This window comes from Microbacterium sp. TPD7012 (genome assembly GCF_003075395.1).
Classification (GTDB): domain Bacteria; phylum Actinomycetota; class Actinomycetes; order Actinomycetales; family Microbacteriaceae; genus Microbacterium.
Map to the genome: position 1 here is coordinate 336,474 of NZ_QDFV01000003.1, position 55,050 is coordinate 391,523.

Sequence of the window (55,050 nt, forward strand, 5' to 3'; positions counted from 1 at the left end):
CGCCCGACGCGCTCGCGGCACCGGACACGGCGGCGGCGAGCCGGGCGAGACGAAGACCCGTGTCGCGCACGAGCTCGTCCTGCAACCCCATCGCGGCGGCGTTGCGGAGCGCCAGCGCCAGCGGGTCGGGTTCGAAATCGCGCACGACCAGCAGCAGGATGCCGCGCACGGCGTCTCCGGCCGCCGTTCTGCCCAGCGCCTCGAGGGAGGAGATCGCCTGGCCGATCCGCTCGTCCACACCGGACCACAGCACGTCGCTCTTGGATGTGAAGTAGTTGAAGAAGCTCGAGCGGCTCACCCCGGCGCGCTGGGTGATGTCCGCCACGGACGTCGCGTCGTAGCCGCGCTCCAGGAAGAGCTCGCACGCCGCTTCGGCGAGCGTCTCCCGCGACGACGCCTTGGGGCGACCTGCGCGACCGGTGGAGTTCATACCTTCACGCTACCGCCCGGTGCGGCGCGCTGAGCCCGGCCCAGGCGATCAGGAGTATTGTTAGACGCGATCCAACTACCCCACGAAGGTGGCAATGATGCTCGACATCCTCACCCCCGGGTTCACACCGAACCCTGTTCCGTACACCGACGGGTGGGAGCTGCAGCGTCGCGTCCACGCCGACGTCGTCGACGGCACCCGTCACGACACGCTCATCCTGCTCGAACACGAGGCCGTGTACACGGCCGGCAAGCGCACCGAGCCCCACGAGCGGCCGCAGGACGGCACGCCGGTGGTCGACGTCGATCGGGGAGGCAAGATCACCTGGCACGGGCCGGGTCAGCTCGTCGGCTACCCCATCGTCCGGCTGCCCGAGCCGATGGACGTCGTCGCGCACGTGCGCCGCCTGGAGCGGCTGCTGATCGACGTCCTGCGTCCGTTCGGCGTCGACGGCTACCAGGTGGACGGTCGGAGCGGCGTCTGGGTGCGCCGCCCGCTCTCCGAGGACAAGGTCGCGGCCATCGGCGTGCGCGTGCAGCAGGGCGTGACGATGCACGGCTTCGCGATCAACTGCGACAACTCGCTGGCCGGATTCCGCGGGATCATCCCCTGCGGGATCACGGATGCCGGTGTCACCACGGTGAGCGAGGTCGTCGGGAAGACCGTGGCGCCCGCCGACATCGTCGAGTCCGTCATCACCGCCTTCACCGCCGACTACGCCGGAACCGACCTCGCAGGAGCACGCGCATGACCGCCGCACCCGAAGGGCGCAAGCTCCTCCGCCTCGAGATCCGCAACGCCGAGACCCCCATCGAGCGCAAGCCCGAGTGGATCAAGACCAAGGCGAAGATGGGCCCCGAGTACACCGCGCTGCACTCGCTCGTGAAGAGCGAGGACCTCCACACGGTGTGCCAGGAAGCCGGATGCCCGAACATCTTCGAGTGCTGGGAGGACCGCGAGGCGACGTTCCTCATCGGTGGATCCCAGTGCACGCGACGCTGCGACTTCTGCCAGATCGACACCGGCAAGCCGGACGCCTACGACACGGACGAACCGCGACGCGTCGCCGAGAGCGTCCAGCGGATGAACCTCCGCTACGCGACCGTGACGAGCGTCGCGCGAGACGATCTGCCCGACACGGGCGCCTGGCTCAACGCCGAGACCGTCCGGAAGATCCATGAGCTCAACCCGAACACCGGCGTCGAGCTGCTCGCGAACGAGCACAACGCCGATCCCGCGTTCCTCGGTCAGATCTTCGACGCGCGCCCCGAGGTCTTCGCACACAACGTCGAGACGGTGCCCCGCATCTTCAAGCGCATCCGTCCGGCGTTCAAGTACGAGCGGTCCCTCGACGTGCTCACGCAGGGCCGCAACGCCGGACTCATCACCAAGTCGAACCTGATCCTCGGCATGGGCGAAGAGCCGGAGGAGGTCGTCCAGGCTCTGCAGGATCTGCACGACGCCGGCTGCGACATCATCACGATCACGCAGTATCTGCGTCCCACACCGCGCCACCTTCCGGTGGCCCGCTGGGTCAAGCCGGCCGAGTTCGTCGAGTTCAAGGAGGAGGCGGAGCGCATCGGCTTCCTCGGCGTGCTCGCCGGTCCTCTCGTGCGCTCGTCCTACCGCGCGGGTCGGCTGTGGGCGCAGTCGATGGCATCGAAGGGGCGCGAGATCCCCGCGCACCTCGCCCACATCGCCGAGAGCGCGGATCTGGGCTTCGCTCAGGCCGTGTAGTCGAGCGTCGCGCGACAGGGAGTGCGCTCAGTCGGCGCTCATGACCGACTGCACGCTGCCGTCGGATCCCAGGTTCACGAGCAGGACGTCGTCGGTCGAACTGTCGTCGAGGGCGTACTCGAGGACGGCGAACGGCTCGGAACCGCCGTGCTCATCCGCCAGGATCGTCATGCTCATCAGTCGCAGCGAGCGGATGATGTCGACTGCGGCGTCACCCGAGACGTCCACGAGCACGTCGGGCAGATCGTCGCCGTAGGTCTCCTGCTGCTGGAGGATGTACTCGGTCACCTCGCTCGTGCGATCGTCCACCTCGGAGAGCATTCCGCGACGAGCCGTGTCGTCCACATTCTCGAGACCGGCGATGAGCGCAGCGGCGATGTCGAGCGCGTCCGCGGACACGTCGTCCTGGTCAGGAGCCGTGAGATCGACGGTGACGCTCTGGTCGCCGAGTTCGACGGTCTCCGACCAGAAGATCGAGCCGTCGGGTCCTGACGAGAGGAGTCCGAAGTAGTCGTGTTCGATCGCCATAACGCTATGAAACCAGCCTCGTGCTCACTGCGGTAGCCCCGTCCTCAACCGACCAGCGACTGGACGAACACATGGGGGGTGAATCCGGTCAGATCGTCGATGCCCTCGCCCTGCCCGAGCAGCTTCACGGGGATGCCGGTGCGCTCCTGCACGGCGAGCACGAATCCGCCCTTCGCCGAGCCGTCGAGCTTCGTCAGGACGAGACCGGTGACGCCGGCATGCTCCAGGAACGACTCCGCCTGCATGACGCCGTTCTGCCCCGTCGTGGCGTCGAGGACGAGCAGCACCTCGCTGATCGGCGCCTGCTTCTCGATGACACGGCGGATCTTGCCGAGCTCATCCATGAGCCCGCCCTTGGTGTGCAGACGTCCGGCGGTGTCGATGATCGCGATCTCGATGCCTTCGCGCTTGGCGTAGTCGATGGTCTGGAAGGCGACGGATGCCGGATCCTGCCCCTCCTGCTGCGGGCGCACGATCGCCGCTCCCCCGCGCTGCGCCCAGGTGGCGAGCTGATCGACCGCTGCGGCACGGAAGGTGTCGGCCGCCCCGACCACGACGCTGCGCTGGTACCCGCGGAGGAACTTCGTGAACTTGCCGATCGTGGTCGTCTTCCCCACGCCGTTGACCCCGACCACCAGAACGACGGCAGGGCGCTCGGTGAGCTTCAGCGTGGTGTCGAACTTCGCGAAGTGCTCTTCCAGCGTCTCGCGCAGCATCCGCTGCAGATCCTGCGGATCGGTCGTGCGGAAGCGGTCCACCTTCTCGCGGAGCTCCTCGACGACGCGCTCGCTGATGTCGGGTCCGAAGTCCGCGGTGATGAGCGCGGTCTCGAGGTCCTCCCAGGTCGTCTCGTCGATGGTGGGCTTGACGAACATGCCGCGCAGTGCGCGACCGAGAGACCAGGACTTCTCCGCCATGAGTCCAGCCTACGGGTAGCATCCGGGGATGGAACGCGCGCCGGACCTCCATCGTCTGTACGTCCACGGCAGCGGCCGCCGAGGTGCCGACGCCTGGCCGCACGTGCGTGACTCCGCCGCGAGATTCTTCGCGTTCTCGCCCGACACGACGATCGACGATCAGGTGGCCGCACTGCTCGACGACATCGGCGGTCGCAGATCTCTCGTGTTCGCGCATTCGATCGGCGCCGTGCCGGCGGTGCTCGCAGCGCAGCACGTCGATCTCGCCGGTCTCGTGCTGATCGAACCCGCCCTCTACGACATCGCACGGGGTGACGCGGCGATCGAACGCCACATCGCGATCGTCACGGAGGCGCGCGCCCTGGCATCCAGCGGCGATCTCCGCGGCTTCTGGGCGATCCTGCGCCCGCTGATGTTCGGCGGGCCCTTCGACTCCGCGCGCTGGCGGGAGGAGTCGCCGCTCGCCGAGCGGTGGGCGACCATCAACCTGCCCTGGGGGCACGGCGTGCGGGAGCGGATGCTCGACGGCACACCGAGCCTGGTGGTGACGGGGGGCTGGAACGACGAGTACGAAGCGATCGCGCAGGTCCTCGCCGATCGCGGAGCCACTCATCTCGTGCTGCCCGGCCACGAGCATCGCCCGCACGACTCCGGCGGCTTCGTGCACGTCGTGGACGATTTCGTGGCCGCACTCGCATCCTGAGCACGAATTCGGAGTTCACGTCCGCCGCTCCGGCGGCGCCCGGGCTTCCGCGGCGTGTCGCCGTGCGTTCTCCGAAGCGGTGCTCGCGGCGGAGCGGATCAGCTCGCGGCCGCGCGGTCGCCGACGCGCTGTCCGACCACCGCGGACACGCCGTCCTGGCGCATCGACACGCCGTACAGGGCGTCCGCGATCTCCATCGTGCGCTTCTGGTGGGTGATGACCAGCAGCTGCGAGCTCTCGCGCAGCTGCTCGAAGACCGTCAGCAGGCGTCCGAGATTGGCGTCATCGAGGGCGGCCTCGACTTCGTCGAGGATGTAGAACGGACTCGGGCGCGCCTTGAAGATCGCGACGAGCAGAGCGACGGCCGCGAGAGAGCGCTCGCCACCGGAGAGCAGAGACAGCCTCTCGATCTTCTTGCCGACCGGACGCACCGAGACCTCGATGCCCGTGGTCAGCATGTTGTCCGGATCGGTGAGGCTGATGCTTCCCGACCCACCGGGGAACAGCAGCGGGAACACCTGGCCGAAGGCTTCCTTCGTGTCTTCGAAGGCGCTCGCGAAGATCGTCTGCATGCGCTCGTCGAGGTCGCCGATGATCGTCAGCAGATCCTGGCGCGTCTGCGTGAGATCCGCCAGCTGCTCGGTGAGGAAGGCATGCCGCTGCTCCAGCGCGGCGAACTCCTCGAGAGCGAGCGGGTTGACGCGCCCGAGCTGCGCGAGCTTGCGTTCGGCCTCACCGAGACGGCGCTGCTGGATACGTCGATCGAAGGGGATGGCCGTGTCGTCGATGAGCTCACCGTCGGCGGGCGCGACGCCGGGATCGCGAGGAACCAGCTGATCCGGTCCATATTCCGCAATGAGAATATCTTCGTCGAGGGCGAGTTCCGACGACACGCGCTCGAGCAGGCTGTTGAGGTGCAGCTTCTTCTCGTGGATCTGGAGCTCGAGCCCGTGCACGCTCTCCGTGAGTCCGGCCAGCCGCTCCCGCAAGGACGTCTCCTGCGCGCGCAGCGCCACGAGCTCCTCGTTCTGCGCCGAGCGCGCGGACTCCGCCTCGCCGAGCGCGATACGCGCTTCGGTGACGGATCGATCGAGCGAGTCGAGGATGCGGGGCAGCTCCTCGGCGACACCGGATGCCGCCTCGCGCTGCGTGCGACGGATGACCGCTCTGCGTGCCGCCTCTGCGGCGGCGTCGCGCTCCTGTTCGCGCTGGCGCTCGAGGCTCGTCACCCGTGCCTGCGCGGCGCGCACCCGCTCGCGGAGCGTCTCGATCTCCAGTCGGGCACGGACCTCGTCCTCCCGAGCAGCCTCGAGCGCTTCGAGCAGGCCGTCGCGTGCCGTCGCGTCGAGGACCGGACGCGGCGCAGCGATCGCCGCGTCCACTTCGTCCTTGGCGGCCTGCGCCTTCGCCTCGGCATCGGCGACGGCCGCCTGCGCCTGGGCGAGCCCGGCCTCGAGCCGCTCGCACTCCGCCACGGCCGACTCATGCCGCACCGTGATCCGGTTCACCTGCTCCGCGTGGCTTGCCAGGGCGGCGTCGTGCTCGCGAAGGGCCCGCAGCGCATCCTTCGCCTGACGACGGGTCGTCTCGACGGCTTCGTTCGCGTCTTCCCGCGCTTCCTGCAGAGAATCGACGACGATCTGGATCTCGGAGAGCCGCTCCTTCGCCGCGTCGCGCTCGGCCGCGAGCTCCAGACGGGAGCGCTCGCCTCCCGATCCGGTCCGCAGGGTCTGCGCGGTGACCACGTCGCCGCCGATCGTGACGATGGTGGTCGTGGTGTCACCGGCGGTGTCCAGCGCTGCTCGCGCTGCGCGCGCCGCATCGAGATCGGCGGCGATGAGCACGTGGGACAGGATGCCGAGCACCCCGTCCGGAGCGGTGACGGTCTCGGTCGCCGGCGTGACGCCGTCGATCGACGGCAGATCGACGGCCGGGCGCAGCGCATCGGCCACGACGAAGTCCACCACGCCGCGCCGCTGCTCCGCGGCCTCCGCTGCCAGCGCGAAGGCATCCGCCGACGAGTCGATGAGCACGCCCTCGGCGAGCGGTCCGAGGACGGCGGCGATGGCCGCTTCGAAGCCGGAACGCACCTGCACCGCGTCGCCGACGAGTCCGCGCACACCGGCTCCGCCGGTTTTGACGATCTCCGCCGCGCCACCGGACAGCGCGAGCGCGCTGCTCAGCGCCGCCGCCTTCGCCGTCAGCGAGTCGACCTCGCGCTCCGCGGCGTGCAGCCGCTCCCGCAGCGCCTCGCGCTCGGCTTCGGCCGCCGAGGAGGCCCGCTGCGCGCTGTCGTACGCGGCAGCGTGCTCGACGGCGGTCCCCTCGGGAGCCTCGGCATCATCGATCGCCTCGAGCGCCTCCGTCGCCTCGCGACGTCGGACGTTCGCGGCCTCCAGCGCGTTCTCCTGCCGCAGCACCGCGCCTCGCACGGCCGCCAGCGCCGACGCCGCCGCATCCGCGGTACCGCGCAGCGTCGAGAGCCGCATGTCGTACTCCGAGACGAGAGCGCTCTGCTCCGCGATGTCGACGTCGAGTGTGTCCAGCTCGGCGCGGGCGTGCACAACCTCCCGGCTCGCCGCTGCAGCCGCGTCCTGCGCATCGCCGAGTCCGGCGGAGATCAGATCGATCTCCTCGCGCGCCTCGTCGATCGTGCTCTGCGTCACCGTCACCGCCGTGACGGCCGCATCGTCCTCCTCGGAGCCCAGCAACGCGAGGCGCTGGTTCGCGAGCGTGTAGAGACCGCGCATCCGCTCCTGGACCTGCTCGAGCCCGAATGCCACACTCCGCGCCTGATCGACCGCGACGGAGTTCTGGTCCTGCTCGAGGCGGGCGATGCTCGCGCGCACGGTCTCGGCCTGGTCGGACAGCACCAGACGCTCCGTGTGGCGCTCGTGCTCAGTGCGCGTGTGGTCGGCCAGCGCCGTGCGCAGCGCGACGACGTCATCCGCGAAGATGCGTGCCTTCGCGTCGCGGACCACCGCCGCGATGGTCTGCGCCTCGCGAGCGATCTCCGCCTGCCGGCCCAGGGGCTTGAGCTGACGCCGGATCTCGCCCGCCAGATCGCTGAGGCGCGTGAGGTTCGCCTCCATGGCGTCGAGCTTGCGGAGGGTCTTCTCCTTGCGGCGACGGTGCTTCAGGATGCCGGCGGCCTCCTCGATGAAGCCACGACGATCCTCGGGCGACGCCTGCAGGACGGTGTCGAGGCGCCCCTGTCCGACGATGACGTGCATCTCGCGTCCGAGACCCGAGTCGCTCAGCAGCTCCTGCACATCGAGCAGCCGGCAGCTCTCCCCGTTGATCGCGTACTCGCTCGAGCCGTTGCGGAAGAGGGTCCGGCTGATCGTCACCTCGGCGTACTCGATGGGGAGCGCGCCGTCGGCGTTGTCGATCGTGAGCTGGACCTCCGCGCGCCCGAGGGGTCCTCGAGTCGAAGTACCGGCGAAGATGACGTCTTCCATCTTGCCGCCGCGGAGCGTCTTGGCGCCCTGCTCCCCCATGACCCAGGCGAGCGCGTCGACGACGTTCGACTTGCCCGATCCGTTCGGGCCGACGATGCAGGTGACGCCCGGCTCGAACACGAAACTGGTCGGCTGGGCGAACGACTTGAACCCCTTGAGCGTCAGGCTCTTCAGATGCATGCGGGCACCGCTCGTCCGGGGAGAATCACGCCGCTACGCTACCGGAATCGCGCCGATCGGCCGTCATCCCGCGCGGGCAGGCGATGAACCCGCGCCGGCGGCGACACGCCGGGAGACGGCGGATGTGCTTGACGACCTCGGCGATCCTTCGCTACCGTGTCCTCCGGATCGCCACACGAAAGGAGGTTACCGATGATGTTCATTCAGCTCAACGCACAGGCCACAGGCCTCGCCGCGCCCGCGCACTCTGCGCCGCGCCCTGCGTACTCGGTGACCGCCGGCGTCCGCTTCAGCGCGTTCGCATAGAACCACAGCTCGAGAACTCCGGCCCGTACCGGGCTCCCTTCTCGCCGGTTCACCCGCGCCCCACCCTCTGATCTGCTCGCAGATCACGGATCTCCCGCCACTCTCGGTGTCCGCTTCTCGCGACCCCGAGGCGTCGCATCCTTCCTCGCCGTCTCCGACCGCCACCGCGGCCTCTCGACGACGAATCCGCACACCCATCCACCATTCATCTCGAAGGAATCATCGTGAATACGACGCTGCACCGCGGCATCACCCACCCGCCCGATACCGAGGACCGGCAGGTCCTCCAGATCCCCCGCCCCGACGAACTGCGCCGCCTCGCGCTCGCGGATCGTCTCTCCCTCCGGATCGGCCTCTGGCTGCTCCAGAGGGCGCAGCGTCCCCGGCGCGAACGCCGGAAGCTGCACCTCCCGCCCGCTGATTCACTGATCCTCGGGGAGCGCGAGCGCTCCGCCGCGGAGACCTACGCGCTGCTGGCCTACGACCTGCAGCGCAGCATGCGCTGATCGGAGTTCGCCACATGGACATCCCTCTCACCGCAGGCGCGACCCTGCGTCCGCTCGTGCTCCCGGCACGAGCGGACGCAGCGGACGCGGGCGAGTTCCGCGAGCTCGCCCGCGTCCGCAACCTCGTCTACCGCGAGATCACCGGCCGATCCGAGGACGATCTCACGCCCGAGGCGCTGCTGCCGATCCTCCGGTCCCGGAAGGAGCGCTCCACTTTCGTGTGGGCCGTGCGCATCGGCGAGGAGATCGTCGGACGCGCCGTCGTGAACATCCCCCACGAGGAAGGCTCGCGTGTCGCGATCGTCTCGATCGAGCTGCGACCGCACGTCTGGGGTCGCGGGATCGGCAGCGCGGTGCTTCCCCACCTGGAGGCCGTCGCCCGCGAGCATGGGCGCTCCGTGCTGCAGGAGTGGCTCGAGCAGCAGCCGAGCGACGGCCCGCGCATCTCCGCGCCGACCGGCTTCGGCAGCGTTCCGGAGGATCATGTCTCCCGGTTCCTCCTCCGCCACGGCTACCGCCTCGAGCAGGTCTATCGCGTGAGCCATCTGACGCTCTCCCCGGAGACGATCCAGAGGGCGCGCGACCTCCTCGATCAGGCGCGCTCAGCCTCCACCGACTACCGCGTCGTGCAGTGGACTCTTCCGACGCCCGCCGATCGGGCCGCAGGGTACGCGTGGATGAAGTCGCGCATGTCCACCGACGCACCGTCGGCCGGGATCGAGACGGATGAGGAGACGTGGGACGTCGATCGTCTGCAGGAGGGCGAGCGACGGATCGCCGAGATGGGCCGAACGGTGCTGGTCACCGCCGCGGAGCACATCGCATCCGGCGAGCTCAGCGCGTTCACCGAGCTCGCCATCGGTCCGGACGCGGACGCGGTCACCCATCAGGAGGACACGCTCGTGCTCCGGGAGCACCGCGGCCACCGTCTCGGTCAACTGGTGAAGTGCGCCGCGCTGCTCGAATGGCTCGAGATCGCCCCTCGCTCGCCGAGCGTGATCACCTACAACGCCGAGGAGAACCGGCCGATGCTCTCCATCAACGAGGCCATGGGCTTCGCCCCCACCGCCTACGAGGGCGCCTGGAAGAAGGAACTGACATGACCACGATCGCAATGACGATCACCCCGCTCACCGCTCCGCGCTCGCTCGATGATGCCGATGCCGCGGACTTCCTGGCCTACGGCGAGCTCAACCGGCTCGTCTGCGACGAGGCCGTCGGGCTGCCCGATCTCGCTCCGGATGCCGCGCAGATGCTGCCGGCGTGGCACGACAGCACCGATGCGCTGCAGACCGGATTCGTCGCGCGCTCGGGCGACCGGATCCTCGGGATGGTGACGGTGTCCTTCGCGCAGGAGGCCGAGGCGCATGCCGCGGAGATCGACCTGCTCGTCCCGGCGGAGCACTGGGGACACGGCGTCGAGGATGCCCTGCTCTCGCGGGCGGAGGACGAAGCGCGCGCACAGGGCCGCCGCGTCCTGCAGATCTGGTCCCTGCACCGCCCGGAAGAGGCCGAGCGCATGCTGGTTCCACGCACCGGCTGGGGCCGGGTGCCCGCGATCCCGCTCAGCGATCTGCTCGAGGAGCGCGGCTTCACGCTCGAGCAGGTGGAGCGCAACAGCGAGTTCGACCTGCGCCAGGACCCGGAGCCGCTGCGCCGGGCACTCGCGGACGCGCAGTCCTTCGCCGGCGCCGACTATCGGCTCGTCGGATGGATGCTGCCGACGCCGCCCGAGCTCCGCGACGGCTTCGCCGCCGTCCTCGCGCGCCTGTCGACGGATGCGCCGAGCGGTGAGATGGACTTCGTCGCCGAGGCGTGGGACGCGGATCGGGTGATCCGTCGCGAGGCCCAGTTCACCGGCGCAGGGCAGACAATGTCCGTGGCGGCGGTCCAGCACGTGCCGACCGGGGAGCTCGTCGCGTACAACGAGCTGCTGATCGGCGCCGATCGCGGAGGCGTCACGCACCAGTTCGGGACGCTGGTCTCGCGCGAGCATCGTGGCCACCGGCTCGGGATGATCGTCAAGTGCGCGAACCTGATCCGCTGGCGGGAGCAGATGCCGTCATCGCCGGTCGTCTCCACGTTCAACGCCGAGGAGAACCGGCCGATGCTGAGCATCAACGAGGCGATCGGCTTCGTGCCGGTGTCGTACGCGGGAGCGTGGCAGAAGAGGATCTGAGCCGGTTGCGGACCCGATCTCATTCTCCGGGATGACGTCGGGCCCGCTCCCTCATCCGCCTGACGGACGACGGCGGCGAGGCCGATGACGAGGCTGGAAGCATGAACATCCCCGTCATCGAATCCCACGCCCTCACCAAGAACTTCGGTTCGACCCGTGCCCTCGCCGGCGTCGACCTCGCGGTCCACCGCGGCGAGTCCGTCGCGATCATGGGAGCCTCAGGGTCGGGCAAGACGACGCTGCTGCATGTGCTGGCCGGCATCGTCTCACCGGATGCCGGCACCGTGACCTTCCGCCCCGCCGAGGGTGCCGCAGTGGAGGTGACCTCGCTGGGAGAGTCCGCCCGCTCCCGGCTCCGTCGCGAGCGCTTCGGCTTCGTCTTCCAGCAGGGACTGCTGATCCCCGAGCTGACCGCCGTCGAGAACGTCGCACTGGCCTCGATGATCAACGGGATCCGTCGACAGGATGCCGTGCAGCATGCGGCCGCATGGCTCGCTGCGCTCGGGCTCGCCGGCATGGAGGATCGCCGGATCGGCGAGCTCTCCGGTGGTCAGGCGCAGCGCGTGGCGATCGCCCGCGCCCAGGCGACCGGCGCGGAGCTCGTCTTCGCCGACGAGCCCACCGGTGCGCTGGACTCCCAGACGTCGGCCGAGGTCATGGACGCGCTGCTCTGGTCGACGACCGGACAGGGTCGCACGCTCGTCGTCGTGACCCACGACCCCGAGGTCGCCGCACGCTGCACCCGCACGATCGCGGTGCGCGACGGACGCATCGTCGCCTCGGCGGTGTCCGCATGAACGCCAACGTGCTCGCCCTGCTCCTCCGCCCCGCTCCCGGTCAGAACAGCGTCCTGGCCCTGCCGGTCGTGGCCTTCGGCATCGTCACCACGCTCGTGCTGACCGTGATCGGCGGCGCGCAGTCGTTCTGGGGGTGGACCGACGAGTACGCGCCCCTGTACCAGGCGCTGGCCGCGATCGCGCTGGTGCTTCTCGTCGTCCCGCTCCTGTCGCTCGGCGGAGCGGCGGCGCGTCTCTCCGCACGTCGTCGCGACGAGCGGCTCTCCACGCTCCGGCTCCTCGGAGTCTCCCCCGCCGGAGTCACCGTCGCGACCGTCACCGAGTCGGTGCTGGTCGCCGGAGCCGGAGCGCTCGCCGGCATCCTCGGCCATCTGGCGATCAGTCCGCTGGTGGGAATGATCCCGTTCCGCGGAGAACCGCTCGGCTTCGGCGCGGTCGTCCTGTCTCCGCTGCACATCCTCGCCGTTCTCGGGGGCGTTCTCGTGCTGGCGGCGGGCAGCGCGATCGTCGGACTCCGCCGTGTCGTGATCTCGCCGCTGGGAGTCCGGACGCGAGCCACCGTCTCGAGCGTGCACTGGATCCGCGCGGTCATCGCCGTCGGCGCCATCGCGATCGCCTTCGTCCTGATCAAGGTCTTCCCCTCGGTCGGAAGCCTCGTCGCGACCATCGCGGTGCTCGCCGGGCTCTTCGGCGCCGTGCTCGCCGTGCTGAATGTCGTCGGCCCCTGGGTCCTCAAGGTCTCGGCGTCCCGACAGCTGCGTCGCGCGGAGAAGCCGGAGCGCCTGCTCGCCGCGCGCATCGTCCTCGACTCCCCCAAGGCGGCGTGGCGCCAGGTCGGCGGGATCGCGATGGCCGCGTTCATGGCCGTGTTCGCGGGCACGGGCGTCGCACTCCTGGACGTCATGGGCGGCGAGGGGGCGACCGCGTCGGACATCGCCCTGGCGGACGACATCCGCACCGGGCTCGTCGTCACGCTCATCGGCTCGTTCCTCATGGTGGCGGCATCCGTCGGTGTCAACCAGGCATCCGACGTGCTGGATCAGCGAGAGCTCCACCGCAGCCTGCATCACCTGGGAATGCCGCTGGAGACGGTCGATCGGGCGCGACGTCGGGCCATCATGTCGCCGCTGCTGGTGACGGCGATCGGATCGGCGCTGTGCGCGGCCGTCGTCGTGTTCCCGCTCGTGGGCATCGCCCTCATCACGGCACCGCTCTCGCTCCTGACGATCGCCGCCATCGTCGCCGTGGGCATCGGCGTCGTCTGGGCGAGCACCTGGGCCACGCGTCCGCTGCTGAACGGGGCGTTCCAGGCAGCGTGACGATGCCGCGGTCAGCGGCGGCGCTGGCAGGTCGGGCAGAAGTGCGAGGAGCGGTTCATGAACGCCGCCCGGCGGATCGGCGTCCCGCAGCGCGGGCACGGCTGACCACCGCGACCGTAGGCGTTGAGGGAGTGCGCGAAGTACCCGGCCTGCCCGTTCACGTTGACGTACTGCGCGTCGAAACTCGTTCCGCCCTCGGCGAGTGCCTTCGCGAGGACCGCGCGCACCTCGGCGAGAAGCCGATGAACCGCCGGTGTGGACAGGCGGATCGCCGGAGTCTCCGGATGGATGCGCGCCGCCCAGAGCGCCTCGTCGGCGTAGATGTTGCCGATGCCGCTGACCACGTTCTGGTCGAGGAGCACCCGTTTGATCGCACTGTTCTTGCGGGCGAGAGCCTGCCGGAAGCGCTCGTCGTCGAACGCTTCGTCGATCGGATCCCGGGCGATGTGGCCGACCTGCGTCGGGATCAGGGACGAGCCGTCGTGGATCAGGGTGTCGACCGCGAGGGATCCGAACGTCCGCTGGTCCGAGAAGACGATCGCGAGCTCGCCGTGCTGCGGATGCTCGAGATCGATGCGGATGCGCTCATGGCGCTCCGCCGCGGCATCCGGTGCGCGCAGCAGCATCTGCCCGCTCATCCCGAGATGCGCGATCAGCGCGGACTCCGCATCGTCGAGCGGGAGCCAGAGGAACTTCCCGCGCCGGGACGCCGCAGAGAACCTGCGCCCCTCGAGGCGTCCGACGAAATCGGCCGCGCCGGCCGGATGCCGTGTCAGCGCCCGCTCGTCGAGGACGGTGACCGCGGTGATCACAGAACCGATCGCCGCAGGCGCGAGACCTGCGCGGACGACCTCGACCTCGGGAAGCTCAGGCACGCTCGTTCAGCGTGCGCCAGGCGCTCAGCGCGGCCGCCATCTCGGCGGTCTTCTTGCTGCTGCCGGTGCCGGTCATGCGGATGTCGCCCACCTCGACCGTCGCGGTGAAGCGTCGATCGTGATCGGGTCCGCTGGCCTCGACCGAGTACTGCGGCGGCGTGGCCCCGGAACGAGCGGCGAGCTCCTGAAGACTGGTCTTCGGATCCATCGCCGCGCCGTAGCGCTCGGGATCGGCGAGCAGCGGCTCGGTCAGGCGGAGCACGAGCTCGGTCGCGGCCTCGGGGCCCGCCGACAGATAGGTGGCGCCGATGACGGCTTCCATGGTGTCGGCGAGGATCGAGTCCTTGTCACGACCGCCGGTCTGCTCCTCGCCACGACCGAGCCGGAGGTGGCTGCCCAGATCGATGCCGCGGGCCACCTCGGCGAGGGCGACGGTCGACACGACGCTCGCGCGGCGCTTCGCCAGCTCGCCCTCATCCAGATCGGGGTGCGTGGTGAACAGCATGACCGTGACGGCCTGGCCGAGCACCGAGTCGCCGAGGAACTCCAGGCGCTCGTTGTGCGGGATGCCGCCGTGCTCGTACGCGTACGAGCGATGGGTGAGCGCCAACTCCAGAAGCTCCGCGTCGATGTCGACGCGGAGCTTGACTGGGAGAGGTCTCGTCCCCCCGGGGACCTCCGTCACGATGAGTTCGCGACTCAGACGTCAGCGACCTTGCGGCCCTTGTACTCCAGGAAGAGCTCGGTGCCCTGCGAGTCGGTGACGACCTTCGCCTGGTGGGGACGGCTGTAGACGGTCTTGCCGTTCTCGATCGTCTTCACGAGGGCGACGGGCGCCGCCTTCCACTGCGCGCGGCGCGAGCGGGTGTTCGAACGGGAGACCTTGCGCTTCGGGGGGTTACCAGCCATGACTAGCTCTCTTCTTTCTCGGCGGCGCGGCTCGATGCCTTGCCGTCTTGGTCTGTGATCTGCTGGAGCGCGCTCCATCGAGGATCGATGGGAGCGGCCTGCTCCGTCCCGGTGCTCACGGTCAGCCTTTCGCCCGTTTTCGGGTCGAGACCCGGGCAGTCCGGCTGACACACCGGCTGAAATGGAAGCGACAACACGGCCGCATCCCTGACGAGAGTTTCAAGATCCACGTGGTCGTCTTGAACCTCGAAGTCAGTTTCTTCCTCACCAGGATACGCGAAAAGCTCCTGGAACTCGACTTCGACAGGCTGAGTGATGTCGATGAGGCATCTTCCGCACACTCCGGCGTACTCCGCCTCCGCCGTTCCGGAGACCAGGATCCCCTCGTGGACCGACTCGAGACGCACGTCGATGTCGAGGTCGGAACCCGCCTCGTACCGGACGATCCCCTCGCCCCAGGGTTCGGCGAGACTCACCGTGAACTCGTGTTCACGCATCTCCCCCGGGCGTCGGACGATGTCGCGGACGGGAAGGACGAAAGGGCCGTTCAGTCGAGATCGCACCACGCCATGCTACCCGGCTCCGTCTGCGAGCGGGCCGGACGAGCGGCGGTGAGCGGTCGTCAGATCCCGCGCGCGCCGGTGTCGAGGAATGCGGCGACGGCCGGGGGGACGAACGGGGTGACGTCGCCGCCGAGCGACGCGACCTGGCGCACGAGCGAGCTCGACACCATCGCGTGCGACGGGTCCGGAAGCAGGAAGACGGTCTCGATGTCGGCCAGGTGCCGGTTGACGATCGCCATCGGCGATTCGTACGCCACGTCGATCTGGGAGCGGATGCCCTTCACCAGGACCCCGGCTCCGACGTCGCGGGCGTAGTCCACGAGAAGGCCCATGCTCCAGGAGCCGATCACGATGGTCCCGGCCATGCCGTCTTCGGCGATCGAGCGCTCGAGGAGCGAGAGGCGCTGCGCGATGGGCAGCATCGCCTCTTTGCCGGGGTTGTGGACGACGAGCACGTGCAGCTCGTCGTAGAGCTTCGCGGCACGACGGATCACGTCGAGGTGACCCAGCGTCGGCGGATCGAAAGAACCGGGGACGACGGCGATCCGGCTGCTCACTGGGACTCCATCCGTCGCTCCGTGCATCGCATGGCTCCAGCCTAGGGCACGCGGATCGCGTCAGTTCTTCGCCAGCGCGGCGCGGTCCTCGTCGCTCACCCGGCGGCCGATCACTTCGCGCAGTCCCGGATGCCGCGCGAGTCCGGGGTCTGCCGAGAGGATCTGCTCGGCGACCTCACGGGCACGGGTGATGAGCCCCGCGTCCTTCACGACGCGCAGCAGCTTGAGCGACGATCGGACGCCCGCCTGCGCCGCACCGAGCACATCGCCCTCGCCACGCAGCTCGAGGTCGACCTCGGCCAGCGCGAAGCCGTCGAGGGTCGCCGCGACGGCATCCACGCGCTCGAGGGCGACGGAACCCGCCTCGGCCTCCGTGACCAGGAGACAGAGCCCCGGCACCCCGCCGCGACCCACCCGGCCCCGCAGCTGATGCAGCTGGGAGACGCCGAAGCGGTCGGCGTCGAGGACGATCATCGTCGAGGCGTTCGGAACGTCGACACCGACCTCGATGACCGTGGTCGCCAGCAGCAGGTCGATCTCGCCGCGCGCGAAGGCCTGCATCACGGCATCCTTCTCGTCCGAGGGCATCTTGCCGTGCAGCACGGCCCGGCGGAGCGATCCCAGCTTCGGGTGCGTCGCGAGCGCCTCGTCGAGCTGCACCACACCCCACCGCGGCCCTGCCGCACCTTCGGGCGCGAGGGCGGACTGCTCCCCCGGCTCCGCCGTCTTCTTGGCGGTGTCGATCGCTGCGCAGACGGCGAAGACCTGCCGACCCTGCGCGATCTCCTCGGCAGCGCGGTCCCAGACCCGGTTGAACCACCCCGGATGCTCGGCGAGCGGAGCGACGAACGACTCGATGCCGGCCCGTCCGGCCGGCATCGTCCGGATGACAGAGGTGTCGAGGTCGCCGAAGACCGTCATCGCCACGGTCCTCGGGATCGGGGTCGCCGTCAGCACCAGCGCGTGCGGGCTCGAGCCCTTCGCCCGCAGGGCCTCCCGCTGCTCGACGCCGAAGCGATGCTGCTCGTCGACGACCACGAGGCCGAGATCGGCGAAGGTCGTCTTCTCGCCGAGCAGCGCGTGCGTTCCGACGACGATGAGCGACTGCCCCGACGCGACGCGCAGCGCGGCCTTGCGGCGTTCGGCGGCCGGGAGCTGTCCGGTGAGCAGCGTCGGCATGACGAGAGGTGCGAGCTGCGGGCCGAGCATCTTCGCGATGGAGCGGAGGTGCTGACCGGCGAGGACCTCGGTCGGAGCGATCAGCGCGGCCTGCCCTCCGCTCTCGGCGACCTGCAGCATCGCGCGCAGCGCGACAAGCGTCTTGCCGGAGCCGACCTCGCCCTGGACCAGGCGGTTCATCGGCCAGGCGCCCACCAGGTCGTGCGCGACCTGGTCGCCGACTGTCTGCTGGTCAGGGGTCAGCGCGTAGGGCAGCGAGGCGTCGAAACGCTCCAGCAGGCCTCCGGGCTCCGCAGGGCGCGCGGTGGCCGAGAGCGCGCGGACCGCATCGCGCTGCTGGAGCAGGGCCGTCTGCAGCGTGAGAGCCTCATGCATCCGCAGGGTGCGAACGGCAGGATCGATGTCGTTGCGCGTGCGCGGCCGGTGGATGAGCTCGAGAGCCTCGGCGGCCGTGAGCAGCTCCTCCCCGGTGCGCACCTCTTCCGGGAGCGGATCGGGGATGCCGGTCAGGTCGTCGAGCACCCGTCCGACGAACTTCGCGATCTGCCAGGTCTGCAGCGTCGAGGTCGCCGGGTAGATCGGGATGAGCACCGCCGCCCGCGCGTCGGCCCGGCGCCGGGCCGCGTCTTCGTCGTCGAAGAGCTCGTACTCGGGGTGAGCGAACTGGGTGACGTCGTTGAACATGCCGACCTTGCCCGAGAACACACCGCGCCGTCCGACCGCGAGGTCTTTCGAGCGCCACTCGGCGGCGCCGAGGTTCTTGGCGAAGAACGTCAGCGACATGCGCCCGATGCCGTCACCGATCACGACATCGACCATCGCCCCCTGGCGGTTGCGCATGCGGCGGAAGCTCGAGGAGAGCACCTCGGCCACGATCGTCACGGTCTCGCCGATGGGGAGGTCGCGGATGGGCGTGAGCTCCCCTGGATCGGCGTAGCGCCGGGGGTAGTGCGAGACCAGGTCTGCGACCGACTGCATGCCGAACGCCCGGTTCAGCGTCTTCGCGGGGGCGGCGCCGAGGGCCTCCTCCAGCGAGGAATCGAGCGTGAGCGGCATGCTCCGAGTCTAGGGAACCCCGCGGACACCTCGGACGCCGTGTCTGTCGTATCGTGAACGGGTGACGAGGATCATCGCCGGACGGGCACGCGGAGCACGACTCGAGGTGCCGGGCGCCGGCACACGTCCGACCAGCGACCGGGTGCGCGAGTCCCTGTTCGGCGCTCTGGAGTCCGCGGATGCCATCGACGGCGCGCGCGTGCTGGACCTCTATGCGGGATCCGGGGCCCTCGGGCTGGAGGCGCTCAGCCGCGGCGCGGCGAGCACGGATCTCGTAGAGCGCGGACGCCAGGCGTCCGCGCTGATCCGCCGCAACGCCGCGACCGTGGCGAAGGCGGGCGGTTCGGCGGCCGTCCGCGTGCACGAGGTGGCCGTGCACACCTACCTGCTGCGGGCCTCCGGCACGTTCAACCTCGTGTTCTCCGACCCGCCGTACGATCTCGACGATGAGGCGATGACGGCCGACCTGATCGCCCTCGCGCCGCTGCTCTCGCCACAGGCGCTCGTCGTCGTCGAACGTGCTCGGCGCTCGACACCGCCTGACTTCGCCGCAGCGGGCCTCGAGCTGTTCCGCGAGAAGGCCTACGGCGACACGGCGCTGTGGTGGGCGGAGCCGGTCTCACCGGACGAGCAGCCCGGGATCGACGCTCAGCCCGCGACCGAATCCCAGTCGCGATAGGGATCCCATCCGGAGACGTCCACCGGGTGCTCGTCGCACAGCAGCTCGTCGCTGCCGGCGGCCCGCACCTCGCCGATGACCCGGAATCCGGGCGGGAGGACGCCGTCCGGGAACGTCGCGAGGAGACCGTGATCCTCGCCGCCCGCCAGCGCACGATCCGGATCGTCGCCGAGGGACCCGCCGTCGAGAGCGATCGTGACCCCCGACGCCGCGGCCATCCGCCGCGCATCGAGTGCGAGGCCGTCGGAGATGTCCATCATGGCGGTCGCGCCCGCCGTCGCGGCCACCGGGCCGAGTCCGACCGGCGGAGAAGGACGCAGCTGCGCGGCGACCGCGGCGCTCTCCCCCGCGGCGAGCTTCGACGGATCGACCGCGACCGGCACGTCGCCGTCACGGAACCGACCGAACAGCACGGCGAGGCCATGCGCGGCGTGCCCCAGCTCGCCCGCGACCGCGACCACGTCGCCCGGTCGGGCGCCGGAGCGGGTCACCGCCGCCCGTCCCTCCACATCGCCGAGCGCGGTCACCGCGACGGTCAGCACATCGGAGACCGTGAGGTCCCCGCCCACCACGGCGCAGCCGGGAGCCAACGCCGCGCAGGCCTCACGGAACCCGTCGGCGAGCCGCTCGACGAAGGACAGGCGCAGATCACGCGGGACGGCGAGGGCCACGAGAAGCGCGGTCGGGCGGGCGCCCATCGCCGCGATGTCCGCGAGGTTCACCGCCGCCGCCTTCCAGCCGAGGTCGTACCCGTTCGACCAGGCGAGCCGGAAGTCCGGTCCGTGCACGAGGGTGTCCGTCGTCGCCACCACGCTGCCCGACGGCGCGGCGACGACAGCCGCATCGTCGCCCGGCCCGAGGAGCGTGTACGTCCCCGGAGCGGTGCGGGTGAGGATCGCTCGGAGGATCGCGCCTTCCGAGAGATCTCCGAGGGCAGGGTCGTCGGCTGCGGGTCGGGAGGGCATGCTGTCAAAGGTAGCCTGGAAGCATGCTCCGTTCCCGTCGCCTCGCAGCCGTCGCAGGTGCGGTGATCCTGGCCGCGGCCCTCGCCGGCTGCTCCACGACCGTGCATCTCGAACCCGCCGAGGATGCGAACGATCCCGGCTGCGCTGCGGTCTCCGTGCTGCTCCCGGACAGCGTCGGAGGCTTCGACCGGGTCTGGACCGATGCTCAGGCGACCGGCGCGTGGGGCGACCCGACGATCGTGCTGCGCTGCGGCGTCGAGCCGCCCGCCCCGTCCGCGCTCGTGTGCACGACGATCGGCGGCGTCGATTGGCTCGTCCTCGATCAGGAGGAGGAGCGCCAGCGGCTCGTCACCTACGGCCGCGAACCCGCCGTCGAGGTCAACATCCGCCGCGGCGAGCAGATCGACTTCCAGGCCGTGGTCGACACGATCTCGTCCAGCATCCAGCCGGGGCTCTCCCCGGCGACCGCGCAGTGCACCGAGCGGGTCGAGTTCCCCGCGGGCTGAATCAGCGCCGCAGCCCGGCCTCGACCAGTTCGGTGATCAGATCGCCGTAGCTCAGCCCGGAGGCCACCCAGCACTTCGGGAACATCGAGATCGGCGTGAAGCCGGGCATCGTGTTGAGCTCGTTGACGACCAGCTCACCCGCAGGCGTCAGGAACATGTCGACGCGGGCGAGACCGCGCCCGTCGACGGCCTCGAACGCGCGGATCCCGGCGTCCTGGATCGCGGCGACCTCGGCGTCGGTCAGCTCGGCCGGGCAGACGACGTCGACCCCGTCGCCGCCGAGGTACTTCCCCTCGAAGTCGTAGAACCCGCGAGAAGTCAGCACGATCTCGCCGGGAAGCGACGCCCGCACACCGTCGGCGCTCTCGAGCACCGCGACCTCGATCTCCCGGCCGCTCACCCCGGTCTCGATGAGCACCTTGTCGTCTTCGGCGAAGGCGGTCGCGAGAGCGGCATCCAGCTCGTCCAGGCTCTCGACCTTCGAGACACCGACGCTCGAACCGGCACGCGCCGGCTTCACGAACAGCGGCAGGCCGAGGTCTGCGGCGCTCGCGCGCACCGGCGCGGCATCCTGGTCCCACTCCCGACCTCGGACCGTGACGCCCGGCGCGACGGAGATGCCGGCCGCCTGGAGCGCGATCTTCATGAAGTGCTTGTCCATGCAGAGCGCGGAGTCGAGGACTCCACCGCCGGCGTAGGGAACCTCGAGGGTGTCGAAGAAGCCCTGGATCGTCCCGTCCTCCCCGTGCGTGCCGTGCAGGATGGGCAGGACCACGTCGATCTCGCCGAGCCCCTCGGTGTCACCGTCGGGGTGCACGACCCGCAGAGTGCGGTCGCCACCCGGCTCCGGCCACAGGACGCGGGTGCCGTTGTCGACCACCTCGGGAAGGTGCGCCGCGTCGAGCGGGAACTTCGCGGGGTCGTCGTCCTCGAGGACGAATGCCCCCTCGCGCGTGATCCCCACCGGGATCACGGAGTAGCGGTCGCGATCAATCGCTCCCAGCACGCCCCCCGCCGTTGCGGAACTGATCGAATGCTCGCTGGAGCGCCCTCCGAAGAGCACCACCACCGTCTGCTTGTCCATGGTTGGTCCTCTCACCCTGGGGGGTGTCGTCGTCCGTCGTCAGGTGGGGTGCGATATCGCGGGGATCCATCTTCCCGTCGAGCACCATCTTCACCTGTTCGACGATGGGCATGTCCACCTCGGACTCGCGGGCGAGCTGCAGCACAGGGGCGACGGAGGCGAGGCCTTCCGCCGTCTGCTGCATCTGCTTCACGACATCCTGGAAGCTGTACCCCTGGCCGAGCAGGCGCCCGGCCGTGTTGTTGCGGCTCAGCGGAGACTGGCAGGTCGCGATGAGGTCGCCGAGACCGGCGAGCCCCTGGAGCGTCTCCGGGTGCGCACCGTTCGCCACGGCGAAGTCGGTCATCTCGACGAGGCCGCGGGTGATGATCGAGGCCTTCGTGTTCTCGCCGTAGCCCACGCCGTCCACGATGCCGATCGCGACCGCGATCAGGTTCTTCAGCACACCGCCGAACTCCGTGCCGATCACGTCGGTGTTCACGAACGTGCGGAAGTAGCTGTTTCGCGCCGCCCTCGCGACGATCTCCGCCGTCTCCTGGCTGCGCGAGGAGATCACGGCGGCGGTCGGCTGCTCGCGGGCGATCTCCAGAGCCAGGTTGGGCCCGGATGCCACGGCGATGCGGTCGGGATCGCAGCGCAGCTCCTGCTGGATGACCTGGCTCATGCGCAGTCCGGTGCCGCGCTCGACGCCCTTCATCAGGCTGACGATCTTGGCGTCGCTGTCGGCCAGCAGGGGGCGCAGCGCCTTGAGGTTCTCACGCAGCGACTGGCTCGGCACCGAGAGATAGACCTGCTCCGCGCCCTCGAGCGAGGTGGCCAGCTCATGCGTCGCCGCCATCGAGCGGGGAAGGTTGATGCCTGGCAGGTATCGCGAGTTGCGCTTTGCCTCGTCGATCTCGTGCGCGAGCTCGGCGCGGCGTGCCCACATCGTCACCTGCGCCCCGCCGTCGGCGAGGATCTTGCCGAAGGTGGTGCCCCAGCTGCCGGCGCCGATGACCGTGGCCCGCGGGCCGATCGGGACGGCGGGTCTCTTAGGAGTCAAGGCGACCCGTCTCCTTCTGGCCGTGGCTCGCGGGATTCCAGCGTTCCGCGGGCGCCTTCTCATCGCGCAGCTCCTCGAGCAGAGCGGTGATCGCATCCATCAGACGCGTGGTCGCCTCGTTGAGCGCCGCCGGCTCACCCGCGCGGCTGCGCAGGTCGGAGACGTCGACCGGATCGCCGATGACCACCTGCACGGGCTTGCGCAGCGGCCAGAGGCTGAGGCCCTTCTGGTAGCGGCCCATGATGGCCTGCGTGCCCCACTGCGCCATGGGGATCAGCGGGATGCCGTCGGCGAGGGCCAGTCGCACCGCGCCGGACTTGCCGCGCATCGGCCAGAGCTCGGGGTCGCGCGTGAGCGTGCCCTCCGGGTACACGATGACGCCGCGTCCGTGCTCGACGAGCTCGGCCGACTGCTTCATGGTCTGCTTCGCGGACGCCGCCGACGACGTGCGGGCCACGGGGATCATGCCGGTGCGCTTCAGGAACCACCCCAGCACCGGTACACGGAAGAGGCTCTCCTTGGCCATGAACCGCGGGGCGCGGCCGATGCGCCACACGGCGACGGACACGATCAGCGGATCGAACTCGGAGTAGTGGTTCGGAGCGAGGACGAAGGACCCCTCCTGCGGAAGCTTCTCCGCACCCGTGACGCGGATCTTCGCGATCAGGGCGACCGGTGGGATCACCAGCGCGGCGAGCGGCCAGAACACACTCGGCCGCGTCGTCTCCGACGATCGGGAAGTCACCCGCGTCACCGGATGACGTCGAAGTCGGCGCCCAGTGCGTCGAGCTTGGCCAGGAACTTCTCGTAGCCGCGGCTGAGGATGTCGACGCCCGAGACCTTCGACTCGCCCGTCGCGGTGAGGGCGGCGATGACGTGGCTGTAGCCGCCCCGGAGGTCGGGGACGACGATGTCGGCGCCGTGCAGCGGGGTCGGGCCGGTGATGACGGCGGCCTGCTCCAGCTCGCGACGCGGAACCCGACGAGGACCGGCCTGAAGGCCGTGCGGGTGCACGACGATGTCGGCGCCCATCTTGACCAGCGCGTCGGTGAAGCCCATCCGGTTCTCGTACACGGTCTCGTGCACCACGGAGCGGCCGTGCGCCTGCGTCAGCGCCACCACGAGCGGCTGCTGCCAGTCGGTCATGAAGCCGGGGTGCACGTCGGTCTCGACGACCACGGGCTGGATGTCGCCGTCGCGACGGAAGAGGATGCCGTCCTCCTGGACGTCGAACCAGCCGCCGGCCTTGCGGAACACGTTGAGGAACGTGAGCATCTCCTGCTGCTTCGCGCCGCCGACGAAGATCTCGCCGTCGGTCGCCAGCGCGGCAGACGCCCAGGACGCGGCCTCGTTGCGGTCGAAGATGGAGCGGTGGTCGTAGCCGCGGAGCTTCTCGACGCCCTCGATCACGATGACGCGGTTGGGCTCGTAGGAGATGATCGCGCCCATCTTCTGCAGGACGGCGATGAGATCCATGATCTCGGGCTCGATGGCCGCGTTGCGCAGCTCCGTCGTGCCCTCCGCGCGGACGGCGGTGAGCAGCACCTGCTCGGTGGCGCCGACGCTCGGGTACGGGAGGTGGATGTTCGCCCCGTGCAGACGCCCGTGCGGCGTGGAGAGACGGATGCCGCTGGGGAGCTTCTCGACCACGGCGCCGAACTTGCGGAGCGCGTCCAGGTGGAAGTCGATCGGGCGATCGCCGATGCGGCATCCGCCGAGGTCGGGGATGAACGCCTGACCGAGACGGTGCAGCAGCGGTCCGCAGAAGAGGATCGGGATCCGGGAGGCGCCGGCATGGGCGTCGATCTCCTCGAAGTGCGCCGATTCGACGTCGCTCGGGTCGAACACCAGCGCGCCGGGCTCGTCTCCGTCGGAGACGTTGACGCCGTGCACTTCGAGCAGCGAGCGGACGACGGCCACGTCGCTGATCGCGGGGACGTCGCGGAGCACGCTGACGGTCTCGCCGAGGAGCGAGGCCACCATCGCCTTCGTCGCGAGGTTCTTGGCCCCCTTGACGTCGACGCGACCGCTGAGCGGGCGGCCGCCTCGAATGGCGAGGACGTCTCCGGTGAGAGCGGGGACTCCGTCCGGAAGAGCGTCGCGCACAGGTGTCGTCATTCGGAGCCTCACTTCATTCCACGGATTTCGGGGGCGGGTTGCCCCTGGCTCCCCCGCCCCCTCCGTGTCACTGCACGGGGAGGGTTCGGGGCCGCCACGACTCGCGACGGGCCTCGAACTGCGCGATCTTGTCTTCGTTGCGCAGCGTGAGCCCGATGTCATCGAGCCCTTCGAGGAGCCGCCATCTAGTGTAATCGTCGATCCCGATGTCGGCCTGGACGTCGCCGATCGAGGCGGTGCGCGCCTCGAGATCCACGGTGATCTGCGCCCCGGGATTCCGGTCGATCTCGGCCCAGATCAGCTCGAGATCCTCTTCCGAGATGGTCGCTGCGAGGAGTCCCTGCTTGCCCGAGTTGCCGCGGAAGATGTCGGCGAATCGCGGGCTGAGCACGACCTTGAAGCCGAAGTCGCGCAGCGCCCAGACGGCGTGCTCACGGCTGGATCCGGTTCCGAAGTCAGAGCCGGCGACGAGCACCGAGGCCCCCTGGAACGGCGCCTGGTTGAGGACGAACTCCGGATCCTGACGCCAGGCGTGGAAGAGCGCATCCTCGAAGCCCGTCTTGGTGACCCGCTTCAGGAAGACGGCGGGGATGATCTGATCGGTGTCGACATTGGAGCGCTTCAGCGGAGCCGCGATGCCGGTGTGCGTGGTGAACTTCTCCATGATCAGGCCTCTTCTCCGATGGTGACGAGCAGATCGGCAGGGCTCGACAGCGTGCCGCGGATGGCGGTCGCCGCCGCGACGAGCGGCGACACGAGGTGCGTGCGCCCACCCTTGCCCTGACGGCCCTCGAAGTTGCGGTTGGAGGTCGACGCGCAGCGCTCCCCCGGTGCGAGCTGATCCGGATTCATGCCGAGGCACATCGAGCAGCCTGCGAAGCGCCACTCGGCGCCGAAGTCGGTGATGATCTTGTCCAGGCCCTCGGCCTCTGCCTCGAGCCGCACGCGGGCGGAGCCGGGGACGACCATGACACGGACGCCGTCCGCCTTCTTCTTGCCCTCGATGATCGAGGCGAAGGCGCGCAGGTCCTCGATGCGGCTGTTGGTGCACGAGCCCATGAAGACCGCGTCGACGGGCACCTCCTTGAGCGGCGTCCCCGGCGTGAGGGCCATGTACTCCAGGGCGCGCTCCGCCGCGGCGCGCTCGTTCGGATCGGCGATCTCGGCCGGGTCCGGAACGGATGCCGACAGCGAGCTGCCCTGCCCCGGGTTGGTCCCCCAGGTGACGAACGGCTCGAGCTCGTCGGCGTCGATGAAGACCTCGGCGTCGAACACCGCGCCCTCATCGGTGGGCAGCGTGCGCCAGTAGGCGACGGCATCCTCCCAGTCCTGGCCCTTCGGCGCGTGCTGGCGCCCTTCCAGGTAGGCGAAGGTCGTCTCGTCGGGCGCCACCATTCCGGCGCGGGCGCCGGCCTCGATCGACATGTTGCAGATCGTCATGCGGCCCTCCATCGACAGCGCGCGGATCGCGCTGCCGCGGAACTCCAGGACGTAGCCCTGACCGCCGCCGGTGCCGATCTTGGCGATCACGGCGAGGATGATGTCCTTGGCGGTGACGCCGGGGCGCAACGTGCCCTCGACCGTGATCGCCATGGTCTTGAAGGGCTTGAGCGGCAGCGTCTGCGTGGCCATGACGTGCTCGACCTCGCTCGTGCCGATGCCGAACGCCATGGCGCCGAACGCGCCGTGCGTCGAGGTGTGCGAGTCGCCGCAGACGACGGTGATGCCGGGCATGGTCAGGCCGAGCTGCGGTCCGACCACGTGCACGATGCCCTGCTCGGCGTCGCCCAGCGAGTGCAGGCGCACGCCGAACTCGGCCGCGTTGCGCCGCAGCGTCTCGATCTGCGTGCGACTGGTGAGGTCGGCGATCGGCTTGTCGATCTCCCACGTCGGGGTGTTGTGGTCTTCCGTGGCGATCGTGAGGTCGAGTCGGCGGAGGGGGCGGCCTTCGCTGCGCAGGCCGTCGAAGGCCTGCGGGCTGGTGACCTCGTGCACGAGGTGCAGGTCGATGTAGATGAGGTCCGGTTCGCCGTTCTCGCCCTTGACGACGAGATGGTCGTCCCAGACCTTCTCGGCCAGGGTCCTGCGGCGTGCGGAATCGGAACCGGGTGCGGGGGTGCTCATTGCGTTTCTCCTGAAGCTGGCGGTTCGGCCCACGATGGACTCCGCGACGAGGAGGGGCTCAGAACGAGGTCTCGTCGCGGCCGCTAAGAAGAAGGAGCACGGTCCGCATGACGTCAGATTACCACCGCCCAGGCGTGCTCCGACCCGCCGTGACACTCTGTTCTTCACCCGACCGACCGAGAGGCACCGCATGACCGTCGACACCGCCCGCTTCGCCACCCGTGCGGTGCATGCCGCGAGAGGCCGCGAGACGGCGGCACCCCGAGCCACGCCGATCTACCTCACGGCCGGGTTCGAGTTCGACGACTTCGACCATGCGGCGGACCACTTCGGCACCGGCACCGGATTCGGCTACACCCGCACCGGGAACCCGACCGTGCACGCGGCAGAGCGTCAGCTCGCCGCCCTCGAGTCCGGAGCGGATGCCGTGCTCGTCGCGAGCGGGCAGGCCGCGGTCGTGACGGCGCTGCTGACCGTCGCCGGCGCGGGCGATCACATCGTGACCTCGACGCACATCTACGAGGGGACCCGGGGCCTGTTTCTCGACAACCTCGCCCGACTCGACATCGAGACCACGTTCATCGACGACATCGCCGACCCGGAGGCCTGGCGTGCGGCGATCCGACCCAACACGCGCGCGCTGTTCGCGGAGTCCATCGCCAACGCCCGCAACGACGTGCTCGACGTCGCCGCCATCAGCGCCGTCGCCGACGAGGCGGCCATCCCCCTGATCGTCGACAACACGCTGGCCACTCCCTTCCTGCTGCGCCCGATCGAGCACGGCGCGGCGATCGTCGTGCACTCGGCGTCGAAGTTCCTCGCCGGCCACGGATCGGTCCTCGGCGGGGTGATCGTGGACGACGGTCGCTTCGACGCGGAGCGCGCGGGTCACAACGCACCGCATCTCGTGCTCCCCGGTCGCGGCGGACTGCCGAGCGTCGCCGCCCGGCACGGCGGCCGCGCGCGGATCGCGTACGCACGCGAGTCGGTGGCTCCGCGCTTCGGCGCCTCCCCCTCGCCTCTGAACGCCTTCCTGATCGGTCAGGGCGCGGAGACCCTCGGGCTGCGCGTCGAACGTCAGTCGCGCAACGCCCTGGCGATCGCTCAGTGGCTCGAGGCGCAGGAGGCGGTCGAGAGCGTCGACTACGTCGGCCTGCCGTCGCACCCGGATCACGACACCGCGGTGCGCTACCTCGAGGGCGGCTTCGGCTCCATCTTCACGTTCACTCTTCGCGGCGGCCTCGACGCCGCCCGCCAGTTCGTCGAGCAGGTGCGCGTCTTCACGCACATGACGCACATCGGCGACGTGCGCTCGCTGGTGCTGCATCCCGGCACGACGAGCCACGCGCAGCGCACGGAGGAGGAGCGCGAACTGCTCGGCGTGCGCCCCGGCACGCTGCGCCTGTCCATCGGCATCGAGGACATCGAGGACCTCATCTCCGATCTGGCGCGCGTGCTCGACGCCACGCGCGAGGCGGTGGCATGAGCCGCCCCCAGCACTTCGGGTGGTTCCTCGCCCGCGGTTTCGGGCCGCAGGGGTGGGGCTATCCCGCCCTCGACTGGGACTACGACTGGACGCGCCCCGAGATCTACCAGGAGGCCGCGCGAACGCTCGAGCAGGCGGGTTTCGATCTCGTCATCATCGAGGATGCTCCGTCGATGGGATCGCCGGAGACCATCGACATCCGCGTCCGGCACGCGTTCGGCGGTCCGAAGCACGACCCGCTGCTCCTCGCGCCCTACCTCTTCCAGGCCACGAAGCACCTCGGTGTCGTTCCGACCGTCAACCCGGCGGCGTCTCTCCCCTACACGTCCGCGCGACAGTTCGCGACGCTGCAGCACCTGAGCGCGAATCGTCTCGGCCTCAACGTCGTGACCGACACCGGCAGTGCACGCCACTTCTCGGATGCCGCCCAGCTGGGCCACGACGAGGCGTACGACCGCGCCGAGGAGTGGCTCGACGGCATCCGCTCGCTCTGGCGCAGCTGGGACGAGGGCGCGCTGGTGCGGGATCGCACCACGGACGTGTTCGCGGACGGCGCGAGGATGCGACGCGTGCAGCACCGCGGCACGCACTACTCCTTCGACGGGCCGCTCAACGCACTGCCCTTCACCGACGGCGAGCCTGCGATCGTGTCACCCGGAGGTTCCGGACGCGGCCTCGGCTTCGCCGGAGCGAACTCCGACGTGCAGCTCGCGCTCGCCCCGTTGCACGAGGCATCCGTCCGCGCATACCGGGCGAAGATCCACGATGCCGCCGTCGCCGCGGGCCGCCGCCCCGACGACATCAAGATCCTCTTCGCCATCCAGCCGGTGATCACCTCGTCTTCCGAGGAGGCCGATCGTCTCGTCGCCGCCTCGGCGCACCCCGACGACTCGACCCTCCTGCAGATCGCCCGCAAGCAGTCGAGCGATCTCGAGACCGATCTCACGTCGCTCGACCTCGACAAGCCGCTCGACCTCGAGATCTTCGGCCCTCACGTCTCGCGCGGGAGCATCCAGCGACTGGTCGGCGACCGCGGTGAGAATGCCCCGCTGCGGGCGCACCTGACGGCCCTCGTGCGCGCCGGCCGCTTCTCCGACCGCACCGGCTTCGTCGGGACCGCCGACGAGTTCGCCGATGTGATCGAGGAACTCGGCGAGTGGGGCAACGACGGCGTGCTGCTGTGGGGCGACTTCCACCCGGTGAGCCTGCACCGCACGCTCGACGAGCTGGTCCCCGTGCTCCGCCGGCGCGGCATCCTCCGTCGCGAGTACACGGACGGCGGGCTGCAGGCGAACCTGCGCGCCTTCTGAGTCGTAAGGCTCGTCAGCCGCACTACCAACCCAGCGAGCCCGGGCCGCCCTTGAACGGTCCGACGACCGAGGGCGTGACCCACCCGCCGTAGAAGCCGCCCGGCTGCGGGACGACGACCTCGTCCCCGACGGTGCATCCGTCCATCGGTCCCGCGTACACCGCGACCCGGTCGCGCAGCGTCTCGAACCCCGGCGCGGGATCCGGGTAGTTCCACGCCGCGCCCTCGCGCACCGTGTCTCCGCCGCGCACGTCGAGGTAGCGCGCGGTGCCCTTGAACTCGCAGAACGAGCTGCCCGGAGCATCCGTCAGCGCTCCCGGGACGAAATCGACGATCGGGAGATAGTAGACGGGAGGATGGCTCGTCTCGAGCACCCGCACGGCATCCCGGGTATCGGCGATCAGCACGCCGCCGAGGCGGATGGTCACGCGCTCCCCGACCGGCTCGACCCGAGGTGGCCTCGGGTAGTCCCACACGGATTCCTGCCCCGGAGCGGGGATGACGGGAAGAGGTCGGCGCATCTGTTCAGAGTACGTCGCTCCGTGTTGACTGATGTCATGACCGCGATACCGATGTTCCCGCTCGGCTCGGTGCTCTTCCCGTTCACCCCGCTGCCGCTGCGCGTGTTCGAGCCGCGGTATCTCACGATGGTCGGACGGCTTCTCGACGAGGACGACCCCGAGTTCGGCGTCGTGCTCATCGAGCGCGGCCACGAGGTCGGCGGCGGCGACCGGCGCAGCAGCATCGGCACGATGGCCCGGCTGGTCAGCGTCTCGGCCGGCGCCGAGGTGCTGACCGCCGTCGCTGTCGGCACCGATCGCTTCACGGTCGAGCAATGGCTCGACGACGACCCCTACCCCCGCGCGGATGTCACGCCGCTTCCCCGACTCGAGTGGGACGATGCACTCACCCCGCTGGAGAAGGAGGCCGAGGCCATCGTGCGTCGCACTCTCGCTCGCGCGCCCGAGACGCGGTGGGACGCCGACACCGAGCTCGCCGATGAGCCGCTCGCCGCGGCATGGCAGCTCGCCGCGATCGCTCCGCTGGGCGAATACGACAGGTACACCCTGCTGCAGTCGACGACGGCCGATGCGCTCCTTCGACAGATCATCGATCTCACGCTCGAGGCCGAGCTCCTGTGGTCAGCCGAGTGATCTCACTCGGTGATGACCGCCTTCTTCTCGGCCCGCTTCTCGCGCCCTGAGGCGATGAGGCTGGCGATCGTCGCGATCGTCATCGACGCGATGATCACGCCCAGCGAGACCATGTTGTCGATGTCGGGCACCCACTCGACGTGCTCGCCGCCGTTGATGAACGGCAGCTCGTTCACGTGCAGCGCATGCAGGATGAGCTTGATGCCGATGAAGCCGAGGATCACGGCGATGCCGTAGTGCAGGTAGCGCAGGCGGTCGAGCAGATCGCCGAGCAGGAAGTACAGCTGGCGCAGGCCCATCAGCGCGAAGATGTTCGCCGCGAACACGAGGAAGCCGTTCGTCGTGATCTCGAAGATCGCCGGGATCGAGTCGATCGCGAAGATCAGGTCGGTCACACCGATCGTGATGAGCACGATGACCATCGGAGTGAACATCCGCTTGCCGTCTACCGTGGTGCGCAGCTTCGAACCGTCGTAGTGGTCGCTGATGTCGATGCGCCGACGCAGCAGTCGCACGACGAAGTTCTCGCGCTGCACCTCGCCCTCGTGATCGCCGTCCGGCATCGCCTGGCGGATCGCCGTCCAGATGAGGAATGCGCCGAAGACGTAGAAGATCGGCGAGAAGTTCTCGACGATCGCGACGCCGACGAGGATGAACGCGCCGCGCAGGACGAGGGCGATGATGATCCCGATCATGAGCACCTGCTGCTGCAGCCGCCTCGGAACGGCGAACTGCGCCATGATCAGCACGAAGACGAAGAGGTTGTCGATCGAGAGGCTGTACTCGAGCGCCCATCCGGTGATGAAGTCGCCGGCGTTCTGCCAGCCGCCCACGTTGCCGAGCAGCACCGCGAACAGCAGCGCGAGGCCGACGTAGAACACCACCCAGAGGGTGGACTCCTTCGTCGAGGGGATGTGCGGGCGCAGCTTGATGAGCAGGAGGTCGCCGATGAGGATGATCGTGAGGACGACCATCGAGGTGATCTCGAACCAGAGAGGGATTTCCAAGGGCGCACGGCACCTTTCAGGAGGGTCGGGAAGAAGCCGAAAGTCTCTCCCCCGCACAGAAGTGCGTCGCGCGCCCGGAGCAGCGATGCCGATGCTCGTGATGACGTTACGCGCGGATCCGGGATACTCCCTCTCGCGGGAGCAATGCTACCGGAGCAACACTGCCTCGGAGAACGACATTGCATGGTGGAATAGTCGTCGTGACCTCGACTTCGCACCCAGACCACATCGAACACGGCATCGCTCCCCTGGAGACCCGGCCCCAGAACTCCTGGGCCCGAGCGATCGGCTCGCTCATCTTCGTGAGCCGCTGGCTGCAGGCCCCGCTCTACCTCGGCCTGATCGTCGCCCAGCTGGTCTACGTCGTCGTGTTCATGGTGGAGCTGTGGCACCTGATCGCCGAGGACGTGTTCGGCGACATCACGCACATCGAAGAGGCCACCATCATGCTGACGGTGCTCGGCCTGATCGACGTCGTGATGATCGCGAACCTCCTCATCATGGTGATCATCGGCGGATACGAGACCTTCGTGTCGCGTATCAACACGGAGGGGCACCCGGATCAGCCCGAGTGGCTCTCGCACGTCAATGCGAACGTGCTCAAGGTGAAGCTCGCGATGGCGATCATCGGCATCTCCTCGATCCACCTGCTCAAGACATTCATCGAGGTGGGCGGCATGAGCGAGTCGGGGATCAACGAGGACGGCGAGAAGTACACCCCGACCGGCGTCCTCTGGCAGGTCGTCATCCACTGCGTGTTCATCCTCTCGGCCCTCGCGCTGGCCTGGATCGACAAGATGTCGCAGAGCACGGCGAAGGCCGCGCACGCTGCGGCGCAGACCGCTCCGCAGAACGCCGCGCACTGATCTGAGACGATGGGGCGTCCGTCGACACTTTCCCAGTGAGAGACACCGAACGGAAACAGGATGCCCGTGCAGACGAGTGATCAGAGATGGGCCGCGCAGGCCGCAGCAGGCGACGAGAGCGCCTTCCGCGAGCTGTACCGAGCCCACGTACGACCGGTCTACTGGATCGCCAACGGCATCCTCGCGTCGCCCGCCGACGCCGAGGATGTGACGCAGGAGACCTTCGTGGTCGCGTGGCGCAAGCTCCCGGGGCTCGAGCTCCAGGGCGAGTCGATCCTGCCGTGGCTGGCGACGATCTGCCGATTCCAGGCGGCGAACCGGCTCCGCCAGCGCCGCCGTGACCAGGCTCACACGGCCGAAGCCCTCGACGAGGAGCTGCCGGACACGGTCAGCGTCGAGGAGCAGGTCATCACCGCGGATCTCGCGGCGCGGATCGCCGCCGAGGTCGGCACACTGAGCGAGCTCGATCGCGAGATCTTCCGCCTGTGCGCATCCGAGGGCTATGCCTATCAGGCCGCAGCCGAAGAGCTCGGCGTGAGCCACGCCGTCGTCCGGAACCGTCTCTCCCGAGTGCGCACCCAGTTGCGCGGCGCTGTGAAGGAAGCGAGAGACGCATGAACGACCAGACCCCCCGAGACGAGCTCCCCGAGCTCTCCGACGAGACCATCGCCCGCATCGAGACCTCCGTGTTCTCGGCGATCGAGGCGGAGCGCCCACGCGTGGCGGCGCCGTCCGTGGACCGTGCGCGGACCAGACGGCGTCGCTGGCTGACCGGCGCCGGAGTCGCGGCCGCCTTCGTCGTCGGCGTCCTCGTGACACCCCCGATCCTCGGCGCCGTCGGCGGCGGATCGATGATGACCGCGGACGGTGCCGGCGGAAGCGTCGCCGAGTCCGGCGCCGCCTCCCCCGACCGGAGTCTCGAGATCGCTCCCGGTGCCGTGGATGAGACGGCGACCGTCCCTTCTGCGCTTGCCGGCAAGGAGCTCGCGGTGAGCGACCGGGAGATCATCGCCACCGCCCGCGCCACCGTGCAGGTCAAGAGCATCACGGATGCCGCCGCGGCCATCGCCGCCCTGGCCGAGGAGCGCGGCGGCTACGTCGAGAGCACGGAGATCGGCAAGGCCGTGGCGGTCGACGGCACGACCGAGCCCGTCCCCGCCGATTCCGGCTACGGATGGATCAGCATCCGCGTGCCCTCCGCAGAGCTGTCCGACGTGATCGCCGCTCTCGAGGATTCGGGCGAGGTGCTGTCCTCCTCGATCTCGAAGCAGGACGTCACCTCGGTCGCGATCGACCTCCGCGCCCGCGTCGACGCGACGAAGGCATCCGTCACGCGGCTCACCGAGCTCATGGCCCAGTCGGGCAGTGTCTCGGAGCTGATCGAGGCGGAGGTCGCGCTGACCGACCGTCAGGCGCAGCTCGAGTCCTACGAGCAGCAGCTCGCGTCGATCGAGGATCAGGTCGCGATGTCGACGCTCCAGGTCGAGCTGACCCGCACCACCGCGCCGACGACGGCGGACCCGGCCGGATTCGGCGATGGGCTGCTGGCCGGCTGGAACGGCCTCGTGGTCTCGCTGAACGCACTCGTCATCGCCGTCGGCTTCCTCCTCCCCTGGCTCGCGGTCGCCGGGTTCGTCGTGCTGGTCGTGTGGCTCATCCGCCGGGCCCGTCGCACCCGGCGCGCAAGACGGAACGCGACGACGACGGCGTCCGACGCGGACTGATCGTCTGATCGAGAGCGGCTCCCGGCATCCGTCGGGGGCCGCTCTTCGTTGATTTTCCGGGGTATACAAGAAGTCTTGTGGAAACTGCGGGGCCGCACATAGCGTTCTTCCCGTGGAAGACATCTCCGTGATCACCGCCGTGCACCACCCACTGCGTCGCCGCATGTTCGACTATCTGCTGCTGTTCGGCGCCTCGCAGGTGACAGCGCTCTCCCGTGCGCTCGACAGCCAGGTGGGGAGCATCAGTCACCATCTGCGGATGCTGGAACGCGCGGGCATCGTGGAGCGTGTGGAGGATCCGACCGGCGACAAGCGCACCAGCTGGTGGAGAGTCGCACGCCGCGGCCTGACCTGGTCGGCCGACGACTTCGCCGATTCCCCCGCCGACGCACTCCTCGCACGTGAGGCGCAGCGCCAGGGCATCCGCCTGCAGTTCGAGCGGCTGCAGCGCTGGCACCGCCACCGCCACGATGCGGACTACGCAGATTACGACGGCTACAGCACCGACAGCACCGCCTGGGCGTCACCGGCCGAGCTGCAGGACCTCTCGATGCGGCTCCTCGCCACGATCCGCGACTGGCAGGAGTCGATCGACGTCCGAGACGGGCAGGACCGCACCCCGGTCTTCCTCTTCGCCCACGCCTTCCCCTCGGAGCCCTGATGACCGCTGTCGTCGATCCGGTGCAGATGCGCGAGGTTCCACCGTTCCGCCGCGATCGTCTCGTGCACGCGTGGATCGGGGTGAAGGCCCTGTCGGACGCCGGAGATGCGCTCTGGACCATCGCGCTGGTCTGGACGGCTGTGCAGACCGCCTCTCCCGCCGTCGCCGGCCTGATCGTCGCCGCCGGCACCGTGCCGCGAGCGGTGGTGCTGCTGTTCGGGGGCGTGATCGCGGATCGAGCCGATGCGCGCCTGGTCATGCTCCTGTTCAACACCATCCGAGTCGGCGTGCTCGTCGCGGTGACGCTCTGGGTGCTCGCCACCCCGCCGACCGTGGCCGTGCTGCTGTTCGCCGCGATCGCGTTCGGCGTGTGCGACGCCTTCTACGAACCCTCGGCCGGCACGATCTCGCGCCGACTGGTCCGGGCATCCGACCTGCCGACCTACGGCGCCGCGGCGCAGACGGCGTCGCGTCTGGGGACCATGGGCGGCGCCGCCGTCGGGGGCGTCATCGTCGCCCACGCCGGTCTCGCAGGGAGCGCAGCCGCGAACGCGCTGACCTTCACCTTCGTCGTCGCGTTCCTCGCGATCTGGCTGCGACCGCGCTTCCTGCTCGCGCGCGCCGAGAAGGAGTCCGCGCTGCGCGGGATCGCCGGCGGCTTCCGCCATCTCGCCGCCACCCCCACGACACGCACGCTCGTGCTCGCCCTCTCCGGCCTCAACCTGGCCGTGGGACCGGCGGTCGGCATCGGACTCGCGCTGCGAGCTCACGACCAGGGTTGGGGCGCGCCGGCCGTCGGACTCTTCGAGGCGCTTCTCGGCCTGGGCGCGGCGATCGGCGCCGTCTCCGTCGCGAAGTGGCGTCCGCGCCGCGAGGCGGTCGCGGGGTTCTGGGCGCTCGTCGTGCAGGGCGCGGCAATCGTCGCCCTCGGATTCGGGCCGATCTGGACCGTGGCGGCATCCGCCTTCGTCGTCGGCGCGACGGCCGGATACGCCTCGGTGCTGCTGAGCGCGACGTTCTCGGCGACCGTCGACACCGCCTATCTCGGACGCATGGGCTCGATCACGCGGCTGGGCGACGACTGCCTGATGCCGCTCGCCATGGCCGGGTTCGGTGCGCTGGCTTCGGCGACCTCCGTCTGGGTGCCCTTCGTGCTCTTCGGGGTCACGATGATGGGGCTGATGGTCGTGCCTCTCCGCACCGCCACCTTCCGCGAGATGTCTTTGCGCTCCGGCCGATGACACCCGAATACGAGGAAAGCCCCCGGCGAACCGGGGGCTTTCTCGTGTCGTGTGACCCCAGCGGGATTCGAACCCGCGTTACCGCCGTGAGAGGGCAGCGTACTAGGCCGCTATACGATGGGGCCGTCTGGCCGGACGTTTCCGTCCCGCGACAACCGTTCAAGTATGCCACGACGATTCTCGGTCCGCAAAATCGAGGCCGCCCTTCGCGAACTCTCGGGCGTGGCGGGCGGCGAATGTGTTTGCCGCCGAGCGTCCGAAGGGGTTGACTCGTCTCATGCGCGTCACGAAGTTCGAACATGCCACCCTCCGCATCGATGTGGACCAGGACACCCTCCTGATCGATCCGGGCTCCTTCACGTCTCCGCTGGTCGACCTCGGCGGCCTCGTCGGCGTCGTGATCACGCACGAGCACCCGGATCACTGGACTCCGGACCACCTGGATCGCATCCTGCGCGATGCCCCCGGGACCCCGATCTACGCGCCGTCCGGCGTCGCGCGCGCTGCCGAGGGATACGAGATCACCGTCGTCGCTCCCGGCGACACGATCGAGGTCGGGGCGTTCACCCTGCGGTTCTTCGGCGGCACGCACGAGGTCATCCACTCCTCGCTCCCGGTCGTCGAGAACGTCGGCGTGCTCGTGAACGACGAGCTCTACTACCCGGGCGACTCCTACGCGGTGCCGGAGGGCGTCGAGGTCGACACGCTCGCAGCTCCGCTGGGCGCGCCGTGGCTCAAGATCGGCGAGGCCATGGACTACGTGCTCGCGGTGAAGCCGAAGCGCTCGTTCGGCACCCACGACATGACCCTCTCCGTCATCGGCAAGAACATGCACCGCCAGCGCCTGCAGTGGGCGACGGAACAGGGCGGCGGTGCGTTCACGGTGCTCGAGCCCGGCGACTCGCTCGACCTGTGACAGGCCCCGTTCGTCGGCTCCTGCCGGAGCCGACCCCTCGTCTGCGCTTCCGCGAGATGACCGCCGGCGACCTCGATGCGATGGCCGAACTGCTGGGCGACCCCGAGGTGATGGCGTACTACCCGGCGCCGAAGACCCGGTCGGAGAGCGCCGACTGGATCGCACGCATGCGGGACAGGTACGAGAGCCACGGCCACGCCCTCTGGATCATCGAGACGCACGACGGCGTGTTCGTGGGCGACTGCGGCCTCACGTGGCAGTCGGTCAACGAAGCTCCGGTGCTGGAGGTCGGCTACCACGTGCACCGATCCCTGCAGCGGCAGGGGCTGGCGACCGAGGCGGCGCGGGCATGTGTGGATCTCGTCGCACAGGAGTTCGCGCCGACGCTGCTGACCGCGATCATCCATCCGGACAACACCGCGTCGCGCCGTGTCGCGGAGAATCTGGGCATGACCCACATCGACGACGACCACGCGCATCCGTGGATCGTTCGCACCGTGATGGGGATGCAGGTCTCTCCGCGCTAGCTCCGCGTGATCGCCCGCACCCGGAGCGAGCGCTCCAGATGGTCGCGCTGCTCGATGACGAGGCGCCGGAGGGCTGCGGGCGCCTCCGCGTGCTCGGCGAGCCATGCGTCTGCCCGGTCCAGGGAGTCGCCCGCGGGGAAGAGCCCGACCACGAGGCGTCTCGCCAGCTCGATGCTGCGCGCGTCCCACGCCTCGCGGATCCGGGCGAAGTACTCCGCGTCGAACTCCGCGATCAGATCGCGACGCCCTCCCGCCCGGAAGCCGGCGATCTCGGCATCCAGATGGTCGTTGCTCAGCGAGTGATCGGTCCACGCCGTGTTCCAGGCCTGCCGACGCACCGCCGCATCCGGGCGCGACGACAGGGCGCGCCGCTCGGCGGTGCGCCCGCTGCCGGTGTCGTCGTGCGCGAGCTCGGCGGCGATGTCGTCGGCGCCCGCATGGCCCGTCGTCACGAGAGCCGTGAGCAGCTGCCAGCGCAGATCGGGGTCGACGGTGAGACCGTCCGGAACCCGGCCGTCGAGCATCGCCCGCAGCTCGACGTGCCGTACGTCGTCGAAAGCGGATGCCGAGGCGAGGGCCCTCGCCCACGACAGCTGCGCGTCGCCGCCGGGCTCCGCGACCTGCAGAGCGCTCCCCGCCGCTTCTGTCCAGGCGCGCTGCTCGTCGGCGCGGTGCGCGTCGGGGACGAACTGGCGCACCGCCACGGCGGCGTTGGCGAGCACACCGGAGAGCAGCCCGATGTTCCCCTCCCCCGGGGCGTGCGTCCGCACGATCGAGAGGTAGCGACGCGCATCGAGCACGCCGTCGCGGGTCGCGTTCCACAGCGACGACCACACGAGGGCCCGCGCCAGCGGATCATCGACCGCGGACAGCGACTCCTCGACGGTGCGGAGCGAACGCTCGTCGAGCCGGGCCTTCGCATACGTGAGGTCGTCGTCGTTGACCAGCACGAGATCGGCCTCGCCGAGCTCGATCTCGGTCTGCTCGCCGACGATGTCGAGTTCGCGCTGCTCGCGCCGCACCACGCGCCCGTCGACGCGGTCGTAGAGACCGATGCGCAGGCGGTGCGGGCGCGGATCGGTCTGCCGCAGCGTGCGGCGGCCCTCGGCATCCGTCTCGATCCACAGGGCCGACACCCCGGATGTCTGCAGCCATGCGCGCGACCAGTCGCTCATGTCGCGGCCCGACACGGCGCTCAGCTCGACGAGGAAGTCGTCCAGGGTCGTGTTGCCGAAGGCGTTCGCGGCGAAGTACCGGCGCGCTCCCTCGAAGAAGGCATCGTCGCCCACGAACGCGACGAGCTGCTTGAGCACGGCGGCGCCCTTGGCGTACGTGATGCCGTCGAAGTTCAGCTTCGCGGCCTCGAGGTCGGTGATGTCGGCGACGATCGGGTGGGTGGTCGGCAACTGGTCCTGCTGATACGCCCAGGCCTTGCGGTTCGCGGCGAACTTCACCCATGCGTCGTGGAATCGCGTCGCGACCGCTGAGGCGTGCGACCCCATGTAGTCGGCGAACGACTCCTTCAGCCAGAGGTCGTCCCACCACTTCATCGTGACGAGGTCCCCGAACCACATGTGCGCCATCTCGTGCAGGATCGTGTTCGCGCGGGCGGCGCGCTGGGCGTCGGTGGCCGCGCCGCGGGAGATGTACCCCTCGGTGAACGTCACGAGACCCGGGTTCTCCATGGCGCCGAGGTTGTACTCGGGCACGAAGATCTGATCGTACTTCCCCCACGGGTACGGGTAGGCGAAGGCATCCGTGAAGAAGTCGAGGCCCTGTCGGGTGATCTCGAGGATCTCGTCGGACTCCAGGTGCTTCGAGAGGGAACGGCGCACGAACACGCCGAGCGCGATGCGCTGGTCGTCGCGCTCCCAGGCTCCGTCGACCCGCGCGTAGGGACCGGCGGCGACGACCGTGATGTAGCTCGAGATCGGCAGCGTCGGGGCGAACTGCACGCGCTGCACGCCGAGGCCGGGATCGGTGCGCTCCGGGGCCTGGTTGGAGAGGACCTCCCAGCCGGAAGGCGCATCCACGACGAACGTGTAGGCGGCCTTCATGTCGGGCTGCTCGAAGCAGGCCATCACCCGGCGGGAGTCCGCGGGCTCGTACTGCGTGTAGAGGTACGTCGCATCGTCGACGGGATCATGGAACCGGTGCAGTCCCTCCCCCGATCGGCTGTAAGCCCCGACGGCCTCGACGCGGACCACGTTGGCAGTCGTCAGCCCCGACAGCACGATGCGGGCGCCGTCGTACTCGACAGGGCGCTCCTCACCGTTCACGACGACGCGACGCACCTCCTCTCCGATGAAGTCGAGCCAGGTCGCGTCGACCGTCGCGTCGAACTCGAGAGTCGTCGTCGTCGGGAAGCCGGTGCGTGCGCGCTCCGGCGCTCCGGTCAGGTCGAGCTCGACGCGGATGCTGCGCAGAGTGACCGCCGCGGATCGCGCCGCGGTCTCCTGTCGGCTGAGGTTGGCGGTGTCCATCCCACCATCCTTTCATCCGGCGGCTACCGACCCGGACGCCCGCCCTCGCTCAGCGCCGACGCTCTCTCTTCTCGCGCCGTCCGGCCTTGCGGCTCTTCTCGGGCCCGCCGAGCAGACGACGGATGGCCGTCTCCGGCGTCACGGTCAGATCGAGCGTCTGTCCGCGGGCGTAGAGCCGGAAGACACGGGGGTCGATGTAGCTGCCGCGCGCGACGGCCGTCGTGTTCCCGAGTGCCGTCGCCGTCGCCTGGACCGCGAGACGCTCCGCCCTGGCCCGATCCCCGCGACGGTCGAGCTCGCCGATCTGCGCCAGCGCATCCGCGGCGGTGATCGTGCCGTGCAGGGTCCGGAAGTCCTTCGCCGAGAACGTGGCACCCGTGATCTCGCGCACGTACGCGTTGACCTCCGCCGGAGTGATGCGCACCCGCCGACGCCCCCTGCGGTAGGCGAGGAGGAACTCCCGTGGACCACCCGCGGCGAATTCGGTGAGGGCCTCGGCGAGTGAGTCGTCCGTGATCTCGATCGACGCCGTCCTGCCGCTCTTCGCGGGGAAGGACAGGGCGACAGCGCTGCCGTCGAGCTTCACGTCGCGTCTGCGCAGGGTCGTCAGCCCGCGGCTGCCGTGACGCACGAGGTATCGCTCGGATCCGATGCGGAGCGCGGCGTCGTCGAGCAGGCGGAAGGCGATCGCGAGAGCCTTGGCCTTCGTCTGCCCGTCGTCACCGAGCGCGCGGGTCACCTGGGCCCTGGCACCCGGAAGCGCGGCGGCGAGGTCGAGCGCGCGGATGAACTTGCGTCGATCACGCGAGACCCGCCAGAGCGGGTGATACAGGTACTGCTTGCGTCCGGCTTCGTCGATGCCCACGGCCTGGATGTGAGCCAGGGGGTCGGCGGCGATCCAGACGTCGGTCCATGCCGGCGGGATCACCAGGTCGCTGACCCGCTCCCGATCGGCCTCCGGAGCCGTCTCACCCGCCGCATCCACGTAGCGGAACCCGGACCCGGATCGCACACGACGGAATCCGGGGTCCTGCCCGGGAACGACGCGGTTCAGTCTCGCCATCCGCTCTGCCTCCTCGACTCATTGTCGGATCGAGGATGTCGTGCTTGCTTCGCCACTGAAAGGGAGTGGCGTCGCGTGCTCTGCCGTGCTATCGCGCCTCAGCACGGGGTGCGGCGAAGGCGCTGCGCATATGGTCGCTCGTGAGGAAGTCGGCGATGCCGATCATGATCAGGCTGAAGACGATCTGCTCGGAGACCATCCAGAGCGGGTAGAGGCCGGGGGTCGCCGCCATCACGAGCGTGATCACCGGGAAGATCTGCGCGAACAGCCGCAGCCGTCGATACGCCCACCGCCATCCTCGCCGCGCCCGCCAGGCGAGGGAGAACAAGGTGGCGGTCATCGCGAGCACGACCAGCGTCCGCATCCAGACGGCGAAGGAGACCGGCTCCCCCTCGACGGCGAGCAGCAACGCGACCACGACGGCTCCGACGCCGATCACGAGCTCGACGACGAGAAGCCAGAGGATCCAGGTGAACGCTCGCACGGTCTTGGGGTGTGTGCGGTCGGCCTCGCTGATCGCGACGCCGGCCTGCCGCCCGCCCGCGATCCGGTCGAGACGGAGGAAGAGGGATTCCAGAGCCATGGCTGGAGCCTAAGGGCTTCGACCCCCGCCGTCGTCGTCCGTTCGATGGATGCCGGAAACGCCCGCAGCCCCGGCATCCGGTCCGCCATCGGCACCGACCGACGACACTCCGTTCGCCTCGGGCAGGACGACCCGTTCGAGCACCAGGGCCAGCACGCCGACGGCGAGGCTCCCCGCGATCATCACGCCGATGAACCAGCCGTCCCATCCCCCGCCGAGCATCACACCGGCCACGAGCGGTCCCGTGATGGCGCCGCCCTGGAAGGCCGCGGAGTTGATCGCGTTGTAGCGCCCTCTCGTGCGGTCGGAGGCGAGATCGTTGTAGATGGCGGGGACCGTGGGCTGCAGCATCGTCTCCCCGAATGCGAAGACGCCCATGAAGGCGATCACACCGATCGCTGCCGTCACCGAGCCGGGAAGGAATCCCGTCGCTCCGAGAATCACCCACGACAGCGCCCAGATGAGCGCCATCACCTGCATGACCCTGGTGCGTCGTCGGCCGGAGATGAGCCGGAGCACCGCGAACTGCAGCAGAACGATCACCGCCGTGTTCACGGCGAACGAGAGGCCGACCACCTGCGTCGACACCTCGGAGACCTGCCGCGCGAATGCCGGGAACCCCGCCTCCATCTGCCCGTATCCGATGAACACGGCCAGGAACGTCAGCAGGGTGAGCCACAGGACGGCCGGCCGACGGAGGATCTCGCGGTACCCGCCGACCGGGGGTGCGTCGGCCTCGGCCTCGTGCTGAGTGCGCACGTGGCGGAGCGGTCCGAGCAGCAGCGCCAGCGGGATGAGACTGCTCGCCGCATCGACCAGGAAGATCGTCGTGAACGTCGTGGGGTCGTGCACGTCGACGAAGAACCCGCCGATCACACCGCCGACGCCGATGCCGAGATTCACCAGAGCGAAGTTGACGCCGAAGTACTGCTGACGCACCTCGCCGTCGACGACCGTGGCGATGAGCGCGTTGAACCCCGGCCATGAGACGCCGAAGTTGACGCCGATGAGGATGACGGCGATCGCGGCGACCGCCGGATGCGTGGCGAACGCGAGCAGCGCGCAGCCCGCGATCATCGACAGGAGTCCGACGATCAGCACGCGCCGCGCGCCGAAACGGTCGATCAGCGTCCCGCCGGGGCCCGTGACGATCAATCCGGTGATCGCGATGAGGCTCATCAGCGCGCCCGAGATGCCGAGATCGAATCCGCGGACCTCGTGGAGATAGATGATCGTGAACGGGAGCGTCATCCCTCGACCGAGAGTCTGGATCGCCACGGTCGACAGCAGCCAGCGCCCTTCGGTGGGCAGCGCGTTCCAGAAGCTTCTCATGCCGGTCACCCGAGCATTCTTCCCGATGCCTCCGACATTCTCTGTGCGCAGGGCCGTATCACCCGAACGCGAATCCGGATTGTCCGGATCCCACCGGTTCTGGGATGATCCTGAACATGGCACTGTCACTCGAGGAGTTCCGCGCCGCCCTGCTGAGCGCGGACGGACGCCGTCACCTCGGCATCACGCTGACGGATGCCGAGGCGCAGCAGGTGCACGACGACCCGGCATCCGCGCAGAGCTGGTACTCCTACTGGCTCACGACCCCCGCCGCCGCGGCCGCTCCCGCGACGACGCCGTATCCCGCCGTACCGCAGGTCCCCGCACCTCCGGCGCCCGTGCCGCAGGCTCCCCTCGGCGATCACGATCTGACGCGGATCCTGCCCGCCGCACCCGGGGCGTACGCGGGTGGATCTCCGTACCCTTCGGCCCTCCCCCCGACGGACACGGCTCCGCGGAAGAAGAACGTCGGACTCTGGGTCACTCTCTCGATCCTCGGGGCCCTGCTGCTGATCGCGGCGATCGTCGTCGTCTTCGCCTTCACGACCGCGCGCCACTGGACCAAGGTCGATGTGCCCGAGAAGCCGGAGACGTTCCACAGCGAGGAATTCGAGACCGGACGGTTCGACGTGGCCATGGACGCGGTCAACCCCTGCTTCGTGAACCAGGACTGGACCGACTGCATCACCGTGATGCAGGCGCAGTACGACGCGACGTGCGCCGGTGTCGAGCTCACCGAGTCGGCCGCCGCCCTGTGCGCGGACTACCTCGCGGCCGTCGACGAGATGAGAGCCCTCGACGAACCGGGGTCGTACGTCGCCTCGCTCGGCGACTACGGCAGCCTCTCGCGCACTGCGGAGATCGACACCCGGCAGGTGTCCAACAACGATCAGGCACCGGCCGTGACCCACGAGGCCGTCTGCTACCTGGGCTTCATCGGAGAGTGCGAGTAGTCCGGGATCAGCTCCGCGGCAGAGCGAGAACGCGCTCGAACGCCGCGTCGGCCGCGGCATCGACGATCTGACGATCCGGGTTCGCGTCGTACCACGCCAGGATCTCGTGCGCTCCCTGATCGAAGGTGACCGTGGTGCGGAACTCGGGCACGAGGCCCTTCACCTTGCTGTTGTCGAAGACCATCGAGTGCGCCTTGTCGCCCAGCAGGCCATCACCCCACGCGGGGTGCACCGCCGCGATCGTGTCGGACGCGACGTGCACGAGCTCGGGATCGACGCCGGCCGCCGCTCCGAGCCATCGATAGATCTGATCCCACGTCGGCGCGTGATCACCCGTGATGTGGAACGCGTCGCCCACGGCGGCAGGATGGCCGAGGAGACCCACGAACCCCACCGCGAAATCCCGAGTGTGCGTGATGGTCCACAGACTGGACCCGTCGCCGTGCACCACGACCGGCTTGCCCGCGCGCATCCGGGCGATGTCGGTCCATCCGCCGAGCGTCGGCACCGAGGTCGCGTCGTAGGTGTGCGACGGCCGCACGATCGTCGCGGGGAACCCGCGTTCCCGGTAGGCCGAGACGAGCAGGTCCTCGCAGGCGATCTTGTCTCGCGAGTACTGCCAGTGCGGATTGCGCAGCGGCGTGGACTCGGTGACCGGAAGACGTGACGGCGGCGTCTGGTACGCCGACGCCGAGCTGATGAACACGTACTGCCCGACCCGGCCCTCGAAGAGATCGACGCCGGACTGCACCTGATCCGGCGTGAAGGACAGGAAATCCGCCACGACGTCGAAGTCCTCCCAGGCAGCGTCCAGCGCCGCCCGGGTCGCCTCCGGATCCCTGATGTCGGCGACGATCGACCGGGCACCCTCGGGCAGCGGACGGATGCCGGTGGTCCCGCGGTTGAGCACCGTGACGTCGTGGCCGAGGTCGAGGGCGTGCGACACGCTGGCGGAGCTGATGATCCCCGTGCCGCCGATGAACAGGATCCGTTGTGGGCTCATGAGGTCAGTCTGCCAGGAGCGCCGTGCGGAGAACCACTCGCTTCAACGAAAAAACCCCCGCTCACGCGAGGGTTCTCATCTTGCTGGGGTACCTGGACTCGAACCAAGAATAACGGAACCAGAAACCGTCGTGTTGCCAATTACACCATACCCCAAGGGCGAAACCGGAGCCTCGCACCGAGAATCAAGCCTACCGGAGCAGGGGCAGAACGCCAAAACGCCCCGTGTCTCCCGCGCCCCGGGCGCGTCGCGCGCGACATGTCATGCCGACGCTTCCGCGTCCGCGCGCTGACGAGCCCGGAAGTTCGCCGCCTTCACCCGGTTGCCACAGGTCTTCATGGCGCACCACTCGCGGCGATGACCGCGAGACCGATCGAGATACACCTGAGTGCACTCGGGGCGAGCGCACTCGCGCAGCAGCGCCGCATCCTCTCCTCCGACGATCTCGACGGCCTGGCGAGCCAGGGACGACAGCCCTTGGGCGACGGTTCCCGATCGCCGCACGACGCCGTCGAGCCGCACGCCGATCGGCATCCCCTCGGCGAAGCCGTTCACGATCTCTCTCGCCGGGCCGGGAATCGCATCACCTCGCCGTCGAGCGCTCACGAGGTCGTAGACGGCCTCACGCAGGGCGATGGCCGCCTCGAGGTCGCCGGTCGCAACGTCCGGAGCATCGTGGACCAGCCCGGATTCCTCGAACCATGCCGTGAGCGCGGCATCCGAGTCGAGCTTCTCCGTGGGCGACGCGTTGCGGCGCGCGCGCAGCGTTCCGACGAAGTCGAGGGCGGGCGTCCCGCAGGGAAAGGCGTGCATAGCGTAACCATTCTGGCGGGTCACAAGTAATTGTGCAATCCGGAATAACCATCTTGACAGTTACGTTGAGTTGAGCAAGAGTCGTAACCGCTTCAACAAGTTACGCAGATCACCCACACGAACAGGCTCATCATGGAACTCACACTCGAGATCGTCGTCCTCCCCGTCTCCGACGTCGATCGCAGCAAGGCCTTCTACACGCGTCTCGGCTTCCGCCTCGACGCGGACTTCACCACCGATCGCGGTCTGCGCGTCGTCCAGGTGACGCCTCCGGGAAAGGGAACGGCGTCGATCATCTTCGGCGAGAATCTGACGGATGCCGCTCCTGGCTCGGTGCGCGGACTGCACCTCGTCACCCCCGACCTCGAAGCGGCCCGTGCCGAACTCGTCGCCGGCGGCGCAGACGTCTCGGACGTATGGCACGACGCCGACGGGATCTTCCACTGGGCGGGCGATCGGAACCGTCTTCCGGGCGCGAACACCCAGCACGACAGCTACTCGTCGTACGTCTCGTTCGACGATCCCGACGGGAACGAGTGGATCATCCAGCAGATCGTCGATCGCCTCCCCGGGCGTTGATCACCGAAGCCGGGAACACCATGGATGAGACGACGCGCATCCTCCAGGACCTTCTCACGCGCGCGGCCGCGGCGCACGGCGTGCACGAGCAGGAGGACCTCGGCGGGATCTACGACGAGCAGTGGCCGCAGTGGTACGCGGCCCACATGACCGCGAGGCTCGTGGAGCGAGGGCTCCGCCTCGTCGCGGACGACGCGAGCCGAGAGGACCCGGGACTCGGGGACTCAGCTCGCGAGGAACTCGGCGAGCCCTCGCAGACGGCGCAGTGACTCGTCCTTCCCGAGCAGCTCCATCGACTCGAAGAGCGGCGGCGAGACCCGACGACCCGTGATCGCGACACGCGGCGGACCGTAGGCGACACGCGGCTTGAGCTCCAGCGTCTCGACCAGCGCGTGGGCGAGGGCATCCTGGATCTTCTCCGGGGTGAACTCGCTCACCGGCTCGAGCGCGGCGACGCAGGCCTCGAGCACCTCGGCGGCGTTCGCCGGCAGACCCTTGAGCGCATCGGCGTCGTACGAGACGTCATCCGTGAACAGGAAGCCGACCATGCCGGGCACCTCGCCGAGCAGCTGCACACGCTCCTGCACCAGCGGCGCGACACGGAAGGCCGTGACGAGCTGCTCGCGGGTCGGCTCGTCGAAGAGGCCGGCGGCCGCCAGATACGGGATCGTGCGCTCGGCGAAATCCTTCTCCGCCAGCGTGCGGATGTGGTCGCCGTTGATGGACTCGGCCTTCTTCTGGTCGAAGCGTGCCGGGTTCGGGTTGACGTTCTCGACGTCGAAGGCGGCGGTGAACTCCTCCAGGGAGAAGACGTCGCGATCGTGCCCGATCGACCAGCCGAGCAGGGCGAGGTAGTTGAGCAGGCCCTCCGGGATGAAGCCGCGATCGCGGTGCAGGAACAGGTCGGCCTGCGGGTCGCGCTTCGAGAGCTTCTTGTTGCCGGTCTCCCCCAGCACGAGAGGCATGTGCGCGAAGCGCGGCACGAAGGTCGTGACGCCCGCCTCGATGAGCGCCGCGTAGAGCGACAGCTGGCGTGCGGTCGACGGCATGAGGTCCTCGCCGCGCAGGACGTGCGTGATCCCCATCAGCGCGTCGTCCACCGGGTTCACGAACGTGTAGAGCGGGATGCCGTTCGGTCGCACGACGACGAAGTCGGGGAAGGACCCCGCCGGGAAGGTGACCTCGCCGCGGATGAGGTCGACGTAGGTCAGGTCCTCGTCGGGAACGCGGAGGCGCAGAGCGGGCTGGCGGCCCTCGGCGCGGAACGCCTCCTTCTGCGCGTCGGTGAGGTCGCGATCGAAGTTGTCGTAGCCGAGCTGCTTCGCCCGACCGTTCGCCTCGTTGCGGGCGTCGATCTCCTCCGCGTTCGAGAAGCTCTCGTAGAGGGCGCCCGAGTCGAGGAGCTTGTCGATGACCCCGCGGTAGATGTCGTGGCGCTCGGACTGCCGGTAGGGCGCGTGCGGTCCGCCGACCTCGACACCCTCGTCCCAGTCGATCTTGAGCCAGGTGAGCGCGTCGAGCAGCTGGCGGTAGCTCTCCTCGCTGTCACGCGCGGCATCGGTGTCCTCGATGCGGAACACCATCTTGCCGCCGTTATGACGCGCGTACGCCCAGTTGAAGAGGGCGGTGCGCACGAGGCCGACATGCGGCAGGCCGGTCGGCGAAGGGCAGAAGCGGACGCGGACGTCGGCACCACGTGCAGTCGTGGTGAGGGGGTGAGGGGTAGCCATAGCCCTTCGATTCTAGTTGGCGATGCCCGGCTCTCCGACGGCTCGACGGGTGTGCCGGGGCGACGTATCGGGACACTCCGGGTAACAGACGCTCACCCCCGGTAATCCGGGGCGCGAGATCCGCGACCGGCTCCTATCGTTGCGGCACACGTTCCCCACAGGAAGGCACACCATGACCATCGCAGACGCAGTGACCACAGGCCTCGGAGACCGCTGGCGCGAGGCCGCACCCCCGCGGACGAGCATCGAGTGGCTCGATCGCGCTCAGGAGGTCGCCGACATCCTGTCGGTCGACGCCGTCGAACGCGATCGCGCCAACGCCGCCCCGCACCTGGAGGTGCAGCTGCTCAAGGACTCAGGACTCGTCACGCTGCTCGGCCCGGTCGCGCACGGCGGTGCCGGCGAGAGCTGGGAGACGGCCTACAAGGTCATCCGGACCGTCGCACGCGGCGACGGATCGATCGGACAGGTGCTCGGGTACCACTACCTCTGGGCGTGGGCGGCCCGGCTGGTCGCGACGGACGAGCAGATCGCCGCCGTCGAGGAGCTCTACACCGTGAACCGCTTCGTCTTCGGCGGTGCGGTCAATCCTCGCGATTCCGACCTGGTGATCCGCGAAGAGGGCGACGACCTCGTCTTCTCCGGGACCAAGTCGTTCTCCACCGGCGGCCGGGTCTCGGACCTCACGGTCCTCGAAGGAGTCCTCCAGGGCACGGACACCCACATCTTCGCCATCGTGCCGACCGCGCAGGAGGGCATCGTCTTCGCCGGCGACTGGGACAACCTGGGTCAGCGGCTCACGGAGTCCGGATCGGTCGAGATCCGCGACGTGCGGGTGCCCTGGGCCTCCGCCGCCGGGTTCGTGGACAAGGTCTTCCAGCCGCTCACGTACAACACGCTGAACGTGCCCGCGATCCAGCTCGTGTTCGCGAACTTCTACCTCGGCATCGCGCAGGGCGCGCTCGAGACGGCCTCGGCCTACACCCGTACGACCACCCGGGCATGGCCGTACGGCGGTGACGACAAGCAGCGCGCCACCGACGAGTGGTATCTGCTCGAGGGCTACGGGACGCTGGCATCCAAGCTCTGGGCCGACGAGGCCCTGCTGGATGCCGTGGGCGCGGAGATCAGCGCGGTCCTGCATGCCCCGCGCGAGGAGCTCACGGCGCGCCGGCGCGGCGAGATCGCGGTGCGGATCGCGGCGGGCAAGCTGCGGATCGTCGATGACGGTCTCGAGGTCGCTACGAAGGTCTTCGAGCTCACCGGTGCCCGCGCGTCGGCGAACTCCGTCGGGCTCGACATCTTCTGGCGGAACCTCCGCACGCACAGCCTGCACGACCCGATCGCCTACAAGAAGCGCGAGGTGGGCGACTACGTGCTGCGCGGCGAGGTGCCGGAGCCGACCTGGTACACGTGAGCTGCGTCGCGGGATCTCAGCGGGACGACGTGCGCCCGAGCGGCGAGAGCACCACGATCGCGACCACCAGGACGGATGCCGCGACGCCGAGCCCCGCGTACTGGAAGTTCGAGAGGACGACACCCGCGAGCACGGATCCGGCCGCGGCGGAGAGACTCATGAGCGAGTCGCTGCGCCCCTGCCGGCGCGTGCGGACGTCCGGTGCCGACGCCTCGGTCAGGAGTGCGGCGCCGGCCACGGTCGCCGCACTCCAGCCGAGTCCGAGCAGGATCAGCGCGACGATCACGCCCCATTGCTCGGTTCCGGAGAAGATCGCGAAGGCCAGCGCGCCGGCGAGCAGGACCTGGCCGAGCAGCACGACCCGGAGCCGGCCCCAGCGGTCGGCCAGCACACCGAAGACCGGCGAGAGCGCGTACATGCCGCCGACGTGCAGCGCGATGGTGATGCCGACGAGAGCCGAGACGTCTGCGGGCGTCGGAGCCATCCCGTGGGCACCGTGCGCCATGTGCGAGAGGTGCACGGGAGTCATCGCCATGACGGACGCCATCACGACATGGGACCCCGCAACCGCGAAGATGGCGTACCTCGCCACCATCGGTCGGTCGGCCACGATCGCGCCGGTGGTGGCGGCCGCCGCCTTCGCGAGTCGCTGGGCCGCCAGCAGCGGGTCGGGGCGCAGTGCGACGACGTACAGGATCAGCGCCGCGCACTGCGCGACGAAGGAGAACACGTAGGACCCGGTCTGCGGCGGCATCCCTATCGCCTGCCCGACGATCTCGCCCGGCCCCAGCAGCAGCGGTCCCGCGACTCCCCCGATGGTCGTCGACCAGACGACGATCGAGAGGTCCCGACCGCGATGCTGCGGAGCGGCGAGGTCGGTCGCCGCGAACCTCGACTGCAGGTTGCCTGCGTTGCCGGCGCCGATCATCAGGATCCCCGCCAGCAGCAGCGGGAACACCCGCAGCGACGCGGCGAGGATCACCACCGCGATGCCCACGAGGGCGAACAGGTTCCCCAGGGTGAGGGCGCGCCGACGCCCGACCCGTGCAGCCAGCCGAGCGAGAGGGATGGCGCAGACCGCCGCGCCGAGTGTCACCGACGCGGTCGCGAGACCGGAGAGCGCATCGCTGCCCGAGATGTCCGCGGCGAGCAGAGCGCCCAGCGACACCGTGGCACCGAATGCAATCCCGCCGAGCACCTGCCCGAACGACAGCACGAGCACGGTGCGCCGCTGCACGGCGGACTGCTCGGCCGCCGTCAGGGCGACGTCGGTCATGACGCGGGTGCGGCGTCGCGTGCGCTGTTGCGGAGGATCCCCAGACCTGTGATCTCGACCTCGACGACGTCGCCGGCGCCGAACTCGCCCACGCCTGCCGGGGTGCCGGTCATGATGACGTCACCGGGAAGAAGCGTGAAAACGGCGGAGGCGTACTCGATGATCGCCGGGACCGAATGGATCATGTCGGTGAGCGGCGCCTGCTGGCGCACCTCGCCGTTCACGCGGGTCTCGATGCTCGCGGATGCCGGATCGAAGTCCGTCTCGATGACCGGTCCGAGCGGGCAGAACGTGTCGAAGCCCTTCGCACGCGACCACTGGCCGTCCTTGCGCTGCAGATCGCGCGCGGTCACGTCGTTGCCGATCGTGTAGCCGAGCACGTAGTCGAGCGCGTTCTCGGCCTTGACGTTCTTCGCGATCTTGCCGATCACGACCACCAGCTCGCCCTCGTACTCGGTGCGCTCGGACAGGGTCGGACGCACGATCGCGTCGCCCGGCCCGATCACCGCGGTGTTCGGCTTGAGGAAGAGGAGCGGCTCCTCGGGAGCCACTCCCCCCATCTCGGCGGCGTGATCGTGGTAGTTCTTGCCCACGCAGACGACCTTCGACCGCGGGATCACCGGAGCGAGCAGCGCTGCATCCGCCAGCGGCACGCGTGCCCCCGTCGTCTCGTATCCCGAGAACATGGGGTCTCCGGCGAGGACGACGAGGTCGGTCCCGTCGATGATCCCGTACATGATGGCGTCGTCGTGGCTGAACCGGGCGATCTTCATGGTTCCAGCCTAGCGAGCGCGCTCCCCCTCAGGCGTCGAGGCGGAGCAGCCAGCCGTGCCGGTCCTCGCGACGACCGTACTGGATGTCGGTGAGCTCCTCGCGCAGCGACAGGGCCAGCTCGCCCAGGGGCTGCGGCTCGTCGAAGCCGTCGCCGACCAGCGCGCCGATCGGAGTCACGACCGCGGCCGTGCCGCACGCGAACACCTCGACGATGTCGCCCGATGCCACGCCCTCGCGCCACTCGTCGATCGAGATCGGCCGCTTCTCCACCGTGTACCCGCGGTCCTCCGCCAGCTGCAGCAGCGAGTCGCGGGTGATGCCCTCGAGGATGCTGTCGGACTCGGGCGTGACCACGCGGCCGTCCTTGAAGACGAACACGACGTTCATGCCGCCGAGCTCCTCAACGTTGCGGTGCTCGTTGAGGAAGACGACCTGGTCGCAGCCCTTCGCGCTGGCCTCGCTCTGCGCCAGCAGGCTCGACGCGTAGTTGCCTCCGGTCTTCGCCTTGCCGGTGCCGCCCTTGCCCGCGCGGGCGTAGTCCTCGGACAGCCAGATGCGCACGGGCTTCACGCCGCCGGAGAAGTAGGCGCCGGCGGGGCTCGCGATCACGTAGTACGCGACCTTCTGCGCCGCACGGACGCCGAGGAAGGCCTCCTTGGCGAACATGAACGGGCGCAGGTACAGACTCTGGTCGGCGCCCGACGGCACCCAGTGCCCGTCGACCTTGACGAGCTCGCGCAGCGACTGGATGAAGTACTCGGTCGGCAGCTCCGGCAGCGCCAGGCGCCGGGCGCTGGCCTGCATCCGCGCCGCGTTACGGTCGGGGCGGAACGTGTGGATGGATCCGTCCTCGTGACGGTAGGCCTTGATGCCCTCGAAGATCTCCTGGGCGTAGTGCAGGACGGATGCCGCGGGGTCGAGCGCGATCGGCCCGTACGGCTGCACGCGCGGCCGGTGCCAGCCGCCCTTGGCGGACCAGCAGATGTCGACCATGTGGTCGGTGAAGACGACGCCGAACCCCGGGTTCTCGTGGACCTCGGCCACTCGCCCCGGCGAAGCCGCGGTCAGGTTCTTCGTCACCGCGAACTCCAGTGGAGCCACGGTCGCCTCAGCATCGATGGTCGTCATCTCGTCATCCATTCCTCGTGGGTGGGCGCATCGTCGCGCCCTCTCAGCCTACGCCTGAAGGTCAGAGCCGCGCGGCGATCGCGGAGCCGATCTCCGCCGTCGTGCGAGCCGCGCTGCGGGCGGCGATATCAGCCTCGACCGCCGCGCTCACGCGCGCGGATTCGTCGACGAGGCCGAGGTGGTCGAGCAGCAGCGCGACCGAGAGGATCGCGGCCGTCGGATCGGCCTTCTGCTGTCCGGCGATGTCCGGAGCGGAGCCGTGCACGGGCTCGAACATCGAGGGGAACGCGCCGTCCGGGTTGATGTTCCCGGATGCCGCCAGGCCGATGCCGCCCGTGACGGCGCCGGCGAGGTCGGTGAGGATGTCGCCGAAGAGGTTGTCGGTGACGATGACGTCGAATCGCGAAGGGTCGGTCACCAGGAAGATCGTCGCGGCGTCGACGTGCAGGTAGTCGACGGACACGTCGGGGTGGGAGGCGGCGACCTCGTTCACGACCCGCTGCCAGATCGCGCCGGCGTGCACGAGCACGTTCGTCTTGTGCACCAGGGTGATCTTCTTGCCGCGCCGCTCGGCCAGCTCGAACGCGTAGCGCACGACGCGCTCGACACCGAACGCGGTGTTCACGGAGGTCTCGTTGGCGACCTCCTGCGGCGTGCCCTTGCGGATCGCGCCGCCGTTGCCCACATAGGGGCCCTCGGTGCCTTCGCGGACCACGACGAAGTCGATCTCGCCCGGGTTCGACAGCGGACCCGGCGCGCCCGTGAAGAGCTTCGACGGCCGCAGGTTCACGTAGTGATCGAGCGTGAAGCGGAGCTTGAGGAGGAGTCCGCGCTCGATGTTCGCGTCCTTGAGCCGGGGGTCCCCCGGCGTGCCGCCGACCGCTCCGAGGAGGATGGCGTCGTGTGCGGCGATGGCCTCGAGGTCGTCGTCGGTGAGCGTGTCGCCGGTCTCGAGGAAGCGCGCGGCCCCGAGCGAGAAGCGGGTCTTGTCGAAGACCACGTCGCTCTGCGCGGTGACCGCTTCGAGGACCTTCTCGGCCTCGGCGACGACCTCGGGACCGATGCCGTCACCGGGGATGACGGCCAGCTTCACGACACGCGACATGACACTCCTTGCACCGGGATGAGCCGGTCACGCTCTCCGCTCGTGGAGCGGACCGGTCATCCCAGCGTAGTGCTCAGTGCGAGGGGGCTTTGCGCAGTGTGACGGCGGCGATCACGCCCGCGAGGACGACGAGGCCCGCGCCGATCAGAGACGTCACCATCACGCCGGAGCCGAACGCCGCGGCAGCGGCGTTCCAGAGCGCGTCGCCGAGTGCCGCCGGGAGGTCGCGCGCCGCGGTGTAGGCACCGGCGAGCGTCTCGCGCGCGGCGTGCGCCACCTCCGCGGGCAGCCCCTCCGGCAGCGCGAGCGCTCCGCGGTAGAACGCCGTGATGATGCCGCCGAGGATCGCTGTGCCGAGCACGGCTCCGAGCTCGTAGGCCGTCTCGGACACCGCACTCGCGGCTCCGGCCTTCTCGGCCGGGGCGCTCGACAGGATCAGCTCGTTGGAGATCGTCTCCGCAGCGCCGATGCCGATCCCGAGCACGACGAACGCGATGATCAGCGGCGCGACGCCGTGCGCGTGGGTCGTGAAGGCGACGATGAGGTAGCCGGCCACCGAGAACAGCAGCGCGCTCGGCACGAGCACGTGCGGCGGGACACGGCGCGAGATCGGCACGACCGTGAGACCGGCCACGATCATCGCCGCCATGCCGGGCACCAGCGCGATGCCGGCGAGCATCGGCGACAGACCGAGCACCAGCTGCAGATGCTGGGAGACGAAGTAGAGGAAGCCGACCAGGGCGACGACACTGAGCAGGTTCACGAGGATGGCCCCCGAGAACGTCCCGCGCCGGAACAGCGCCATGTCGAGCATGGGCACCGTCGAACGGTTCTGCCGGCGGACGAACAGCACGCCCATCGCGATGCCGAGCAGCGCCCATCCACCCGCGACGAGCGACGGCCCATCGACGGCCAGCGACTTGATGGCGTAGACGACGGGGATCATCGCGGCCATCGACAGCACGATGCTGACAGGGTCGATGCGTCCCGGGTTCGGGTCACGGCTCTCCGGTACCAGGAGGGGCCCGCAGATCAGCAGCGGGATGAGGACGGGCACCGCGATGAGGAAGACCGACCCCCAGGCGAAGTGCTCGAGCAGGAACCCGCCGACGATCGGACCGAGCGCCGCACCGGCCGAGAAGGCCGAGGCCCAGACCGCGATCGCCATGCGGCGCTGGTCCCGGTTCTGGAAGATCGAGC

Annotated in this window: 55 protein-coding genes and 2 tRNA genes (2 of these 57 running past the window's edge); 24 read left to right on the plus strand and 33 right to left on the minus strand. The window is 69.4% G+C overall.

The window, feature by feature from the left end; translation table 11 throughout:
* Positions 1–430, minus strand: partial view of a TetR/AcrR family transcriptional regulator gene (locus DC434_RS09730; RefSeq protein ID WP_116635080.1) — the 5' portion only. Its footprint begins 158 nt before the window's first position; 430 of the gene's 588 nt are visible here — the first part of the coding sequence; it begins with the start codon at positions 428–430; its stop codon lies beyond the left edge, outside the window.
* Between the two features lie 97 nt (positions 431–527).
* Here DC434_RS09730 and lipB point away from each other — a divergent pair, with 97 nt between their 5' ends.
* Both lipB and lipA read left to right on the plus strand, forming a co-directional pair.
* Entirely contained in the window at positions 528–1,181 is a 654-nt protein-coding gene (lipB, locus tag DC434_RS09735) for a lipoyl(octanoyl) transferase LipB (protein WP_116635412.1), read from the plus strand.
* Positions 1,178–2,167 carry a lipoyl synthase gene (gene lipA / locus DC434_RS09740; RefSeq protein ID WP_116635081.1) on the plus strand — a complete coding sequence of 330 codons (990 nt, stop codon included), beginning with the start codon at positions 1,178–1,180 and terminating at the stop codon, positions 2,165–2,167. Before lipB ends, lipA begins: the two co-directional genes overlap by 4 nt.
* 27 nt (positions 2,168–2,194) lie before the next feature.
* On the opposite strand, the gene DC434_RS09745 is transcribed toward lipA, so the two are convergent.
* Positions 2,195–2,695: a DUF2004 domain-containing protein gene (locus tag DC434_RS09745; RefSeq protein ID WP_116635082.1), complete on the minus strand. Its 501-nt coding sequence runs from the start codon at positions 2,693–2,695 to the stop codon at positions 2,195–2,197.
* Between the two features lie 44 nt (positions 2,696–2,739).
* A complete protein-coding gene (ftsY, locus tag DC434_RS09750) occupies positions 2,740–3,612 on the minus strand; it encodes a signal recognition particle-docking protein FtsY (protein WP_116635083.1) in 873 nt (290 codons plus the stop codon).
* A gap of 28 nt (positions 3,613–3,640) precedes the next feature.
* Between ftsY and DC434_RS09755 the strand changes: the two genes are divergently transcribed.
* A complete protein-coding gene (locus DC434_RS09755; protein ID WP_116635084.1) occupies positions 3,641–4,315 on the plus strand; it encodes an alpha/beta fold hydrolase in 675 nt (224 codons plus the stop codon).
* Positions 4,316–4,413: 98 nt separating this feature from the next.
* Here the strand turns inward: DC434_RS09755 and smc are convergent, their stop codons facing one another.
* A complete protein-coding gene (smc, locus tag DC434_RS09760) occupies positions 4,414–7,956 on the minus strand; it encodes a chromosome segregation protein SMC (RefSeq protein ID WP_116635085.1) in 3,543 nt (1,180 codons plus the stop codon).
* A 530-nt stretch (positions 7,957–8,486) separates the two neighbouring features.
* On the opposite strand from smc, the gene DC434_RS09765 reads away from it, so the two are divergent.
* The 5 genes from DC434_RS09765 (at position 8,487) to DC434_RS09785 (ending at position 13,063) form a co-directional block, all read left to right on the plus strand.
* A complete protein-coding gene (locus DC434_RS09765; protein ID WP_116635086.1) occupies positions 8,487–8,768 on the plus strand; it encodes a hypothetical protein in 282 nt (93 codons plus the stop codon).
* Between the two features lie 14 nt (positions 8,769–8,782).
* Positions 8,783–9,871: a GNAT family N-acetyltransferase gene (locus tag DC434_RS09770; protein WP_116635087.1), complete on the plus strand. Its 1,089-nt coding sequence runs from the start codon at positions 8,783–8,785 to the stop codon at positions 9,869–9,871.
* The gene (locus DC434_RS09775) at positions 9,868–10,947 is read left to right on the plus strand and encodes a GNAT family N-acetyltransferase (RefSeq protein ID WP_116635088.1); all 1,080 of its coding nucleotides are present in this window, start codon (positions 9,868–9,870) and stop codon (positions 10,945–10,947) included. Before DC434_RS09770 ends, DC434_RS09775 begins: the two co-directional genes overlap by 4 nt.
* A gap of 101 nt (positions 10,948–11,048) precedes the next feature.
* Entirely contained in the window at positions 11,049–11,744 is a 696-nt protein-coding gene (locus DC434_RS09780) for an ABC transporter ATP-binding protein (RefSeq protein WP_116635089.1), read from the plus strand.
* Positions 11,741–13,063: an FtsX-like permease family protein gene (locus tag DC434_RS09785; RefSeq protein ID WP_116635090.1), complete on the plus strand. Its 1,323-nt coding sequence runs from the start codon at positions 11,741–11,743 to the stop codon at positions 13,061–13,063. Before DC434_RS09780 ends, DC434_RS09785 begins: the two co-directional genes overlap by 4 nt.
* 11 nt (positions 13,064–13,074) lie before the next feature.
* Here the strand turns inward: DC434_RS09785 and mutM are convergent, their stop codons facing one another.
* The 6 genes from mutM to DC434_RS09815 all read right to left on the minus strand — a co-directional run bounded on the left by mutM (position 13,075) and on the right by DC434_RS09815 (position 18,202).
* Entirely contained in the window at positions 13,075–13,938 is an 864-nt protein-coding gene (mutM, locus tag DC434_RS09790; RefSeq protein WP_116635091.1) for a bifunctional DNA-formamidopyrimidine glycosylase/DNA-(apurinic or apyrimidinic site) lyase, read from the minus strand.
* Positions 13,931–14,623 carry a ribonuclease III gene (gene rnc, locus DC434_RS09795; RefSeq protein WP_116635092.1) on the minus strand — a complete coding sequence of 231 codons (693 nt, stop codon included), beginning with the start codon at positions 14,621–14,623 and terminating at the stop codon, positions 13,931–13,933. The genes mutM and rnc overlap by 8 nt, the downstream gene beginning before the upstream one ends.
* A 14-nt stretch (positions 14,624–14,637) precedes the next feature.
* Entirely contained in the window at positions 14,638–14,847 is a 210-nt protein-coding gene (gene rpmF / locus DC434_RS09800) for a 50S ribosomal protein L32 (protein ID WP_116635093.1), read from the minus strand.
* Positions 14,848–14,849: 2 nt separating this feature from the next.
* Positions 14,850–15,398: a DUF177 domain-containing protein gene (locus tag DC434_RS09805; protein ID WP_116635413.1), complete on the minus strand. Its 549-nt coding sequence runs from the start codon at positions 15,396–15,398 to the stop codon at positions 14,850–14,852.
* A gap of 71 nt (positions 15,399–15,469) precedes the next feature.
* Positions 15,470–15,967 carry a pantetheine-phosphate adenylyltransferase gene (coaD, locus tag DC434_RS09810; RefSeq protein WP_116635094.1) on the minus strand — a complete coding sequence of 166 codons (498 nt, stop codon included), beginning with the start codon at positions 15,965–15,967 and terminating at the stop codon, positions 15,470–15,472.
* Positions 15,968–16,027: 60 nt separating this feature from the next.
* On the minus strand, positions 16,028–18,202 hold the full coding sequence (locus DC434_RS09815) for an ATP-dependent DNA helicase RecG (protein ID WP_116635095.1): 2,175 nt from the start codon (positions 18,200–18,202) through the stop codon (positions 16,028–16,030).
* Positions 18,203–18,263: 61 nt separating this feature from the next.
* Here DC434_RS09815 and rsmD point away from each other — a divergent pair, with 61 nt between their 5' ends.
* Positions 18,264–18,881, plus strand: a complete 618-nt coding sequence (gene rsmD / locus DC434_RS09820; protein WP_116635096.1) for a 16S rRNA (guanine(966)-N(2))-methyltransferase RsmD — start codon at positions 18,264–18,266, stop codon at positions 18,879–18,881.
* On the opposite strand, the gene thiL is transcribed toward rsmD, so the two are convergent.
* Positions 18,851–19,846, minus strand: a complete 996-nt coding sequence (thiL, locus tag DC434_RS09825) for a thiamine-phosphate kinase (protein WP_116635097.1) — start codon at positions 19,844–19,846, stop codon at positions 18,851–18,853. The genes rsmD and thiL overlap by 31 nt on opposite strands.
* 23 nt (positions 19,847–19,869) lie before the next feature.
* Between thiL and DC434_RS09830 the strand changes: the two genes are divergently transcribed.
* Entirely contained in the window at positions 19,870–20,352 is a 483-nt protein-coding gene (locus DC434_RS09830) for a DUF3515 domain-containing protein (RefSeq protein ID WP_116635098.1), read from the plus strand.
* Between the two features lies 1 nt (position 20,353).
* On the opposite strand, the gene DC434_RS09835 is transcribed toward DC434_RS09830, so the two are convergent.
* From DC434_RS09835 to leuC, 6 genes are all read right to left on the minus strand, one after another.
* The gene (locus DC434_RS09835) at positions 20,354–21,436 is read right to left on the minus strand and encodes a D-alanine--D-alanine ligase family protein (RefSeq protein WP_116635099.1); all 1,083 of its coding nucleotides are present in this window, start codon (positions 21,434–21,436) and stop codon (positions 20,354–20,356) included.
* Positions 21,342–22,478 (minus strand): NAD(P)H-dependent glycerol-3-phosphate dehydrogenase, encoded by a 1,137-nt coding sequence (locus DC434_RS09840; protein WP_116635100.1) that lies wholly within the window; start codon positions 22,476–22,478, stop codon positions 21,342–21,344. Before DC434_RS09840 ends, DC434_RS09835 begins: the two co-directional genes overlap by 95 nt.
* Complete coding sequence (locus tag DC434_RS09845; RefSeq protein WP_116635101.1) at positions 22,468–23,232, minus strand: lysophospholipid acyltransferase family protein; 765 nt, start codon at positions 23,230–23,232, stop codon at positions 22,468–22,470. Before DC434_RS09845 ends, DC434_RS09840 begins: the two co-directional genes overlap by 11 nt.
* A complete protein-coding gene (gene murA, locus DC434_RS09850) occupies positions 23,229–24,596 on the minus strand; it encodes a UDP-N-acetylglucosamine 1-carboxyvinyltransferase (RefSeq protein ID WP_116635102.1) in 1,368 nt (455 codons plus the stop codon). The genes DC434_RS09845 and murA overlap by 4 nt, the downstream gene beginning before the upstream one ends.
* Before the next feature lie 67 nt (positions 24,597–24,663).
* Positions 24,664–25,260 (minus strand): 3-isopropylmalate dehydratase small subunit, encoded by a 597-nt coding sequence (gene leuD, locus DC434_RS09855; RefSeq protein WP_116635103.1) that lies wholly within the window; start codon positions 25,258–25,260, stop codon positions 24,664–24,666.
* A gap of 2 nt (positions 25,261–25,262) precedes the next feature.
* A complete protein-coding gene (gene leuC, locus DC434_RS09860; RefSeq protein WP_116635104.1) occupies positions 25,263–26,720 on the minus strand; it encodes a 3-isopropylmalate dehydratase large subunit in 1,458 nt (485 codons plus the stop codon).
* A gap of 190 nt (positions 26,721–26,910) precedes the next feature.
* Here leuC and DC434_RS09865 point away from each other — a divergent pair, with 190 nt between their 5' ends.
* Positions 26,911–28,206 carry a PLP-dependent transferase gene (locus DC434_RS09865; RefSeq protein WP_116635105.1) on the plus strand — a complete coding sequence of 432 codons (1,296 nt, stop codon included), beginning with the start codon at positions 26,911–26,913 and terminating at the stop codon, positions 28,204–28,206.
* The gene (locus DC434_RS09870) at positions 28,203–29,516 is read left to right on the plus strand and encodes an LLM class flavin-dependent oxidoreductase (protein ID WP_116635106.1); all 1,314 of its coding nucleotides are present in this window, start codon (positions 28,203–28,205) and stop codon (positions 29,514–29,516) included. The genes DC434_RS09865 and DC434_RS09870 overlap by 4 nt, the downstream gene beginning before the upstream one ends.
* A 22-nt stretch (positions 29,517–29,538) precedes the next feature.
* Here the strand turns inward: DC434_RS09870 and DC434_RS09875 are convergent, their stop codons facing one another.
* Positions 29,539–30,036 (minus strand): DUF427 domain-containing protein, encoded by a 498-nt coding sequence (locus tag DC434_RS09875; RefSeq protein WP_116635107.1) that lies wholly within the window; start codon positions 30,034–30,036, stop codon positions 29,539–29,541.
* A gap of 36 nt (positions 30,037–30,072) precedes the next feature.
* On the opposite strand from DC434_RS09875, the gene DC434_RS09880 reads away from it, so the two are divergent.
* Positions 30,073–30,669 (plus strand): LON peptidase substrate-binding domain-containing protein, encoded by a 597-nt coding sequence (locus DC434_RS09880; protein WP_116635108.1) that lies wholly within the window; start codon positions 30,073–30,075, stop codon positions 30,667–30,669.
* Positions 30,670–30,671: 2 nt separating this feature from the next.
* Here the strand turns inward: DC434_RS09880 and DC434_RS09885 are convergent, their stop codons facing one another.
* Positions 30,672–31,676, minus strand: a complete 1,005-nt coding sequence (locus DC434_RS09885) for a TerC/Alx family metal homeostasis membrane protein (protein ID WP_116635109.1) — start codon at positions 31,674–31,676, stop codon at positions 30,672–30,674.
* Positions 31,677–31,876: 200 nt separating this feature from the next.
* Between DC434_RS09885 and DC434_RS09890 the strand changes: the two genes are divergently transcribed.
* The 5 genes from DC434_RS09890 to DC434_RS09910 all read left to right on the plus strand — a co-directional run bounded on the left by DC434_RS09890 (position 31,877) and on the right by DC434_RS09910 (position 36,168).
* On the plus strand, positions 31,877–32,542 hold the full coding sequence (locus DC434_RS09890) for a TIGR00645 family protein (protein ID WP_243408880.1): 666 nt from the start codon (positions 31,877–31,879) through the stop codon (positions 32,540–32,542).
* Between the two features lie 60 nt (positions 32,543–32,602).
* Positions 32,603–33,160, plus strand: a complete 558-nt coding sequence (locus DC434_RS09895) for a sigma-70 family RNA polymerase sigma factor (protein WP_116635110.1) — start codon at positions 32,603–32,605, stop codon at positions 33,158–33,160.
* Positions 33,157–34,266, plus strand: a complete 1,110-nt coding sequence (locus DC434_RS09900) for a DUF4349 domain-containing protein (protein WP_116635111.1) — start codon at positions 33,157–33,159, stop codon at positions 34,264–34,266. The genes DC434_RS09895 and DC434_RS09900 overlap by 4 nt, the downstream gene beginning before the upstream one ends.
* Before the next feature lie 112 nt (positions 34,267–34,378).
* Positions 34,379–34,927: a winged helix-turn-helix domain-containing protein gene (locus tag DC434_RS09905; RefSeq protein WP_116635112.1), complete on the plus strand. Its 549-nt coding sequence runs from the start codon at positions 34,379–34,381 to the stop codon at positions 34,925–34,927.
* Entirely contained in the window at positions 34,927–36,168 is a 1,242-nt protein-coding gene (locus DC434_RS09910; protein ID WP_116635113.1) for an MFS transporter, read from the plus strand. Before DC434_RS09905 ends, DC434_RS09910 begins: the two co-directional genes overlap by 1 nt.
* A 52-nt stretch (positions 36,169–36,220) precedes the next feature.
* Here DC434_RS09910 and DC434_RS09915 read toward each other — a convergent pair.
* Positions 36,221–36,293: transfer RNA gene (locus DC434_RS09915), tRNA-Glu, on the minus strand.
* Between the two features lie 152 nt (positions 36,294–36,445).
* On the opposite strand from DC434_RS09915, the gene DC434_RS09920 reads away from it, so the two are divergent.
* Together DC434_RS09920 and DC434_RS09925 are read left to right on the plus strand one after the other, a co-directional pair.
* Positions 36,446–37,084 carry an MBL fold metallo-hydrolase gene (locus DC434_RS09920; RefSeq protein WP_116635114.1) on the plus strand — a complete coding sequence of 213 codons (639 nt, stop codon included), beginning with the start codon at positions 36,446–36,448 and terminating at the stop codon, positions 37,082–37,084.
* Entirely contained in the window at positions 37,081–37,611 is a 531-nt protein-coding gene (locus DC434_RS09925; protein ID WP_279303207.1) for a GNAT family N-acetyltransferase, read from the plus strand. Before DC434_RS09920 ends, DC434_RS09925 begins: the two co-directional genes overlap by 4 nt.
* Here the strand turns inward: DC434_RS09925 and pepN are convergent.
* The 4 genes from pepN to DC434_RS09945 all read right to left on the minus strand — a co-directional run bounded on the left by pepN (position 37,608) and on the right by DC434_RS09945 (position 43,072).
* On the minus strand, positions 37,608–40,094 hold the full coding sequence (gene pepN, locus DC434_RS09930) for an aminopeptidase N (RefSeq protein ID WP_116635116.1): 2,487 nt from the start codon (positions 40,092–40,094) through the stop codon (positions 37,608–37,610). The two genes, DC434_RS09925 and pepN, sit on opposite strands and share 4 nt — an antisense overlap.
* A gap of 49 nt (positions 40,095–40,143) precedes the next feature.
* Entirely contained in the window at positions 40,144–41,157 is a 1,014-nt protein-coding gene (locus DC434_RS09935; protein WP_116635117.1) for a DNA topoisomerase IB, read from the minus strand.
* 88 nt (positions 41,158–41,245) lie between these two features.
* Complete coding sequence (locus DC434_RS09940; protein WP_116635118.1) at positions 41,246–41,740, minus strand: hypothetical protein; 495 nt, start codon at positions 41,738–41,740, stop codon at positions 41,246–41,248.
* Positions 41,741–41,749: 9 nt separating this feature from the next.
* Positions 41,750–43,072: an MFS transporter gene (locus DC434_RS09945; protein ID WP_243408903.1), complete on the minus strand. Its 1,323-nt coding sequence runs from the start codon at positions 43,070–43,072 to the stop codon at positions 41,750–41,752.
* A gap of 116 nt (positions 43,073–43,188) precedes the next feature.
* Here DC434_RS09945 and DC434_RS09950 point away from each other — a divergent pair, with 116 nt between their 5' ends.
* Positions 43,189–44,025, plus strand: coding sequence for a hypothetical protein (locus DC434_RS09950; protein ID WP_116635119.1), 837 nt, complete (start codon positions 43,189–43,191; stop codon positions 44,023–44,025).
* Between the two features lie 7 nt (positions 44,026–44,032).
* Here the strand turns inward: DC434_RS09950 and DC434_RS09955 are convergent, their stop codons facing one another.
* From DC434_RS09955 to DC434_RS09965, 3 genes are all read right to left on the minus strand, one after another.
* Positions 44,033–45,028 (minus strand): SDR family oxidoreductase, encoded by a 996-nt coding sequence (locus tag DC434_RS09955; RefSeq protein WP_116635120.1) that lies wholly within the window; start codon positions 45,026–45,028, stop codon positions 44,033–44,035.
* An 83-nt stretch (positions 45,029–45,111) separates the two neighbouring features.
* Positions 45,112–45,183, minus strand: a tRNA-Gln gene (locus DC434_RS09960).
* 106 nt (positions 45,184–45,289) lie between these two features.
* Positions 45,290–45,841 carry an ABATE domain-containing protein gene (locus tag DC434_RS09965; RefSeq protein WP_116635121.1) on the minus strand — a complete coding sequence of 184 codons (552 nt, stop codon included), beginning with the start codon at positions 45,839–45,841 and terminating at the stop codon, positions 45,290–45,292.
* A gap of 132 nt (positions 45,842–45,973) precedes the next feature.
* Here DC434_RS09965 and DC434_RS20115 point away from each other — a divergent pair, with 132 nt between their 5' ends.
* Complete coding sequence (locus tag DC434_RS20115) at positions 45,974–46,420, plus strand: VOC family protein (protein ID WP_165808044.1); 447 nt, start codon at positions 45,974–45,976, stop codon at positions 46,418–46,420.
* A gap of 20 nt (positions 46,421–46,440) precedes the next feature.
* Positions 46,441–46,689, plus strand: a complete 249-nt coding sequence (locus DC434_RS20120; protein ID WP_165808045.1) for a hypothetical protein — start codon at positions 46,441–46,443, stop codon at positions 46,687–46,689.
* Here DC434_RS20120 and gltX read toward each other — a convergent pair.
* Positions 46,645–48,150 carry a glutamate--tRNA ligase gene (gene gltX / locus DC434_RS09975; protein WP_116635122.1) on the minus strand — a complete coding sequence of 502 codons (1,506 nt, stop codon included), beginning with the start codon at positions 48,148–48,150 and terminating at the stop codon, positions 46,645–46,647. The two genes, DC434_RS20120 and gltX, sit on opposite strands and share 45 nt — an antisense overlap.
* Positions 48,151–48,322: 172 nt before the next feature.
* Between gltX and DC434_RS09980 the strand changes: the two genes are divergently transcribed.
* A complete protein-coding gene (locus DC434_RS09980; protein ID WP_116635123.1) occupies positions 48,323–49,567 on the plus strand; it encodes an acyl-CoA dehydrogenase family protein in 1,245 nt (414 codons plus the stop codon).
* Positions 49,568–49,583: 16 nt separating this feature from the next.
* On the opposite strand, the gene DC434_RS09985 is transcribed toward DC434_RS09980, so the two are convergent.
* The 5 genes from DC434_RS09985 to DC434_RS10005 all read right to left on the minus strand — a co-directional run.
* Complete coding sequence (locus tag DC434_RS09985; protein ID WP_116635124.1) at positions 49,584–50,843, minus strand: MFS transporter; 1,260 nt, start codon at positions 50,841–50,843, stop codon at positions 49,584–49,586.
* On the minus strand, positions 50,840–51,616 hold the full coding sequence (locus DC434_RS09990; protein WP_116635125.1) for a fumarylacetoacetate hydrolase family protein: 777 nt from the start codon (positions 51,614–51,616) through the stop codon (positions 50,840–50,842). The genes DC434_RS09985 and DC434_RS09990 overlap by 4 nt, the downstream gene beginning before the upstream one ends.
* Before the next feature lie 28 nt (positions 51,617–51,644).
* On the minus strand, positions 51,645–52,745 hold the full coding sequence (locus DC434_RS09995) for a branched-chain amino acid aminotransferase (protein ID WP_116635415.1): 1,101 nt from the start codon (positions 52,743–52,745) through the stop codon (positions 51,645–51,647).
* Between the two features lie 61 nt (positions 52,746–52,806).
* The gene (locus DC434_RS10000; protein ID WP_116635126.1) at positions 52,807–53,850 is read right to left on the minus strand and encodes a 3-isopropylmalate dehydrogenase; all 1,044 of its coding nucleotides are present in this window, start codon (positions 53,848–53,850) and stop codon (positions 52,807–52,809) included.
* Positions 53,851–53,923: 73 nt separating this feature from the next.
* Positions 53,924–55,050 carry the 3' portion of an MFS transporter gene (locus tag DC434_RS10005; protein WP_116635127.1) on the minus strand. Its footprint extends 409 nt past the window's final position, so only the last 1,127 of its 1,536 coding nucleotides appear in the window; the start codon falls outside the window, past its right edge; its stop codon occupies positions 53,924–53,926.

What these genes read in the sequence shown, in the direction of transcription:
- DC434_RS09920 (WP_116635114.1), top strand. Translation starts at nt 36,446, where the DNA reads ATGCGCGTCACGAAGTTCGAACATGCCACCCTCCGCATCGATGTGGAC.
- DC434_RS09980 (WP_116635123.1), top strand. Translation starts at nt 48,323, where the DNA reads ATGACCATCGCAGACGCAGTGACCACAGGCCTCGGAGACCGCTGGCGC.
- DC434_RS09830 (WP_116635098.1), top strand. Translation starts at nt 19,870, where the DNA reads ATGCTCCGTTCCCGTCGCCTCGCAGCCGTCGCAGGTGCGGTGATCCTG.
- DC434_RS09865 (WP_116635105.1), top strand. Translation starts at nt 26,911, where the DNA reads ATGACCGTCGACACCGCCCGCTTCGCCACCCGTGCGGTGCATGCCGCG.
- DC434_RS09995 (WP_116635415.1), bottom strand. Translation starts at nt 52,745, where the DNA reads ATGACGACCATCGATGCTGAGGCGACCGTGGCTCCACTGGAGTTCGCG.
- pepN (WP_116635116.1), bottom strand. Translation starts at nt 40,094, where the DNA reads ATGGACACCGCCAACCTCAGCCGACAGGAGACCGCGGCGCGATCCGCG.
- DC434_RS09950 (WP_116635119.1), top strand. Translation starts at nt 43,189, where the DNA reads ATGGCACTGTCACTCGAGGAGTTCCGCGCCGCCCTGCTGAGCGCGGAC.
- DC434_RS20115 (WP_165808044.1), top strand. Translation starts at nt 45,974, where the DNA reads ATGGAACTCACACTCGAGATCGTCGTCCTCCCCGTCTCCGACGTCGAT.
- lipB (WP_116635412.1), top strand. Translation starts at nt 528, where the DNA reads ATGCTCGACATCCTCACCCCCGGGTTCACACCGAACCCTGTTCCGTAC.
- DC434_RS10000 (WP_116635126.1), bottom strand. Translation starts at nt 53,850, where the DNA reads ATGTCGCGTGTCGTGAAGCTGGCCGTCATCCCCGGTGACGGCATCGGT.
- DC434_RS09780 (WP_116635089.1), top strand. Translation starts at nt 11,049, where the DNA reads ATGAACATCCCCGTCATCGAATCCCACGCCCTCACCAAGAACTTCGGT.
- DC434_RS09985 (WP_116635124.1), bottom strand. Translation starts at nt 50,843, where the DNA reads ATGACCGACGTCGCCCTGACGGCGGCCGAGCAGTCCGCCGTGCAGCGG.
- DC434_RS09990 (WP_116635125.1), bottom strand. Translation starts at nt 51,616, where the DNA reads ATGAAGATCGCCCGGTTCAGCCACGACGACGCCATCATGTACGGGATC.
- lipA (WP_116635081.1), top strand. Translation starts at nt 1,178, where the DNA reads ATGACCGCCGCACCCGAAGGGCGCAAGCTCCTCCGCCTCGAGATCCGC.
- DC434_RS09875 (WP_116635107.1), bottom strand. Translation starts at nt 30,036, where the DNA reads ATGCGCCGACCTCTTCCCGTCATCCCCGCTCCGGGGCAGGAATCCGTG.
- DC434_RS09945 (WP_243408903.1), bottom strand. Translation starts at nt 43,072, where the DNA reads ATGAGAAGCTTCTGGAACGCGCTGCCCACCGAAGGGCGCTGGCTGCTG.
- murA (WP_116635102.1), bottom strand. Translation starts at nt 24,596, where the DNA reads ATGACGACACCTGTGCGCGACGCTCTTCCGGACGGAGTCCCCGCTCTC.
- DC434_RS20120 (WP_165808045.1), top strand. Translation starts at nt 46,441, where the DNA reads ATGGATGAGACGACGCGCATCCTCCAGGACCTTCTCACGCGCGCGGCC.
- DC434_RS09870 (WP_116635106.1), top strand. Translation starts at nt 28,203, where the DNA reads ATGAGCCGCCCCCAGCACTTCGGGTGGTTCCTCGCCCGCGGTTTCGGG.
- leuD (WP_116635103.1), bottom strand. Translation starts at nt 25,260, where the DNA reads ATGGAGAAGTTCACCACGCACACCGGCATCGCGGCTCCGCTGAAGCGC.
- DC434_RS09815 (WP_116635095.1), bottom strand. Translation starts at nt 18,202, where the DNA reads ATGCCGCTCACGCTCGATTCCTCGCTGGAGGAGGCCCTCGGCGCCGCC.
- DC434_RS09935 (WP_116635117.1), bottom strand. Translation starts at nt 41,157, where the DNA reads ATGGCGAGACTGAACCGCGTCGTTCCCGGGCAGGACCCCGGATTCCGT.
- leuC (WP_116635104.1), bottom strand. Translation starts at nt 26,720, where the DNA reads ATGAGCACCCCCGCACCCGGTTCCGATTCCGCACGCCGCAGGACCCTG.
- DC434_RS09755 (WP_116635084.1), top strand. Translation starts at nt 3,641, where the DNA reads ATGGAACGCGCGCCGGACCTCCATCGTCTGTACGTCCACGGCAGCGGC.
- DC434_RS09965 (WP_116635121.1), bottom strand. Translation starts at nt 45,841, where the DNA reads ATGCACGCCTTTCCCTGCGGGACGCCCGCCCTCGACTTCGTCGGAACG.
- DC434_RS09770 (WP_116635087.1), top strand. Translation starts at nt 8,783, where the DNA reads ATGGACATCCCTCTCACCGCAGGCGCGACCCTGCGTCCGCTCGTGCTC.
- ftsY (WP_116635083.1), bottom strand. Translation starts at nt 3,612, where the DNA reads ATGGCGGAGAAGTCCTGGTCTCTCGGTCGCGCACTGCGCGGCATGTTC.
- DC434_RS09940 (WP_116635118.1), bottom strand. Translation starts at nt 41,740, where the DNA reads ATGGCTCTGGAATCCCTCTTCCTCCGTCTCGACCGGATCGCGGGCGGG.
- thiL (WP_116635097.1), bottom strand. Translation starts at nt 19,846, where the DNA reads ATGCCCTCCCGACCCGCAGCCGACGACCCTGCCCTCGGAGATCTCTCG.
- DC434_RS09880 (WP_116635108.1), top strand. Translation starts at nt 30,073, where the DNA reads ATGACCGCGATACCGATGTTCCCGCTCGGCTCGGTGCTCTTCCCGTTC.
- DC434_RS09785 (WP_116635090.1), top strand. Translation starts at nt 11,741, where the DNA reads ATGAACGCCAACGTGCTCGCCCTGCTCCTCCGCCCCGCTCCCGGTCAG.
- DC434_RS09900 (WP_116635111.1), top strand. Translation starts at nt 33,157, where the DNA reads ATGAACGACCAGACCCCCCGAGACGAGCTCCCCGAGCTCTCCGACGAG.
- DC434_RS09955 (WP_116635120.1), bottom strand. Translation starts at nt 45,028, where the DNA reads ATGAGCCCACAACGGATCCTGTTCATCGGCGGCACGGGGATCATCAGC.
- DC434_RS09835 (WP_116635099.1), bottom strand. Translation starts at nt 21,436, where the DNA reads ATGGACAAGCAGACGGTGGTGGTGCTCTTCGGAGGGCGCTCCAGCGAG.
- DC434_RS09775 (WP_116635088.1), top strand. Translation starts at nt 9,868, where the DNA reads ATGACCACGATCGCAATGACGATCACCCCGCTCACCGCTCCGCGCTCG.
- DC434_RS09910 (WP_116635113.1), top strand. Translation starts at nt 34,927, where the DNA reads ATGACCGCTGTCGTCGATCCGGTGCAGATGCGCGAGGTTCCACCGTTC.
- DC434_RS09745 (WP_116635082.1), bottom strand. Translation starts at nt 2,695, where the DNA reads ATGGCGATCGAACACGACTACTTCGGACTCCTCTCGTCAGGACCCGAC.
- smc (WP_116635085.1), bottom strand. Translation starts at nt 7,956, where the DNA reads ATGCATCTGAAGAGCCTGACGCTCAAGGGGTTCAAGTCGTTCGCCCAG.
- rpmF (WP_116635093.1), bottom strand. Translation starts at nt 14,847, where the DNA reads ATGGCTGGTAACCCCCCGAAGCGCAAGGTCTCCCGTTCGAACACCCGC.
- DC434_RS09895 (WP_116635110.1), top strand. Translation starts at nt 32,603, where the DNA reads ATGCCCGTGCAGACGAGTGATCAGAGATGGGCCGCGCAGGCCGCAGCA.
- gltX (WP_116635122.1), bottom strand. Translation starts at nt 48,150, where the DNA reads ATGGCTACCCCTCACCCCCTCACCACGACTGCACGTGGTGCCGACGTC.